The following is a 57,671-nucleotide window of genomic DNA, read 5'->3' as shown; positions in this document are numbered from 1 at the left end:
GATAATCTCTTCCGCCAGCTTACGCAATTCCGGATCTTTGCCGTATTGCAACTCCGTCTTCGCCATATCAATCGCGCCGCGGTGATGCGCAATCATCCCTTTGGCAAAGGCAATATCAGGGTCGCTGGACTGCATCCCTTCCATCATATCGCTATGCATCGCATCCATCCCTTTCTTATACGCCTGCTGGGAGGACGACGCGTCGTTCGCCGCACCGTGTCCGCTATGCGCGCTGTCGGCCGCGAACGAGAGAAACGGAACCAGCAACGCTGCCGTTAATAACAAATGGACTTTCTTCATCACAACTCCTCAATCAGTCACAGTAACTTTGAGGGTAGACGTTCCAGTAAGGGGAAGGTCAAGGGAAGAGTCAGGCCTCTTCGACCAGTCGCATACAGACACGATTACGCCCCTGCGCTTTCGCTTTATACAACTGCTCGTCCGCCAGCCCGATCAGATCGTAAATATTGCCGCCTTCATGGTGGGGAAACATAGCAACACCAATACTGGTCGTAAAATGGATTTCTCGGCCGTCGGACAGCGTCAGCGCCGTGGATTCCGTAAGATGCCGCAGCGCTTCAGCCATGGCTTCGGATTGCTCAGCCGTCAGGTCATAAGCGGCAATCACGAACTCCTCCCCACCCCAGCGACAAAGGATGTCGCTCGGACGAATCGTAGCACTCAGCATACGGGCAAAGCTGGCGATCAGTTCATCGCCGCAGGCATGGCCGTAGGTATCATTGACCTGCTTAAAATAATCGATATCCAAAAACAGCAGCGTTAGTTGGCGCTTTTTCTTATTCATCAACACGCCCTGCCGCCCGTTAAACATGCTGAGAAAAGCGCGACGATTGAAGGTATTCGTGAGCGCATCCTTCAGGCTGTTGCTTTCGATGATTTTAATCAGCCGCCGGTTCATCGAGACAAAATGAGAGACGCTCAGCATTGCCATAATTAACATGGCGATGTTGAGCCGTGCTGTGGTGAGAAACGAATTAATGTACGCTTCTGAATTCGAATCGATGAGTATACCGACTTGATTAATATAGAGATAATTTAGTATCACGCCGGTAATCGCACAGAGCAACGACATGATCGGAAAAGAGTAATTGAACGCACACAGCGTGAGTGGAATAACGGACAACATAATTAGGCTGGCATCTAGGAAAAAGAGGCTCACTAATAAGAAAATGATGAAGACCAGAAAGGGAAAGATATTTTCTCTGATGTTCTTAGGGCACAGCGGAATATTCCGTAGCGCGCGCAGGATGTCTTTACCCCGTAGGAAAAAGAACGCGAGGATAATACCGGTTCCAAGTTGCTCACTGAACCAGTCCATAAACTCGACATAGCGGTTTCCCGTATCGTAGACATACGCATAAACCCCATACGCCACGCCGGATAAGAACGCGCCGACAAACGTCGAAGCGAAAATAATATAGACGTAATATTTGCTGAATTTTTCAAATATCGACCGCTTTCCGCTAAACCGACATATCAGGCAAAAAGTACACCAGGCGGTCACCATAAAAACCATATTGCACAAACATAACAGCACCTTGGTTTTTAGCGGCGAGTGATTGTCCATCAGTAGCACCGTTGCCGACAGCATCGCCGCATAACTCACCAAAAAACTGCTACAGATAAAGAGAGCTTTACCTGTTATCGTCCCTCTTCTGGCTCTGAAACTGATCATGAGGCAAAAAACCAAAATATTGGCGGGCCAAAACAGCGATAGCTCATCCAACACCCGAAACCGAAATCCCATACAGCTCACGATGAGAGTGGTCAGAAACAGCAGCGGCATGAATTTTATAGTTTTTAACGTCAAATCGTGATTCATCTGCCCTTTACCGCCCGCTATCCGATCATTTCACCTGCTGTCTCCGCGTGAGAATAGCATTAATCATTTCCCTACTCCCAGTGCGATGGCGGCGGGAAAATAAATAAAAAACCACCGGACCGAGGCATTACCCATGAGGTAATACATCAATCCGGTGGTCTACTGACTTGAGTATTTTAGCTATCGCGCCGATTCATGAAATAACATGTTATTCCGCAGGAACGGGTTTGCCGTCAGGTTTTGGCGGTTGAGTCAGTCGTTTTTCAAAATTGTCGTTGTACTGCTTTTTCTGCTCTGGCGTCAGAACGTTGTAAATTTTGTTCTTGGTTTCCAGCCCATTAAGCATTCTGGCCTTGTGCGCGGCGTCGGCTTTATCCAACTGTGCCTGTGCTTTTGCGGCATCAAACGTCTCGGATGCAACCAGGCTATGCATATCACGACGATCGTCCTGCATCGCTTTGTGCATTTTCTCGCGGGACGCTTTCATGATGTCTTTAATTTGCTGCTTCTGCGCTTCCGTCAAATTCAACTCCTTAAACATCGCATCCGGCCCCATCATGCCACGATGCTCCCGCCCTTCTTTCATCATCATCTTGTGTTCCGGGCCAGGACCTTTCGGTGCGTCATTAGCATGCGCGATACCTGCTGCGCCCAATGCCAAAGAAGAAGCAACCAGCATTGCAGTGAGTTTACGCATATTCTATTCCTCTCTCTGAATTGATTTGTCGACGGCGAGTGCCGTGCTACGAGAGAAAGTATAGGCCCGACACCTTCAGTTAATTAGAGCAAGGGTAAATCTCTGCAAGTGTCGGCTCCACATTTGCGGCAATTATGGAGAATGAGGAGGAATTGTGTAAGGAAGCGGAAGGATTACGTTAACGCGTTACCGCAGTGAACGCCTAAAGGCGCTGGCTTCTTGTGCCAACACATCAAGATGGGCATGAACAACCTTCATTTTTTGAATCAGCGGATTACGCTCTGGCGAGCTATCCATCGCACTCAGCTGTGCAGAGAGCCGTTCAATCTGTGTGCAAAGGTAAGCATCACGCGCTTTCGCCTGAAGCAACTGCTGGTGAAGGGAATGATGTTCCTGCCACCACATCTGCTGCTGACGCTGAACGCTTTGCTCTAACGCCCGAAGCGCGCTATCCAGCCGATATTCCAACTCTTCCACCCGCATAACGATACCTTTGCCCAATAAACTCGCGGATTATAATGTCACACGCCCCCGACAACAAACACTCCAGTGCACGATCCCTTGTCTGCCCGCGCTTCTCCCCAAGATTCGCAATGACATCAATCACAATAAATAAACATAAATTTCACAATTCCCTCAATTACGACTAGATTGAACACATGACTCATCAGACCAGTTAACCTCACCGGAGAGTGTAATGACTGCCTACCCTACGCTGCTTTCTCCACTCGATCTTGGCTTCACGACGTTAAAGAACCGTGTGGTGATGGGATCCATGCATACCGGTCTGGAAGAACACCCGGACGGCACCGAAAGGCTGGCAGCATTTTATCGTGAGCGGGCACAGGGGGGCGTAGGCCTGATTGTCACAGGCGGCATTGCGCCAAACGCCAAAGGTGCCGTTGCCAAAGGCGGCGCGACTCTGCATAACGAGGCGCAGATCGCGCATCATCAGGTGCTAACGCAGGCGGTACATGACGCGGGCGGGAAAATCGCACTGCAAATTCTCCACGCCGGCCGCTACAGCTATCAGCCCGATCCGGTCGCACCATCGGCCATTCAGGCACCGATTAACCGCTTTGCACCACGAGAAATGTGCACGCAGGATATTGTGCAAACCATCGACGACTTTGCCCGTTGCGCCGCGCTGGCGCAGCAGGCGGGTTACGACGGCGTAGAAATTATGGGATCGGAAGGCTACCTGATTAATCAGTTTCTGGTGACGCACACCAACCATCGCGATGATGAATGGGGCGGTGACTTCCAGCGCCGTAGCCGCTTCGCGCTTGAAATTGTTCGCGCCGTGCGGGAACGAACAGGGCCGGACTTCATCCTGATTTACCGTTTATCGATGCTCGATCTGATAGAAGAAGGTTCAAGCTGGCAAGAAATTGTGCAACTGGCGCAGGCGATTGAGCAGGCAGGCGCCACCCTCATCAATACCGGTATCGGCTGGCATGAAGCGCGGATTCCGACTATCGCCACGCTGGTGCCGCGCGGTGCCTTCGGCTGGGTAACACAGAAGCTGATGGGGAAAGTCCGCATCCCGCTGATTACCACCAACCGCATCAACGATCCCAGCGTCGCAGAACAGCTTTTAGCCGAGGGTTGTGCCGACATGGTGTCGATGGCGCGTCCTTTTCTCGCCGATGCGGAATTGGTGGCAAAAGCACAGTCGGGACGCGCAGATGAAATCAATACCTGTATCGGCTGTAATCAGGCCTGCCTCGATCAGATTTTTGCCGGCAAGGTCACATCCTGCTTAGTCAACCCGCGCGCCTGCCACGAAACCGAATGGCTGATCCAGCCCGCACGCGTTGCTAAACGCTTTGCGGTAGTCGGCGCAGGGCCTGCTGGTATGGCTTTTGCCGTCAACGCCGCTGCACGCGGCCATCAGGTTACGCTGTTTGAATCATCTTCCTATATCGGCGGACAGTTCAATATTGCCAAACAGATCCCCGGCAAAGCCGAATTTTATGAAACGCTGCGCTACTACCGTCGGCAGCTAGAGTTGCTGGGCGTCACGCTGCGCCTGAGCACGCAGGCAACTGCCGCTGATTTACTCGGTTTTGATGACGTGATTCTGGCCTGTGGCATCGTGCCGCGTATTCCCGCGATTGCAGGTATCGATCACCCTAGCGTGTTGAGCTATCTGGACGTGCTGCGCGACAAAAAGCCAGTCGGCAAGCGGGTTGCCATTATCGGCGCAGGCGGCATCGGTTTCGATACCGCGCACTATCTTTTGAACAACACGCACTATCTTTTGAACAATAATCGTCTTCTTAACGACAGCCATCGTCTTAATCCCCAGTCTTCTCAGGCAGGACATGACGACTTTTATGTGGAATGGGGCATCGATAAGCAGTTGCGGCACCGAGGTGGCCTGCTGCCTCAACAGCCTGACGGACTTCCCCACCAGCGGGACATTACCTTATTACAGCGGAAAACCGGCAAACTCGGTGAAAATCTGGGGAAAACGACAGGCTGGATACATCGCACCACGCTGCTACGCCACGGCGTAACGCTGCTGGGCGGCGTGGAATATCATCATATTGATGATGAGGGGCTGCACATTATCCACGACCAGCAAATGCGCTGTCTGCCGGTGGATAACATCATTATCTGTGCCGGTCAGGAACCTAACCGTAAGCTGTATGACCCCTTACTCGCTGCCGGATGTCACGTTCATCTGATTGGCGGTGCCGATGTGGCGCAGGAATTGGACGCACGCAGAGCGATCGAACAGGCTACCCGGCTGGCCTTAATATTGTAGCTCGTGGGACACATTGAGTTCGTGGAGAAAAGTCAGTTTTGCGAAACAGATTCCGCTTCGTGAGGCTGAATTAGCCTCACAAAGCAGGGGCAGCTTAGCGGGACGAGCCCGTTTTCACCGCGCGCAGTACCGCGAATTTCGTGTTACTGGCGAGGGTTTCACAGTTACCGAATAGGCGCTTCAGCTTGTGGAAATAATCCAGATGGCGATTCCCCACAATGCGCAGTTCTCCGCCGACCTGAAGGCAGCGGCGGGCATCCATAAACATCTGCCAGGCGATTTCGTCCGTCACGGCCTGCTGCTGGTGGAATGGCGGATTACACAATACGGCCTGCAACGTATCACGCTTAACGCGAGCCAATCCGTGGTTCACCACGAAGCTACAGCGCTCAACATCCTGCGGGCGGTTGACTTCAACGTTCGTCTGGCTCGATGCCACCGCCATGTAGGATTCATCAAAGAAGCCGACGGTGGCCTCCGGGTTGGCTTCTAGCGCCGCCAGCCCAATGACGCCGTTGCCACAGCCGAGATCGATGATCTTACCATCTATCTGTTCCGGCAAATGCTGCATAAAGAAACGGGCACCGATATCCAGCCCATTACGCGAATACACGTTAGCCAGGTTTTGAATGCGATAGCCGTAACCATCCAGCTCCCACTCAGTAGTAAGTGGCTGCTCACTGACTTTTAATTCCGCCCACTCACAGTGAACCAGACGCGCCTTTTTCCAGGCCAGCGAGGTTTTCGTTGGCCCCATCACGCGTTCAAACAGTTGCAGCGTAGAGGTATGAATATCCCGAGCTTTCGCCCCAGCGATGATACGCGTTTGCGGCGTAACAACCTTGCGCAACATTCTCAACTGGTGTTCCAGCAGCGCGATCGTTTTCGGTATTTTTATCACCACCAGCGCGGGCGCATCCGGTAGTTCCGCCATGCTATCCAACAGGGTTACCGCATCGACAGCATAATCGTTCAGTTCCAGATTATGTCGCGTCGCCAGTTGGCTCAGGTAAGAGTCGCTGATACTAACGGGCGATTGTGCCTGTAAACCGCAGGCCAGCGCACCAAACGTATCATTGAAAATCAGGCGCGGACCCGGCGCGATTTCCATGCTAGCCAGTTCACGCAGCAGATATTCATCTGCGGCATCCCACGCCTGTAGCGCCGAGTTTTCAGCGACCTGAGGGTAACGCACCAACGTCAGGTTGCACGTTTCCAATTCGAGTTGGCTCATTAGCCTCTCCTGCATCATAAAATTTGCGCTGTTTATCCCTTAAAATAGCCCGTCAGTAAATGCTTTTCTCTGCCAGAACCGGAAATGATTGACGTTGCCTTGTCATTTCACCGTGATAATCTCCATAGTCATCACAAATGCCTTCAGGATACCAAACGCTTATGATTCGCTTCGCCATTGTAGGAACCAGTTGGATCACCCGTCAGTTTGTTGATGCAGCCCACGAAACCGGCAAACTGAAGCTCACCGCTATCTATTCACGTACGGCAGAAAAAGCGCAGCCGTTTCAAGCCGATTACATGGTGGATACGCTGTTTGATTCACTGGAAGCCATGGCGAAATCCGATCTTATCGACGCCGTGTATCTGGCTAGTCCTAATTCCCTGCATTGCGAACAGGCGCTGCTTTTCCTGAGCCACGGCAAGCACGTCATCTGCGAAAAACCGCTGGCTTCCAACCGCTATGAAGTCGAACAAATGATCGCCTGTGCCAGAGAAAATCAGGTCGTACTCTTTGAAGCCTTCAAAACTGCCAGCCTACCCAACTTTAGCGTGATCCAGCAGGCGCTGCCAAAAGTCGGTCGGCTGCGTAAAGTGGTGCTGAACTACTGCCAATATTCCTCGCGCTACCCGCGCTATCTGGCAGGTGAGAACCCCAATACGTTCAATCCGGCGTTCTCCAACGGTTCCATCATGGATATCGGCTACTACTGTCTGGCCTTCGCCGTGGCGCTGTGGGGAGAGCCGTGTACCACGCAGGCCAGCGCGACACTGCTGGAAAGTGGCGTTGATGCGCATGGCAGCGTCATCCTGAATTACGGCGATTTCGATGTGACCATCGTCCACTCCAAAGTCAGCCATTCCGCTATCCCCAGTGAAATTCAGGGGGAAGACGGGTCGCTGGTGATTGAAAAAGTGTCCGAATGCCATAACGTGAAATTCATCCCGCGTGAAGGCAAGCAGGTTGATCTCAGCCAGCCGCAGCATATCAACAGCATGCTGTACGAAGCCGAGGTCTTTGCCACGCGGGTCAACGATAACGACATTAACCATGCGGAACTGGCACGATCGCGCACCGTTTCGGGGCTGCTGACGGAAATTCGCCGCCAAACGGGTGTCGTATTTCCTGCCGACGCCGCGACACCGGGAAATGCGGAGTAAGGCAGCGATAATTATTTGACCACGATCATCTTTTCACCTATCTTCTGTCAGGCAAAGGGGAGTAACTTTTCCGCCAGCTAATCGTCATTACGATGCTTATATACCCAATAGATTTCACGTTGCAGGAAGGCGGCAAACGAGCGAGTCCCGATGAGCTTACATAAGTAAGTGATTCGGGTGAGTAAGAGCAGCCAACACACCTGCAGTGTGAAAGATGAAGGGTTATCGCATCCGGTTACTGGGCGACCTTGATGAGACAGCTTCATTAATGTTGTAAGTGAGACCTTGCCGGAAGGCGAGGTGCATCTGCAGCTTTAATAACAAGCGGCCAGCGTCCTTCCGATGTTGGCCGTTTTTGTTTCTATTTAAGGATCTTGCTATGCACACCATCGGCACGCCATGGTTATGGGGCAGCTTCGCTGCCATTGTTATAGTGATGCTGGCCATCGACCTGCTCTATCAAGGGCGCAAAGGGTCGACGGTAATGACGTTCAAACAGGCTGCCGTCTGGTCTATCATCTGGGTCACGCTCTCTCTGCTGTTCAACGCCGGTTTCTGGTGGTATCTGGATGGTACTATGGGTCGCGAGGTGGCCAACGCCCAATCGCTCGCCTTCCTGACTGGTTATTTGATCGAGAAAGCGCTTGCTGTCGATAACGTCTTCGTCTGGCTGATGCTCTTCGGCTACTTCGCCGTTCCCCCGCAATACCAACGCCGCGTGCTGATTTACGGCGTGCTGGGTGCCATCGTTCTCAGAACGCTGATGGTGTTTGGCGGCAGTTGGCTCGTCACGCAGTTCCAATGGCTGCTCTACGTGTTCGGTGCATTCCTGCTGTTCACCGGTCTTAAAATGGCGCTGGCGAAAGAAGATGGCGGCGCGATCGGCGACAAACCGCTGGTGCGCTGGCTACGCAGTCGTCTGCGCATGACGGATAGTATCGAGAATGAAAAATTCTTCGTCCGTCGTAACGGCATCCTGTATGCCACGCCGCTGTTTCTGGTGCTGATTATGGTTGAAATCAGCGACGTGATTTTCGCCGTAGACAGTATCCCAGCTATTTTCGCCGTCACGACCGATCCCTTTATCGTGCTGACGTCGAACCTGTTCGCTATTCTGGGCCTGCGTGCGATGTACTTCCTGCTGGCTGGCGTGGCTGAACGCTTCTCGCTGTTGAAATATGGTCTGGCCGTCATCCTGATCTTCATCGGTACCAAGATGATGCTCATCGACATTTTCCATATTCCGGTGGCAATTTCTCTGGGCGTCGTTGCCAGCATTCTGGTCATCACCATGCTGATCAACGTCTGGGTGAACAAACGCGCCGAGCGTTAATTCTGCCTTTCACCTCTCCGCACGGCTTCAGCTGTGCGGAGAGGACTTCCTCATCCCATCCTTTCTTCATTCAATCATTCCTGCACGTGCACTACGCAACAATCAGCGCTACGCAACAGCCTGCAGAGTGATGGACAAAGATATCCGTCATAAAAAAACGCTGGGAGCGTTTTTCAACGTTGCGCAGCAACGGCCCGAAGGGTGACGGACAAGGATGTCCGTCATAAAAAACTACATCATTGCTTTTCTCAAGAACAAATTCTCATATACTGATACGCGCAAACACATATCGTTACGGAAAGAAAAAGTCACCCGACACACGTCAGAGGTGCCAACTCCGTACAAACAACCACTTAGCGGAACGGTTATCCCGTCAAAATTATGGCAACTCAACACTCTCGTTTTTTGCAGTACATTACCCACGGCAGCCTAGTTAAACAGATTCTTCTGGGGCTTGCGGCTGGTATTATTCTGGCTTCACTGTCCACACAGGCTGCACTGGCAGTTGGCTTATTGGGAACGCTGTTCGTCGGCGCATTGAAAGCCGTCGCCCCGATTCTGGTACTCATGCTGGTGATGGCATCTATCGCCAACCACCAACAGGGGCAAAAAACCAATATCCGCCCGATCCTGTTTCTCTACCTCATCGGTACCTTCTCTGCGGCCTTCATTGCCGTCGTGTTGAGTATCACGTTTCCCTCTACGCTAGCACTGAGTTCGCAAGCTACTGACATCACGCCACCATCGGGGATTGTCGAAGTATTAAAAGGCCTGTTGATGAGTGTTGTCGCTAACCCGATTCACGCTCTGCTCAATGCCAACTACATCGGTATTCTGGTGTGGGCTGTAGGTCTGGGGTTAGCTTTCCGTCATGGGTCAGCTTCCACAAAGAACCTGATCAGCGATGCATCTCATGCAGTAACGGCTATCGTGCGTGTTGTGATCCGCTTCGCACCGCTGGGGATCTTTGGTCTGGTCGCCTCAACGTTGGCGGAAACCGGCTTCGGTGCACTGTGGGGCTACGCCCACCTGCTGATAGTGTTGATCGGTGGTATGTTGCTGGTTGCACTGGTGATCAACCCGCTGATCGTCTACTGGAAGATTCACCGCAACCCTTATCCGCTGGTGCTGCGCTGCCTGCGTGAGAGCGGCGTAACGGCCTTCTTTACCCGTAGCTCTGCCGCCAATATTCCAGTCAATATGGAACTGTGTCGTAAGCTGAATCTGAATGAAGATAGCTATTCCGTCGCCATTCCTCTGGGCGCTACCATCAATATGGCCGGTGCCGCGATTACCATTACGGTACTGGCGCTGGCAGCCGTTCATACACTAGGGATTGAAGTTGATATCGCCACTGCATTATTACTGAGCGTGGTGGCATCTATCTGTGCCTGTGGCGCATCGGGTGTGGCGGGTGGTTCACTGCTATTGATTCCACTGGCGTGCAGCATGTTCGGCATCTCCAACGATATCGCCATGCAGGTGGTTGCGGTTGGCTTCATCATTGGCGTATTGCAGGACTCCGCAGAAACGGCATTAAACTCATCAACGGACGTGATTTTTACCGCTGCTGTCTGTCAGGCAGAAGATGCCAAACTGGCGGAAAAAGAGCGTTTGAATCTGCTGTAACGGATTAGGGATTAATTATCCCCTTTCCTCTAACGCCGTTCGCGTCAAAACGAACGGCGTTAGATTAGGAGAAACGCCTGAAATTACGCTTTATTCTCTACGCTGAAAGGGTCGATGCCGCGCTGCTGCATGCGCCAGAAGCGGATGATGTTAAAGCCATTCATCAGCAGGAAACTGCCTTCGATCAGCGATCCACCAATCGAACCCAGCCAAATATTATGCGCGACCCAGCAGGCGGTTGAGCACCACATCACGCAGCGCGTCGTCAACCCAGACGTGCGGAACAGCGCCCAGGTGCTGGCGACGGTGCCTGCTATCGGCAGCAGTTCCATCGCATGGTTCATACCCGACAAACCAAAGAGCAGCGTCAGTGAGATAAAGACAAACATCACGAGGATGTTGTGCGTTTTCAGTGAGATTAGCGTACGTGCCGAGTTCAACAATGCGCTGGCGCCTGCCGCATTCGCCCCCATCAGGAAGAAATGCAGGCCAATAACGGCGCTGTATGCCGAGAGCTGTATTTTGAATTTTTGATCGTTACGGTTGAAAAACATGGTGATACCGACCAGAAATGCCAGTACACCAACAGACTGGGCAATCCAATACTGTGTCATGATCCCTGCCTCTAAAAAGTTGTGGCGAAAAAAAACGGCGCCATTATAAAAATGAAACGCCGTTTTATTTTAATTGGAATGAATATAATTTACAACGTCACGCCGCTCTTAAATATGGCTAATTCGCGGAAGTCGTTCACTTCATTCTTCGTCAGCTTGCCGTCAGCAATCTCGACAATCAGCTCGACAAACTGGCTTAACAGCTCATCCATCGGTATGTCGTGAATCAGACGTCCCGCATCGAAATCAATCCAGTGCGGTTTCTTCTTCGCCAGCTCGCTGTTGGTCGCCAGTTTTACGGTAGGCACGAACCCGCCGTAAGGTGTGCCGCGCCCAGTACTGAACAGCACCATGTGGCAACCAGCACCCGCCAGTGCGCTGGTTGCGACGGCATCATTCCCCGGTGCGCTGAGCAGGTTGAGCCCTGGGGTATGTAAGCGCTCACCATATTTCAGCACGTCCACTACCTTGCTCTGTCCGGCCTTTTGCGTACAGCCCAGTGATTTCTCTTCCAGCGTGGTGATCCCGCCCGCTTTGTTACCCGGCGAGGGGTTCTCGTAAATCGGCTGGTTGTGCGCGATGAAGTACTGTTTGAAGTCATTCACCATGTGAACGGTTTTTTCAAACGTCGCTTCATCACGGCAGCGGCTCATCAAAATACGTTCCGCACCGAACATCTCTGGCACCTCGGTCAGCACAGTAGTGCCGCCGTTGGCGATCAGATAGTCAGAGAAACGCCCTAACAGCGGGTTGGCAGTAATACCAGACAGCCCATCGGAGCCACCGCATTCCAGACCAAACTTCAGCTCGCTCAGCTTACCCGGCTCGCGTTTGTCATGGCGCATCGCCTCATACAGCGTATGCAGCCGCTCCAGACCGGCTTCGACTTCATCGTCCTGCTGCTGGCACACCATGAACGTCACGCGATCGGAATCAAAATCGCCCAGCGTCGTACGGAAGGCGTCAACCTGATTGTTCTCACAGCCCAGACCGATCACCAGTACTGCCCCCGCATTCGGGTGACGCACCATGTTTTGCAGCATCGTGCGGGTGTTTTCGTGATCCTGACCGAGCTGTGAACAGCCAAAGGTATGGCTGAACAGGTAAACGCCGTCAATCCCTTCCGCATCGTTAGTTTCTTTCAGGAAACGCTGCTGAATCTGACGTGCAATCCCGTTCACGCAACCAACGGTTGGCAGGATCCACAACTCATTACGGATACCGACATCGCCATTTTTGCGACGATAGAGCTGCACATCCCGATCGCCCATCTGTGGCGGCAGTTCGAGGAACTCAGGCTGATACTGATATTCATCCAGATCGCTCAGATTGGTTTTCGCATTCTGGGAATGGATGTGTTCTCCGGGAGCAATAGACACCAACGCATGGCCGATCGGCAGGCCATACTTGGTAATCATTTCTCCCGGTGCGATGGTTTCCAGCGCGAACTTATGTCCGCGCACGACAGGTTGCTGAAGTGTCACCGTATGGCTATCCACCGACACCGTTTCGCCTTGCTCGACATCACGCAGGGCGACAGCCACATTGTCCAGAGAATGAATTTTTATAATACTTTGCATGGATAACCCTTCTTACTGATTAGCAATAACCTTCCACGGCTGCGCGCATGCCGCGCTCAACGATGGTTTGCAACTGTTCAGTCACCTGCGCAGCCAAGCCAGGAACCTGTGTTAAATCCTGTTCCCAGTGATCGGCATCGCGCAGTACGACATTCACCAGCTCAGCCAGGCTGACGGTGTTTTCTTTTACGCCCGCCCACAGCGTGGAATAACGTTCCAGCCAGTGTGCATCGTCCTGCAATGGATAGGTTTGTAACGCATCGCCTTCACCGCTGCGCTCGCCGCGATAGAATGCAATCAAGGCCGCCAGCGCAAACGTCAAGCGAGCAGATAGCTCACCGTGACGTTCACGGTAGGTCAGCAGTTGCGGCAGAATACGGGTGCGGAATTTGGTCATGCCATTCAGCGAGATAGATAACAGCTGATGCTGAATGAACGGGTTACGGAAGCGGCTGAGCACAGCCTGAGCAAATGACGTCAGTTCGTCGTGCGGCAAATCCAATACCGGCACAATCTCTTCGGCAATCGTCTTTTCTACGAATTTTCCAATCAGGGCATCATTCATCGATTCACCAACGGTATCCAGACCCGCCAAGAATGCCACCGGCACCAGCGCAGTATGAGCACCGTTGAGAATCGCGACTTTACGTTCTTTGTACGGCTTGATGTCATCAACGATACGAACGTTCAGATCCAGCTTGTTCAGACGCAATTCTTCCGCCAGCCACTGTGGCCCTTGAATCACGAACAGGTAGAAGTGTTCTGCCGTATCCCAAAAGGTATCCTGATAACCCATTTCCTGCTGTAGCGCTTCCACTTCGGCACGCGGGTAACCCGTCACAATGCGGTCAACCAGCGTCGAGCAGAAGGTGTTGTGATCGTTCAGCCAGGCGGTAAACGTTGGCGTCAGTTTCCACTGTGCGGCATAGCGCAGCACCAGCTCTTTCAGCGCCACACCGTTGTAATCAATCAGCTCGCACGGCAGCAGCACCCAGCCTTTATCCGCCGCGCCGTCAAAATGACAGAAGCGCTCATACAGCAGACGGGTTAATTTCGCCGGGAAGCTGACAGGCGGTGCATCGCTGAGGCGATCTTCTGCGTGATAGCTGATACCCGCTTCGGTGGTATTGGAGAACACGAAGCGAATATTCGGATCGTACGCCAGCGCCAGATACTCATCGAACTGACGGTACACATTAATTTCACGGTTTACCGAACGAATCAGACGGGGCTCGCGAACCGCCTCGCCCTGCTCGTTCAGACCACGGATAATCGTAGTGTACAGCCCATCCTGCGTGTCCAGCGCGGGCGGGAAATCAGAATCGATCGGGCGAACCACGACAATCCCCGCATCCAGATCGGTGTGCTCATTCAGCAAATCCAACTGCCAGTCAACGAAGGCGCGCAGGAAGTTACCTTCACCAAACTGGATGACCCGATCCGGGTGTTGACGACCGGGGAAGTTACGACGATTTAACGTTTGCATTAACAGGCTACCTTAGGACGAATCTCACATTCAGGGCACGACCGATCGACCACCGTCATTCTTGCCCTATATTCATATTCACCCGCACCGAATCACCACCGGTGCCGATGACAAAAGACCGAGACACCGAGAGCCGCGGCTTAACTGCCGCGTCCCTCGTGCAACTCACACCGATGCGGTGGAATTACAGCTCGATGGCAAAATAGTTTTTAGCGTTATCGAAACAGATGTTTTTCACCATTTCGCCCAGCAACGGCAGGTCGGCTGGCGCTTCGCCATCTTCCACCCAGCGGCCAATCATCTGGCACAGGATGCGGCGGAAATATTCATGGCGGGTGTAAGACAGGAAGCTACGGCTATCGGTCAGCATGCCGACGAAACGGCTCAGCAGACCAAGCTGTGCGAGCTGAGTCATCTGGCGCTGCATGCCGTCCTTCTGATCGTTGAACCACCAGCCGGAACCGAATTGCATCTTGCCCGGCATCCCTTCGCCCTGGAAGTTACCGATCATGGTGCCGAGCACTTCGTTATCGCGCGGATTCAGGCAGTAAAGGATGGTTTTCGGCAGCAGGTTTTCTTCATTCTGCTTGCTGAGCAGACGAGACAGTTCCTGAGCCAGCGGACGGTCGTTGATGGAATCGAAACCTACATCCGGCCCCAGCAGTTTGAACTGACGCAGGTTGTTGTTACGCAGAGCACCAATGTGATACTGCTGAACCCAGCCGCGACGGGCATATTCCGCACCCAGCCAGACCAGAACGCCGGTCTTGAACTGTGCTACTTCATGTTCACTCAGCGTTTCACCCGCAAGACGACGCGCCAGAATGTTATCCAGCGTTGCCTCATCCGCTTCGGCAAACATCACCACATCCAGCGCGTGGTCAGACACTTTACAGCCGTGTGCCGCGAAGTGCTCCAGACGCTTGGTCAGCGCCGTTTGCAGATCGCTGAAACGACGAATGTCAGTGTCGGAGACTTCACCCAGTTTCGCCATGTAGTCGTTGAAGGTTGCCAGCTCAATGTTGAACGCTTTATCCGGGCGCCAGCTCGGCAACACTTTGATAGAGAAGCTTGAATCCTGAGCAACGGTTTTATGGTGGCGCAGATCGTCAATCGGATCGTCTGTCGTACCCACCATTTTCACGTTCATCTGCTGCATGATGCCGCGCGCGGTAAAGTCATCGCGCTCCAGCATGGCATTACAACGATCCCAAATGTCTTTTGCCGTGCTCGGTGACAGCAGCGTGCCGGTTACACCGAACGGACGACGCAGTTCCAGGTGTGTCCAGTGGTAAAGCGGGTTGCCGATGGTGTGCGGCACGGTAGCGGCCCAAGCTTCAAATTTTTCCCAATCGCTGGCATCACCGGTACACAAACGCTCAGGCACGCCGTTGGTGCGCATCGCGCGCCACTTGTAGTGATCGCCTTTCAGCCAGATGTCATACAAATTTTTAAAGCGATAGTTTTCTGCGATCTGCTCAGGCGGCAAATGGCAGTGATAGTCAAATATCGGTTGGTCGACGGCATACTCATGATAAAGACGACGGGCAAATTCACTGTCTAACAGAAAATCTTCACTCATAAACTGGGGCATGTTCTCTTCCTTACCGTGCTTCTTGTGCACCAAATTAGTTGACCGTTAAAAGATATCACACCAATTATGCGCGATATCTCACAGTATTTGTGAGGTCATGATCGCAAAAATGTAACAAACAGTACAATAACTCAGCATTTATCGCCGTAAAAGGCCTGCCTCTCTCGGTTTAAACGAGGAATCTGCTATTCCATATAAAAATAATGGTTTTGTGATATCACTCAACTTTTAAAGTTGTATGACAAATTATTGTAGCGCTGCCTTAAGCAGGGATTCAATCGCTATCTCACAAAGAGAAGGGTTTTCCTGTTCAGCACAACTACAAAACGTGTCGCACAACATCACAAGACACATCACACCGTGACGCCACTCAAGAGCCATCACTGTGTTTTTATTGACTCGGAGAGAAAGTAAATGCGTAAAATCAAAGGATTACGCTGGTATATGATCGGCCTGGTGACCATTGGCACCGTGCTGGGATACCTGACGCGTAATGCAATTTCTGTTGCCGCACCGACGCTACAGGATCAGTTACACATCACCACACAGCAGTATTCTTACATCGTGGCTGCCTACTCAGCTTGTTATACCATTATGCAGCCCATCGCCGGCTATGTACTGGATTTGCTTGGCACAAAAATTGGCTATGCCGTGTTCGCCATTCTGTGGGCCATCTTCTGTATGGGCACCGCGCTGGCAAATAGCTGGGGGGGTTTAGCGATCGCCCGTGGCGCGGTCGGTATGGCAGAAGCGGCCATGATCCCTGCCGGCCTGAAAGCCAGTAGCGAATGGTTTCCAGCAAAAGAGCGTTCTGTTGCGGTAGGTTACTTTAACGTGGGGTCATCCATCGGCGCCATGATCGCGCCACCGCTGGTGGTATGGGCGATAGTGGCACACAGTTGGGAAATGGCCTTTATCATTACCGGGGCGCTAAGCCTAACGTGGGCCATCTGCTGGCTTATCTTCTATAAGCACCCGAAAGATCAGAAGAAACTCAGCGACGAAGAGCGTGACTACATTCTTAGCGGGCAGGAAGCACAGCACCAGACCAATAACGCGAAGAAGATGTCTGCCTGGCAGATCCTGCGTAACCGTCAGTTTTGGGGCATCGCGCTGCCGCGATTCCTGGCTGAACCCGCCTGGGGAACGTTCAATGCGTGGATCCCGTTGTTCATGTTTAAAGCCTATGGCTTTAACCTGAAAGAAATCGCCATGTTCGCCTGGATGCCAATGCTGTTCGCCGATATCGGCTGCATTCTGGGTGGCTACCTGCCGATGCTGTTCCAAAAACACTTCAAAGTGAACCTGATCGTTTCCCGCAAACTGGTGGTCACGATGGGCGCAGTACTGATGATCGCACCGGGCATGATCGGGCTGTTCTCTAGCCCTTACGTCGCCATCGCCCTGCTGTGCGTCGGCGGTTTCGCGCACCAGTCGTTGTCCGGCGCGCTGATTACCCTGTCATCTGACGTATTTGGTCGTAATGAAGTGGCTACCGCGAACGGTTTAACCGGGATGGCAGCCTGGATGGCAAGTACCCTATTTGCACTGGTTGTCGGTGCGCTGGCCGATACGCTGGGCTTCAGCCCGCTGTTTGCTGCACTGGCCGTCTTCGATCTGCTAGGTGCTATCGTCATCTGGACAGTGTTGAAAAACCAACCCGCCTCAGAAGTCGCCGCCGCCGCGGAAACGCTGAAAGAAGCCAACCAGCACGGATAATTCCTGCATTATCCTGGCTCATCCGGTATGATCTGCGACTGGGTGAGCCACCTCCCTCCGATAACACACCGCGATAACTGTGACCACAACATTGGTTGCTGCTATGATTAAGTGGTATAACAAATCATCCCTGAAAGGTTAACGAGATAGACACTCAGGCCCTGACGTGGCACATGGACCGTCATCTATCGAGAGTAGACATCATCATGGCACTCACTGAACCCCGCCGGCTATACCAGCAGTTAGCCGCAGAATTAAAACAACGCATCGAAAGCGGTATGTACCAGGTTGGCGAAAAATTACCGGCAGAACGCTATATTTCGGAAGAAATGAACGTCAGCCGCACTGTGGTACGTGAAGCGATTATTATGCTGGAAGTCGAAGGGTACGTTGAAGTACGCAAGGGTTCAGGCATTCACGTTATCTCCAACCAGCAGAAGAATCCGTTCATTAATAGCGGCGATAGTGAATTTGTCGCGGCGGGTCCATTTGAGCTGCTTCAGGCTCGCCAGCTTATTGAGAGCAACATTGCCGAATTTGCGGCCACACAGGTGACCCGTCAGGACATCATCCAACTGATGGAAATTCAGGAATACGCGCGGCAAGAAGATCGCTTTCGTGATTCTCAGTGGGATCTCAAATTCCACGTTCAGGTCGCGCTGGCAACACAGAACTCCGCGATGGCAACCATCGTCGAGAAAATGTGGAGCCAACGGATTCATAATCCTTACTGGCGCAAACTGCATGAGCACATTGACGACAAGTCGATTGAAAGCTGGTGCGAAGAACACGATCGCATCCTTAAGGCACTGATTCGCAAAGATCCTTACGCGGCCAAACTCGCGATGTGGCAACATCTGGAAAATACCAAACAGATGCTATTTCGCGCCACGACGGATGATTTCGAGTTTAACGTCGACCGCTATATGTTCGCCGAGAATCCGGTCGTCCACCTTGACCAGATACACACGGGCAAGCCCTAAATAGGGATCCTCCCCCTTGCTTTTAGCGAAGGGGGAAAATTTTGCACCAAAGGGAAAAAGTCAGAAAACGTTGATTTCTGTCAGCGAGTGTAAAATATCGCAGAAATCCCCACTCTTCTTCGAAAAATCCCCCCAAACCGCCCCAGTTGTCGTAATATTTTTCTGTCTCAGTAACACCTATTTTGTTACAGTTAACGCGTCTTTCTTACGCTTAATTCGTCGCTTTGGATGCAAAGTCTGCCAAGACCAAACAATCCCCAAGCAGCCTGTTTATCGAGTTCGCAGCGAAAAGCGAGCATCAAGTCAGACGCCAGCTTCGCTATCAGGCAGAAAAACAGAGATCATCAAAAAATCATAATCCTGTGCCCTGATATACCCTGAATAATTCGAGTTTCAGGCAACTTGACGTATGACGGGATTAACACTGTATTCACTCTTATCATGTCCAGAAGCGTGATTGTCGCCAAGGCTAAAATGCAACAGCAGTATTAGGAATACCGGATGGAATTAATCAAAGAACTGTTAAACGCACTCTGGCATCAGGATTTCGATATTTTAGCCGACCCGAAACTGGTATGGACCATCTACATATTACTGTTTCTGATTATCTTTCTGGAAAATGGCCTGCTCCCCGCGGCTTTCCTGCCCGGCGATAGCCTGCTCATTTTAGTCGGCGTCCTCGTTGCCAAAGGCACAATGAATTACCCTTTTACGATATTTCTCCTGACGACGGCCGCCAGCCTCGGCTGTTGGGCCAGCTATATTCAAGGGAGGTGGCTTGGCAATACGGGAGTGGTTCAGGGCTGGCTATCACATTTGCCCGCGCACTATCACCAACGCGCCCACCAACTCTTCCACCGTCATGGTTTGTCCGCACTTTTAGTTGGCCGTTTTCTGGCTTTTGTCAGAACGTTACTCCCTACCATCGCAGGCTTGTCTGGCCTGAATAACGCGCGCTTTCAGTTCTTTAACTGGATGAGCGGGTTCCTGTGGGTATTTATTCTGGTTACGCTGGGCTTCGCCTTAGGAAAAACAACGGTCTTCCTGAAATATGAAGACGAGCTGATGTTCTGCCTGATGATGTTGCCGCTGGTGCTGCTGTTTATCGGCCTGTTTGGATCGCTTTTTGTCCTGTGGCGTAAAAAACGTGACGCTAAAGCAGATAACGCTGAAAAAGGGAGCTAACCGTGTCAATCAGCGGGTTATTCTCTAAGCTCTTCTCCAGGAAAGCAGGTCGCATACTGCTATTGCTTGCTCTACCGATGATTGCATTGACGCAGTCCCAGTCACTACGCCGCTCCCAGGACGATGCTATGCTACACATCAAGCCTTATGATGGTGCCGCGTTGCCAGATGGCTTTTACGTGTATCAGCGTCTCAACGAAAAAGGGATTGCGATCAAAAGTATTACACCAGAGCAAGATAGCCTGATCGTCCGTCTGGCCTCGCCAGAACAAAGTGTGGCTGCCAGAGATGTCCTACGTTTGTCTCTACCTAAAGTCACAATTACCGCGCAGCAAGTGACAACCCCGACACCGTTCTGGCAGCAGAAACTGACACAGAAACAATCCAAACTGGGGTAACGAAGATGAAACTATCTCCATCAAAACTATCTCCATCCATTATTGCCTTATCCGTCCTGCTTTCCGGCCATGCACTGGCGAATACCGCCAATCAGGTAGAGACCTGTCAGCAGAAAGCGCAAGAGATTCAGCGCCAAATCGATGAAGCGCGTAAGCATGGCAATCAGAATCGCATCAACGGGTTAGAGAAGGCATTGGACGGCGTGAAAACCCACTGTACGGATGCCGGATTAGCAGAGAAACGTCAGGAAGCGATTGCGGAAAAACGCAAAGACGTCGCTGAACGGCAGCAGGAGCTGAATGAAAGCCGCCAGAAAGGGGATGACGCCGAGAAGATCCTCAAGCGCGAAAGAAAGCTGGCTGAAGCCGAGCAGGAATTGCGCGCCGCAGAACGTGGCACCTCGCAATAGCCCATCACCACAGTGCCCTAAAACACACACGACCACTGTTCATTTTGTATTCAAAAACCAAATCGCTAAAATTTACAGCGAGTTATCAGAATTGTCCGTACCGTTTGGGGCAGCATAAATCTCAGCTTCAGCTATAGTTAACGTTCAGGTTTATAACATGAAGGGTTATTAATATGGCTAAAGATCAAAATTCTGAGTACCTACGCGCCGAATTGAAATCACTGGCGGACACGCTGGAAGAAGTATTAAGCACCTCCAGCGATAAATCTAAAGCGGAACTCGACAAGCTGCGTAATAAGGCAGAAAGCGCGCTGAAAGAAACCCGCAGTCGCCTGAGCGATACCGGTGAGCGCATCGCCTCCCAAACCAAAGAAGCGGTTGAATCTGCGGACGATTATGTACGCCAGAATCCGTGGACCGGTGTCGGCATTGGCGCAGCAGTCGGTGTCGTGCTTGGCGTCCTGCTGTCTCGTCGCTAATTAGCGGATTGCTATGACGGATAAATCACAACAAGGCCCCGCAAGCGGGGTCATGGCTTCTGCTCAGCGCATCATCTCCATTATTGTCAGCATGGTGGAAAGCCGCGTTCGACTGGCCGTCATTGAATTAGAGGAAGAGAAAGCCAATCTAATTCAGTTGCTGATTATGGTCGGCCTGACGCTGCTTTTTGCCGCTTTTGGCATGATGAGCCTGATTGCGCTGATCATCTGGGGCATCGATCCGCAGTATCGTCTTTTTGCGCTGGGGTGTATTACCGCCACATTGCTCGGACTAGCGCTGATAGGCGGCATATGGACACTCGTGAAGGTACGTCGTTCCACCTTGCTCAAAGCGACGCGCAAGGAGCTTGCGACCGACAGATCGCTGCTGGAGGACGAGCCCAAGTGAACGAGCGTCAACAGCGAGACAGAGAAAAAGCCCAGCTACTGCGCCAGATACAGCAGCAGCGACTGGATTTATCAGCAGGTAAAAAACACTGGCTGGATACCACCGCACGTTACGATCGCGGCTGGCAAAGCCTGATGCAGTGGCGTAAATACTGGATCGTGGGCTCCAGCCTCGTGGCGCTCTATGGCGTGCGCCATCCTAGCCGCATGATCCGCTGGGGACGCCGCCTCGTCGGGCTGTGGGGGACATTCAGGCTCGTCCGTAAAACGTTTGAGCCACGTCCGTAATCCTTCCTATCACCTCGGCCATCTGCCTTATCTATACACCACTTTTCATCTGACTTTTACCTAACGCGCTCACGCCATCACAGCGTATTCTTGCCTAACTAACTGAACATCAATTTTTCTGAAATAAAACAACAATTATACTCGCTGGCAGCGCAAATCATCTCTCTATACTATCTGCCCATAACCTGATGGCGGGCCAGGTTTTCAGACCACACCTGCTACAACAAACACAATAGGGCGATATAGCCCACAACAAAATCAATTGGAGAGATGATGAAAAATTTAGAAAGCACTGCACTGCTGGTTGCACGTATCTTAATGCCGACTCTGTTTATCGTTGCAGGTTACGGTAAGCTGGGTGATGCCTATGCGGGCACACAACAATACATGCAGGCGATGGGCGTACCAACCTTCCTGCTGCCGCTGACCATTCTGCTGGAACTGGGTGGTGGCCTCGCGGTGCTGTTCGGTCTGCTGACACGTACCGTCGCGCTGTTCACTGCGGGCTTTACGCTGCTGACTGCACTGATTTTCCACTCTAACTTTGCAGAAGGCATGAACCAACTGATGTTCATGAAAAACCTGACCATCGCTGGCGGCTACCTCCTGCTTGCTGTAACAGGCCCAGGCGCATTCAGTATCGACCGCCTGCTGGGCAAAAAGTGGTAAGACGAGCCTTTTCCGGCCTGTACTACACTTAATAGTCGAATACCGAATGAGGCGGCAAGCATATAAGGCTTGCCGTTGTTTTATCATCACTCACTAACGGGGGGATTTATGGGACAACTGGTTGACGGCGTATGGCACGATACCTGGTATGAAACCCAATCTACCGGCGGCCATTTTAAGCGTTCAGAATCCGCATTCCGCAACTGGGTAACGCCCGATGGCGCACCCGGCCTCACCGGTAAAGGTGGCTTTCCTGCCCAGTCCGGCCGTTATCATCTCTATGTTTCGCTTGCCTGCCCGTGGGCGCACCGCACGCTGCTCATGCGACAGTTGAAAGGGTTAGAAGATCACATCGCCGTTTCGGTGGTTCATCCGCTCATGCTCGATCATGGCTGGACGTTCGGTACCGATTTTGAAGCCGCAACGGGTGACTCACTCTATCAGCACGAATTCCTCTACCAGCTCTACCTGCACGCCATGCCAGACTACAGCGGTCGGGTGACCGTACCTGTCCTGTGGGATACTGAGCAGCACACCATTGTCAGTAACGAATCTGCCGATATCATCCGCATGCTGAATAGCGCTTTTGATGGCGTGGGAGCAACGGCGGGAGATTATTACCCAGAAGCGCTACGTGCTCAGATTGACGAATTGAACGGCTGGATTTACGACAAGGTCAATAACGGTGTGTACAAAGCCGGTTTTGCGACAAGCCAGTCAGCCTATGATGAATCTGCCACCGCCGTTTTCGCTGCGCTCTCCGATCTGGAAAGCATTCTGGCAAAACAGCGCTATCTGACGGGTGAGCAGTTAACCGAAGCCGACCTGCGGCTGTGGACGACGTTGATTCGTTTCGATCCGGTCTATCACACGCATTTTAAATGCGATAAATATCGCCTGAGCGATTATCCCAATCTGTTCAGTTTTCTGCGTGATATTTATCAGATGCCCGGCATCGCCGATACCGTCGATATGGCGCATATTCGTCACCACTACTACCGTAGCCACGGCACGATTAATCCGCATGGCGTGATTTCGCTGGGTCCAGAGCAAGATCTGAACCAGCCCCACGAGCGTGATAAGACGTTTGTCGATTTATACTAGGTTTTGGCCGATTTTCGCTAAGCAGGAGTGAAATAGTGCGGCAAGGTGTGGNNGTGGAGAACACCTTGCCGCAAAAAGCGCGGAATTTAAGGTTGGTTCAATAGTTTCGGAATCTCACGCAGGAACCAAGATTTCGCCTCGCCCATGCTGTCTCGCCGCCACGCCATAATAATCTGGCTTTCCATCTGATGCTCCGGTCCAATCACCAGCAAACGCCCTTCGGCAATATCTTGCGCAATCATCTGATACGGCATGGTCGCGACGCCCAATCCCGCCAACAGCGCACGCCGTTTATCATCCAGCGAACTCACCGTCAGACGTTGTTGTTTATCCAACAACTGCACGGTCAGTACCGGGCGTTCACGCGCGGTATCCGCCATCGCAATCCCACGGTATTTCACTCGGGTTGCATCCGAGAGCGGTTCAGGCTCCTGATGAATCGGATGATCTGGGCTGGCGACATAAACGTTATTCATTGTGTACAGCTTGCGGGTATTCATTTCAGAAGACGCACGAAAATGCATGTCCGGCGCAATCACAATATCGGCGCGCCCTTGCTCAAGACGCTCCCATGCCCCAGCCAGCACTTCCGTCAGAATCGATACCTGCGTATTGGCTTTAAGTGCCAGTTTATCGATTAATGGGAAAAGTCGCTGAGTCGGGATCAGCGCCTCCGTCACAATCGTCAGGTGCGTTTCCCAACCGCGTGACAGCGCCTCTGCGTCCGTCGTGAGCTTATCCGCGGCCTCCAACAGGATACGACCACGTTCCAGCAGCATCCGCCCAACATTCGTGAATTTAGTACGATGTCCAGAACGATCGAACAACACTACATCTAACTCTTCTTCCAGTTTCTGCATGGTATAGCTCAGCGCAGAAGGCACCCTACCCAGTTCGTCTGCTGCAGCGGCAAAGCTGCCACGACGATCGATCGCATCCATCACCCTCAACGCTTCCAGCGTCAGTGCTCGTTCTCTCGCCATCTTCGTACTCATTCAGGAATTTTGAATATACCCACCAGATTAACTAGCTAACAATCCAACGTCCACACAATTACTATCAGTTCAATAAATAATTCTCTGGGGGATAAAAATTATGATCACACGAAGAGCAGCAGGTCAATGCGGCCAGGCCGACTATGGCTGGTTGCAGGCGCGCTATACCTTTTCTTTTGGTCACTATTTTGACCCACAGCTGCTGGGCTACGCGTCTCTGCGCGTGCTCAATCAGGAAGTATTGGCTCCAGGGGCATCATTTCAGCCGCGAACCTATCCACGGGTTGATATTCTGAATATTATTCTTCAGGGCGAAGCGGAATACCGCGACAGCAACGGCTGCCACATTCAGGCCAAAGCCGGAGATGTGCTGCTGCTCGCCACACAGCCGAATGTCAGCTATAGCGAACATAATATCAACGCCAACAAACCGCTGACGCGGCTGCAATTATGGCTGAATGCTTGCCAAACGCGAGAAAACAGCCCGTTGCAGCGCATGGGGCTGAGTTCAGTAAATTATACGCTGCTTGCCTCACCGGAAGGTGAGCACAATAGCCTGCAACTGCGCCAGCAGGTTTGGGTTCATCATGTCGATCTCCAGCAGAATGAGCAAAGCACAATCGCGCTACAGGGAAATCAGGCGTATCTCCAACTGATTCACGGTTCAATGGCGGTAAAAGGCAGCCAGAACAGTGAAACACTGCACTGCGGCGACGGAGCCTTCATTAAGGAAGAAACGGCGTTGACGCTACAGGCAGAGTCGCCTTTGCGGGCGCTGCTCATCGATCTGGTCGTGTAGCGCTTCTGTCCGTTGTTTTTTGCAGAGAGTTGTTTTTACAGGAAGTGGTTTTCGCAGGAAAACGCCGCCAGTTCGGCGTTTTTATTCAGTCGTGGTAAGATATCCGTCTTGTTCCTCAATGCGTCAGGGTGATATGACAATGGATTCAACCCAACAGGACAAACTTCTTGCCCAGGCTGAACAGATTTGTCAGCAGCGCGCTGTGCGTCTCACGCCACAGCGGTTAGAGGTTTTACGCCTTATGGCACAGCAGTCGGGTGCTATCAGCGCTTATGACCTGCTGGATCTGCTGCGCGTTTCCGAACCTCAGGCGAAACCGCCGACTGTCTATCGCGCGCTGGATTTTCTGCTGGAACAAGGCTTCATTCATCGCGTCGAATCAAACAACAGCTACGTGCTGTGTCACCATATCGAAGACCACAGCCATACATCTGCCCTTTTCATCTGCGACCGCTGTGGGCAAGTCACGGAACGTCAAACCGAAGGTGTGGAAGAAACGCTGCGTAGTCTGGCACAGCAGTCGGGATTTACGCTGCGTCATAGCGTAGTGGAAGCGCATGGGTTGTGCGGAAGCTGCCAGGAAGTCGCATTATGCAAACAGACGGACCATTGCGATCACGACCATACCGTTCCGATTAAAAAACGATAGTATCCATTGATGGAATCTCCTTCGTGACAGGACGTTGTATACAAAGAAAACGATAGCCCAAAAGCTATCGTTTTCTTTGAGAAGCACGAACGAATTCAGAAAAAACTCGGGCATCTCCTATTACTGTGGAACGGTTAGCTCCAGTCGCTGTTACGAATCACGCCAACCGCCAAGCCTTCTATCGAAAAGCTTTGCTGACGTAGATCGACAACAATCGGGGCAAACTCTTCATTTTCAGCGAGGAGGTGTACCGTATTGCCCTGCTTTTTCAAGCGCTTCACCGTCACTTCATCGTCAATACGCGCGACGACAATCTGGCCGTTGCGCACATCTTCTGTTTTATGCACAGCCAGTAAATCGCCATCCATAATACCGATATTTTTCATCGACATGCCGCTCACCCGCAGCAAAAAGTCAGCGCTGGGTTTGAACATCGCAGGATCAACCTGATAGCGGCATTCGATATGTTCCTGTGCCAGCAGCGGTTCACCTGCGGCCACGCGACCAACCAGAGGAATACCCGTCTCTTCTTCCATCAATAGACGAATACCACGAGACGCGCCCGAAACAATTTCAATCACACCTTTACGCGCCAGCGCTTTCAGATGTTCTTCAGCCGCATTAGGAGAGCGAAACCCCAGTTGTTGAGCAATTTCCGCACGCGTTGGCGGCATTCCGGTTTGCGCAATATGATCGCGGATCAGGTCATAAACCTGCTGCTGCCTTGCTGTTAATACTTTCATTCCGCCCCCTGGTTGTTTATACAGTCTTGCTGTGAGTATATACAGGTAAGCCACAATTGGAAATGAAGATATCGGCAAAGCCCCTGACTTTTACTCATTTATGCGTGCCGTCAGGCAAAATGTTGCCAGAGGATGCAGCCCCACACGACAGCAGCTAACAAGATGGCAACAAAGACAGCCGCCGAGCCAATATCTTTCGCCCGACCGGATAATTCGTGGTGCTCGAGACCAATGCGATCGACCACGGCTTCAATGGCGCTATTGGCCAGCTCAAACAGCATAATCAGTACCACAGACCCGATCAGTAGCAATTTCTCGACCAGCGTAATCGGTAGTAAACACGCGATAATGACGCCGACAAGGGTCAGTATCGTTTCCTGACGAAATGCCGCCTCATGCTGCCACGCCTGCTTCAGCCCCTTAAAGGAATAACCGGTCGCCTTAATAATCCGGGTCATCCCCGTTGCTTTATTCATTTATCCTCCATTATTACGCAAAATAGTTCGCATTTTAACGCGCTTACGTTGTCTCATCACCACAGATCTCCGGCGCAGTTTCTGGTATCCTTGGGGCGCATTGCTAACAAGAGGCTCCATGTTGTTATGTCAGGTTGGCGTAAAATTTACTATAAATTATTGAATCTCCCACTGAAACTGCTGGTGAAGAGCAAAGTTGTTCCCGCAGATCCGGTGGTCGAGCTGGGGTTAGATCCCTCACGTCCTATACTCTATGTTCTGCCTTATAACTCTCAGGCGGATCTCTTGACGCTACGAGCGAAATGCCTGGCATTGGGGCTACCCGATCCCTCGCAGCCGTTCGAATTCGATGGCGTCGAACTGCCTAGCCACGTCTTTATCAATGACGGGCCGCGCGTCTTCCGCTATTACGTTCCCAAACAGAAATCCGTCAAGCTGTTCCACGACTATCTGGATTTGCATCGTGCCAATCCAGATTTAGACGTACAGATGGTGCCGGTTTCTGTGATGTTTGGACGTTCTCCGGGTCGGGAAGGTCACGCTCAGGCCGCACCACACCTGCGCTTGCTCAACGGTATCGAGAAATTCTTCGCCGTCCTGTGGCTAGGCCGCGACAGCTTTGTCCGCTTCTCCAGCCCGGTATCACTACGCTATATGGCGACCGAGCATGGTACTGACAAAACCATAGCCCACAAACTGGCGCGTGTCGCACGTATGCACTTCTCCCGCCAACGCTTGGCGGCAGTTGGGCCGCGCTTGCCAGTGCGTCAGGAACTGTTTAACAAGTTGCTGGATTCCAAAGCGATCAAGAAAGCCGTAGACGATGAGGCGCGCAGTAAGAAGATTTCTACTGAGAAAGCCCAGCAGAACGCTATTGCGCTGATGGAAGAAATCGCCGCTGACTTCTCCTACGAAGCCGTGCGTCTGTCGGATCGCGTCTTAAGCTGGACGTGGAACCGCCTCTATCAGGGGATTAACGTCCACAACGCCGAACGCGTTCGCCAACTGGCGCAGGATGGTCACGGCATTGTCTACGTGCCCTGCCACCGCAGCCACATGGATTATCTGCTGCTGTCCTACGTCCTGTACCATCAAGGCTTAGTACCGCCGCACATCGCCGCCGGCATCAACCTGAATTTCTGGCCAGCAGGGCCGATCTTCCGCCGTCTTGGCGCGTTCTTTATTCGCCGTACCTTCAAAGGCAACAAACTGTATTCCACGATTTTCCGTGAATATCTGGGTGAGCTGTTTGCCCGCGGTTATTCGGTTGAATACTTCATGGAAGGTGGACGTTCACGCACGGGCCGTCTGTTAGAGCCGAAAACCGGTACGCTGGCGATGACCATTCAGGCCATGCTGAGAGGCGGCACTCGTCCTATCACGCTGGTACCGATTTATGTCGGCTACGAACATGTGATGGAAGTCGGCACCTATGCGAAAGAGCTGCGCGGTGCGGTGAAGGAAAAAGAAGGTTTTATGCAGATGGTGCGCGGTTTGCGCAAACTGCGTAATCTCGGCCAAGGGTACGTGAACTTCGGTGAACCCCTCCCGCTGACAACCTACCTGAATCAGCATGTTCCGCAATGGCGTGACGCGATCGATCCGATTGAAGCACAGCGCCCGAGCTGGCTAACGCCGACTGTGCAGGATATCTCTATGGATATCATGGTGCGCATCAACAATTCTGCGGCAGCAAACGCGATGAACCTGTGCTCTACGGCTTTATTAGCCTCGCGCCAGCGTTCACTGACGCGCGAACAAATGCACGAACAGCTGGATTGCTACCTCCAACTACTGCGCCAGGTGCCTTATCACAAAGATATTACGACACCGAAGAAGACAGCGGATGAACTGCTGGAACACGCGCTAGGCATGAACAAGTTTGAAGTCGAGAAGGATAGTATTGGCGATATCATCATTCTGCCGCGCGAGCAGGCGGTACTGATGACGTACTACCGCAATAACATCCAGCACCTGTTGGTCTTGCCGTCGCTGATCGCCAGCATCGTCATCCACCATCGCCGGATTACGCTTGCCGACGTCGTGCGGCAGATCGCGCTGATCTATCCGCTGCTGCAAGCTGAGCTGTTCCTGCACTATTCCAAAGAGCAGTTGCCGGACGTGCTGGAGACATTGGCTAATGAACTGATTCGACAAGAGCTGCTGTGCAGCCGTGACGGTAAATTAGCCATCAATCCGCCACGTATCCGTACGCTGCAACTGCTGTCAGCAGGCGTGCGTGAAACACTGCAACGCTATACCATCACGCTGTCTTTACTGTGTGCGAACCCTGGGATCAACCGTGGAACGCTGGAGAAAGAAAGCCGGAACATGGCGCAGCGTCTGTCCGTCCTGCACGGTATCAACGCGCCGGAATTCTTTGATAAAGCGGTATTCTCAACGCTGGTCGCGACCTTACGTACAGAAGGATATATCACCGACAGTGTGGAAGCGGCACAAGGCGATATCGTGGCAATCTACAATATCCTCGGCGATCTGATCACCCCAGAAGTGCGGTTGACTATCGAAAGCGCCAGCTCATCCGCTGAAATGGAAGCCGCCAGTCAGGTGGAAGCTAATAGTCAGATAGAAACCAGTAGTCAGCCGGTAGAAAAGGTCGAAGAGACAAAGCAGGATTAACCGGACAGTCACGGGAAAATGGCGGATAACATGCCGCCATCAAGCCGTGAATACATTTGGCATGACAAATAGTTCTGAGTATTCCACCATAAAAAAGCAGCGAGAAATCGCTGCTTTTTTGTCTCTGTCGGTTAGCGCTATAGGCCAAACAGTACGCCAATAAATATCGCCATACCTGCGTATTTATTATTGTGAAAGGCTTTGAAACAGGCATCACGTTCGCGCCCAGCGGTCAGAACTTGCTGGTAAACAAACATTCCCGCAGCCACCAGCAGCGAAATAGTGTATGGCATGCCTAATCCGGTGATGATGCCCAAAGCCAGCAGCAACGCCAGCATACTGAACTGCAGTAACCCAATGATGATATTGTCAAACCGGCCAAATAGGATCGCAGTGGATTTCACGCCGATCTTCAGGTCGTCATCACGATCCACCATCGCATATTGGGTATCGTAGGCGACCGTCCAGCAAATATACGCGACAAACATCATCCAGCAGCTCGCTGGCAGGCTTTCACTCACCGCCGCATAAGCCATCGGGATTGACCAGCCAAACGCCGCGCCCAGCACAAACTGAGGAAGATGGCTGACCCGTTTCATGAACGGGTAGACCCACGCCAGAACCAGCCCCGCAACGGACAGCCAGACCGTCATCTTATTCAGCGTCAGCACCAAGACAAACGCCAACAAAACCAGCACGACAAACAGCACCTTGGCCGCTCGTTCACTCACCTCACCGCTGGGCAATGGGCGAGAAGCAGTACGTTTTACATGGCCGTCAAAATGGCGATCGGCATAATCATTGATGACGCAGCCCGCCGCACGCATCAAGAAAACGCCAGCGACAAAAACAAACAGCGTCCACGGCGCAGGTGCCCCGCCTCCCGCTAGCCACAGCGCCCATAGCGTTGGCCACAGCAGCAACAGAGAACCTATCGGTTTATCAATTCGCATCAAGCGACAATAAGCCAGCCATTTCCCTGCTGTAACACTTCTTTCCAAGGATTTATCTCCTCAAATTACCTGCCAACCTTCATCACCGGCTGAAATAAATCGGTGATTCCGGTAAGAAAAGCTCGGTCAACAGTAACGGATAACCCGAGACACACAGGCGGGAACGCCGCGCCCATAAGCCTTCACTGCATCCGGTATGAATATAGTCACGCGTCAGCGCCTTTTGCCCAAACAGGTAGCGACCTAGCGGCTGATTGCCTATTTTCGTCAGGGCTGAATCCGTGCCGTCGAGCGTCTGTTGCGGAACAATGGTACGGCCGAAAAGCCAGGGACGATCGTCACCATACAGCACCACTTCACGCAGCCAGTAACGTTCACTGTACGGCAACTGTTCGCGTTCTTCGCCCAGTACCTGTGGCGTAATGAATTTCTCACTGCACAGGATGGTCTTCAGTTGGGCACAATATTTTTCAAGTCGCCGCGTCATGGAGCCGGTTTCCATCAGCCAGTCACCAATGTGCTCAGGTAATACCGAAGGAGGCTCAGTAAACCAGGAAATAGAGCGCAGAAGCGTAGACGCATCGTCAGACATTGTCCCTACTCCGAAACAGGGTTGTTTTGAATAAAAAGGTATTCGTAAATAAAGTAACGCCGCATTGTAGCGCAGAATGCTTCCCCCGATAACACGCGATAAACGCATTCATCAACGATACGGCAACATTTCAGCAATGCCGCGCATAAAAAAAGCACCACCCAGTCTCGCGACCAGATAGTGCTCTTTAAAGGACAGAAAGACGAGCTTCTGTAACCTGACTCCTTTCACCAGAAAATGGCTTCCGGCAACAAGGTGTCACATTACATCATGCCGCCCATACCACCCATGCCGCCCATACCACCAGCGCCACCTAAGTCAGGTGCATCGCTTTTCGGCAGGTCGGTAACCATACATTCGGTGGTGATCATCAGACCAGCAACGGAAGCCGCGAACTGCAGCGCAGAACGGGTAACTTTGGTTGGATCCAGGATACCGAAGTCGATCATGTTGCCGTATTCTTCAGTTGCTGCGTTGTAACCGTAGTTACCTTCGCCTGCTTTAACGCTGTTCGCAACCACAGATGGCTCTTCGCCAGCGTTGGAAACGATCTGACGCAGTGGCGCTTCCATCGCGCGCAGCGCAACTTTGATACCCACGTTCTGGTCTTCGTTCTGAGCAGTCAGAGAAGCCAGTTTAGCTGCAACGCGAACCAGCGCAACACCACCACCCGCAACCACGCCTTCTTCTACCGCGGCGCGAGTCGCAGCCAGGGCATCTTCAACGCGTGCTTTCTTCTCTTTCATTTCAACTTCAGTTGCTGCGCCAACTTTGATAACGGCTACGCCGCCAGCCAGTTTAGCCACACGCTCTTGCAGTTTTTCTTTGTCGTAATCAGACGTTGCTTCTTCAACCTGCTGACGGATCTGAGCAACACGGCCCTGGATCGCAGCTTCTTCACCCGTACCATCGATGATGGTAGTGGTGTCTTTGTTGATCACAACGCGTTTTGCCTGACCCAGATCTTCCAGCGTCGCTTTTTCCAGCTCCAGACCGATCTCTTCAGAGATAACGGTACCGCCAGTCAGCGTCGCGATATCTTGCAGCATTGCTTTACGACGGTCGCCAAAGCCAGGCGCTTTCACCGCAGCCACTTTAACGATGCCACGCATGGTGTTAACCACCAGCGTTGCCAGCGCTTCGCCTTCAACATCTTCAGCAACGATAACCAGCGGTTTGCCGGCTTTCGCTACCGCTTCCAGTACTGGCAGCATTTCGCGGATGTTGGAGATTTTTTTATCAGCCAGCAGGATGAACGGGCTTTCCAGTTCTACAGCACCGGTTTCCGGCTTGTTGATGAAGTACGGAGACAGGTAGCCACGGTCGAACTGCATACCTTCAACCACGTCCAGCTCGTCTTGCAGACCGGTACCTTCTTCAACGGTGATCACACCTTCTTTACCGACTTTGTCCATAGCTTCGGCAATCATTTTGCCTACGGTTTCGTCGGAGTTAGCAGAGATGGTACCAACCTGAGCGATAGCTTTAGAGTCAGAGCACGGTACAGACAGTGCTTTCAGCTCTTCAACAGCAGCGATAACGGCTTTATCGATACCGCGCTTCAGATCCATCGGGTTCATGCCCGCTGCAACAGCTTTCAGGCCTTCAGTGATGATAGCCTGCGCCAATACGGTTGCGGTCGTGGTGCCGTCGCCTGCTGCGTCATTCGCTTTAGAGGCAACTTCTTTCACCATCTGTGCGCCCATGTTCTCGAACTTGTCTTCCAGCTCGATTTCACGCGCAACAGATACGCCGTCTTTAGTAATGGTCGGTGCACCGAAGGATTTATCCAACACGACATTACGGCCTTTCGGGCCCAGGGTAACCTTCACTGCATCAGCCAGTACATTTACGCCGCGCAGCATTTTCACGCGAGCGTCATTACCGAATTTTACGTCTTTAGCTGCCATGGTCTATTTCCCTCAAATTCTTTCAGTTCAGATGATTACGCGCAATTACGCTTCAACAATTGCCAGAATGTCGCTTTCAGACATGATCAACACTTCTTCGTTATCAATCTTCTCTGCTTTCACGCCATAGCCATCATTGAAAATAACGATGTCGCCAACTTTCACATCCAGCGGCTTCACTTCGCCATTTTCCAGGATACGTCCGTGACCTACGGCCAGAACTTCACCGCGGGTAGATTTACCAGCAGCGGAACCAGTCAGTACGATACCGCCAGCAGATTTTGACTCAACTTCTTTGCGCTTGACGATCACGCGGTCATGCAATGGACGAATATTCATTGATAGCTCTCCTTTGAGAAAGTCCATATCGGTTTAGGATAAACGCCGACTATGTCTTCATAACAACTATGTTTCATAACGATTATGCTTTTCATAATCGGCCTTGTGGTGTTCTAAGTGGGGGCGTTTCACCGCCCTTCAAGGGAAAAAATTCATTTTTTTTGCGTTAGGCGTCCGCCTGTCGCTGACAGCTGATAAAAAATAAGGATTATCAATATGATAATCCTTATCTGCTTTTCAGTTCGTCTTGACGTTAACGGTTGTCATTATCGTCACGGTGTTCAATATTTGCGCGCCCGCCATCCTTGCGCTGATATTCACCTTCAAAGGTGTTACCGCCGGAAGACGACGCACCGGGGCCCGATCCAGAACCAGAACGCCAGACATGCAAGTGAGGCATCAGCTTGAGCGTCAGCCTTTTCTGCACCGGTGGCAGCAGCAGCAGCAGCCCCAGAAAGTCAGTCAGGAAACCCGGAATCAGGAGCAGGAAGCCCGCCAGCACCAGTGACACGCTTTTTACCATTTCAGCCGCCGGGCTTTCACCTGCTGCCATTTTCTGCTGCATCTGCACCAGCGTCTTCATCCCCTGATTGCGCACCAGCGAGACCCCCACGCAGGACGTGAAGACCACCAGCAGCAGGGTCATGGCGACGCCCAGCACCTCAGCCACCTGAATAAACAGCGATATCTCGATGTAAGCCAAAAGAAAAATAAGTAATAACGGTAACCAGCGCACCCGGTTCTCCTGTGTGTTTTACGCGTACTGTTTTAATAAAAACGTGTGTGAATAATAACGTGTTAAGCCCATCGCGATTGAAAACCCAGCACGCGTTACTGCCCATCGACTTTTACTACCAATGGATTAGGTAAAATGCGCGCTCTGCTCAGCGATCCGGCACATCGTGATTGACTTAAATGGGGATGGCTTTGCGCATTTTCAAGCCGTCGCCTCACGAATAGTGTTCTAAAATAGTGACTCGTGACTACAGTCACAGTTCATTTACCGTAGTGGTAGAGAACGCCAGTATAGTGATCTAAACACCTGTTTTTCGCTTTCATAACGACATATCCTCACGGCAATGGATACTTGGTTGGTCAAACATCCCGAGACTATTGCCGAGATAAGACGGTTTATCCAGGGTCACACTGTTTGCCTGAGAGAGCACGTTTTCTGAGATAACAGTTTCCCACGATAACGCCGCCCGACACACCAGCCCACAGCGTCTAGTTGCATCACTAGTCGCACAACAGGATAGGCACTCTCATGTCAGAAAACATCCGTATTGAAGAAGACCTGTTAGGCACCCGAGAAGTTCCCGCAGACGCGTATTATGGCGTTCATACGCTGCGCGCCGTCGAAAATTTCTATATCAGCAACAATAAAATCAGCGACATTCCCGAGTTCGTACGCGGCATGGTCATGGTGAAGAAAGCTGCGGCGTTGGCGAACAGAGAACTGCAAACTATCCCGAAAAAAATCGCCGACATCATCATCCGTGCCTGCGATGAAGTGCTGAATAACGGAAAATGCATGGATCAGTTTCCGGTCGATGTCTATCAGGGAGGCGCTGGCACGTCGGTCAATATGAATACCAACGAAGTATTAGCCAATATTGGTCTGGAACTGATGGGCCACCAGAAAGGCGAATACCAGTATCTGAACCCCAACGATCATCTGAATAAATGCCAGTCCACGAATGATGCCTACCCCACCGGATTTCGTATCGCGGTCTACGCGTCCGTACTTAAGCTGACCGAGGCGATAGCGAAGTTGAGCGATGGTTTCGAGCGCAAAGCCAAAGAATTTGAAGACGTGCTGAAGATGGGGCGTACTCAGTTGCAGGATGCCGTACCGATGACGCTCGGCCAGGAGTTTCATGCGTTTAACGTGCTGTTGCAGGAAGAAATCAAAAACCTGCTGCGCACGGCGGAGCTGCTGCTTGAAGTCAATCTGGGGGCTACCGCCATCGGTACACGTCTGAATACGCCAGACGGCTACCAGCAACTGGCGGTACAGCGGCTGGCGGAAGTCAGCGGTCTGGCGTGTGTGCCAGCAGAAGATTTGATCGAAGCGACGTCAGACTGCGGCGCCTATGTCATGGTACACAGCTCGCTGAAGCGGCTGGCCGTGAAGCTGTCGAAGATCTGTAATGACCTGCGTCTGCTCTCTTCCGGCCCCCGCGCTGGCCTGAATGAAATCAACCTGCCGGAGCTACAGGCAGGTTCCTCGATCATGCCCGCCAAGGTTAACCCGGTCGTACCGGAAGTCGTCAATCAGGTGTGCTTCAAGGTCATCGGTAACGATACCTGCGTCACGATGGCATCAGAGGCCGGGCAATTACAGTTAAACGTGATGGAGCCGGTTATCGGTCAGGCAATGTTTGAATCAACCCACATTCTGACCAACGCCTGCTACAACCTGCTGGAGAAATGCGTCAACGGCATCACCGCCAATAAGAGCGTGTGCGAGGCCTATGTCTTCAACTCCATCGGGATTGTGACGTACCTGAACCCGTTCATCGGCCACCATAACGGCGATATCGTCGGCAGAATCTGCGCGGAAACGGGGAAAAGCGTGCGTGAAGTTGTCCTGGAGCGCGGCCTGCTGACAGAAGCCGAACTGGATGACATTTTCTCCATCCAGAACCTGATGCATCCGGCGTACAAAGCCAAACGCTATACCGATGAAAACGAGCTTCCCTAACACCGGCATCTAATACCCACAGGCACGTCCGTTCACGAAGAACGCCGTGCCTTTATTTTTTGCTGCATACAGCCATAAGAATAAGTTATGAAATTTTTATTATTAATTAAGGAGCATAGTCATGCTTGGTTTTGAGTTACTGATCGTTCTGCTCGCCATCTATTTGGGGGCACGACTGGGAGGCATCGGCATTGGTTTCGCCGGTGGCCTGGGAGTGCTTGTTCTTACACTGGGGTTTCAGATAAAGCCCGGCGTAATCCCTTTTGATGTCATTGAAATTATCATGGCCGTTATCGCCGCCATCGCCGCAATGCAGGTGGCGGGCGGAATGGATTATCTGGTCAGTCTGGCGGAGAAACTGCTGCGTAAACACCCGAAATACGTCACCTTTCTCGCGCCGCTGGTCACCTACTTCATGACGATTCTGGCCGGAACCGGACACACTGCGTTTTCCACCCTGCCGGTTATCGCTGAAGTTGCCAAAGAGCAGGGGATTCGCCCTTCTCGTCCGCTTTCGATTGCCGTCGTTGCCTCGCAAATCGCCATTACTGCCTCGCCAATCTCTGCGGCGGTGGTGTTTGTCGCGGGTATTCTTGAACCGCACGGCGTCAGCTATCTGCTGCTGTTGGGTATCTGTATTCCGACCACGCTGGCCGCGATCATGCTGACGGCGATTGTGACCAACTTTCTGGGTAAAGAGCTGAAAGATGACCCGATTTATCAGGAGCGTCTGAAAAAAGGTGAAACCACGCTGCGCGGTAATAACCAGCATGAGATCAAACCGGGCGCCAAACTTTCCGTGATGCTATTTCTGATCGGCATCGTCGCTGTCGTGCTGTATGCCACGGCGATCAGCGGCACGGTTGGGCTGATTCAGAATCCGGTTCTGCCACGTAACGAAGCGATTGTGGTCTTTATGCTGACGATCGCCACGCTGATTTGCATCACCTGCAAAATCGACACCGCGCGCATCCTCTCTGCCAGCACGTTTAAGTCCGGCATGAGCGCCTGTATCTGCGTGATGGGCGTGGCCTGGCTGGGCGATACCTTTGTTAAAGCGCACATTTCCGATATTCAGGATACCGCTGGTGCACTGCTGCAAAGCTACCCGTGGATGCTGGCCGTCGTGCTGTTCTTCGCTGCCACGCTGCTTTACTCGCAGGCGGCAACGGCAAAAGCACTGATGCCTGCTGCGCTGCTGCTGGGCGTATCTCCGGTCACGGCCGTCGCGTCTTTTGCTGCCGTTTCCGCGCTGTTCGTTCTGCCAACCTACCCGACGCTGTTAGCCGCCGTGGAGATGGACGACACCGGTTCAACGCGCATCGGCAAGTTTGTGTTTAACCACTCCTTCCTGATTCCGGGCGTGATGGCGATTACGCTGTCGGTGATATTTGGCTTTATCCTCGGCAGCATCCTGATCTAAAAATTGCCTTTCAGGCAGCACTTCGCGGATCGACTTAACTCGTCGATCCGCCGCATTCCCTTCAAACAATAAAGCAAGGTATAGTGTGGCTCTGGTTGTCTGGAATTTGTTCATCTGACACGGAGGATGTGATGTCTGACCGCCCGCTTTGCGATGCTGTCGTCATATTATGTACCGCACCTGACGACGCCTGCGCGCAACGGCTTGCCGACTCGCTGTTGGAAACGCGGCTCGCCGCCTGCGTTACCCTGCTGCCCGGCGCACGTTCGCTCTACTACTGGGAAGGCAAGCTCGAACAGCAATCAGAAGTACAAATGCTGATAAAAAGCGACACCTCACATCAGCAAGCCCTGCTGACTCACCTGAAACAACAACACCCTTACGATACGCCGGAGCTGTTAGTTCTGCCGGTATCCGGGGGCGATAGCGATTATCTGACATGGCTCAACGCATCTTTACGCTGATTTTCCTGTTATGGACGGCTTTCGGCACACCCAATGTGGCCGCCTCTTCTTTCGGTCAGAAACTGTTTGGCAACAGCACGACGTCACGCTTTTTGCCGGTCGATGGCGCTTTCGCTTTTGAGTTTCAGCAGCAGGATAACCAACTCAACCTGCGCTGGGACATCCATCCCGATTACTACCTGTATCGCGCACAGATCAAGATCGAAGGTAACGGTGCCACACTTGGCAAGGTGGAACTGCCACAGGGCGAAGGCCATAACGACGAATTCTTCGGTCAGGTCTTTATCCTGCGGGATCGGCTGGCGCTAACGGTTCCCATTGAACGGGCCGAGAGCGGCGCGACCGTTAAAGTCACCTATCAAGGCTGCGCCGATGCGGGTTTCTGCTATCCGCCGGAAACGCGCGTCGTTCCTCTCAGTCAGGTGCTGGCTAATGCAGGCACAGACACATCGAATACCGCATCAGCCCAGACAGCACTGCCGCAGACCACACCGATGCCGTTCTCGCCGTGGTGGGCGCTGTTGATTGGTATCGGCGTCGCCTTTACCCCTTGCGTCCTGCCGATGTACCCGCTGATTGCCAGCCTAGTGCTGGGCAGAAAAGAACAGCTGACGCCGCGTCGAACGTTACTGCTGTCGATGACCTACGTTCAGGGCATGGCGCTGACCTACACGCTGCTTGGGCTGGTTGTCGCCGCCGCCGGATTGCGCTTTCAGGCCGCGCTCCAGCATCCCTACATTCTGATTGGCCTGTCGGTAATGTTTGCCGCACTGGCGCTGTCCATGTTTGGCCTGTATACGCTCCAGCTCCCGTCATCGGTACAAACCCGACTGACAGAGTGGAGCAACCGTCAGCAAGGCGGCTCCGTTACCGGCGTGTTCTGCATGGGCGCGCTGGCTGGGCTAATTTGTTCCCCCTGCACCACCGCCCCGCTCAGCGCCATCCTGCTTTACATCGCCCAGAGCGGCAACATGCTGGCAGGCGGCGGCACGCTTTACCTCTACGCGCTTGGAATGGGCTTACCGCTCATTCTGGTCACGCTGTTCGGTAACAAACTGCTGCCACGCAGCGGCCCGTGGATGCAGTACGTTAAGGAAGCGTTTGGTTTCATTATTCTGGCACTGCCCGTCTTCCTGCTGGAACGCATTCTGGGCGAGACGTGGGGAATGCGGCTGTGGAGCGCACTGGGTATCGCCTTCTTTGGCTGGGCGCTCATGCTGACGCTGCGCAGCAGCAAGGGTTGGATGCGTGGCGTACAGCTACTGCTGCTGGCAGGGGTGGTGATCAGCGCCAAGCCGCTGCAAGACTGGGTATTTCCTCCGGCTGGCGTGGCGCAAGCTCATACCTCAGCACTGAACTTCGCCCCTGTCGCCAATATTGCCGATCTCAACAGTGCGCTGGCAAAGAGCGCTCAGCCTGTTATGCTCGATCTTTACGCTGACTGGTGCGTTGCCTGCAAAGAGTTCGAGAAATACACGTTCAGCGACCCGGCAGTGCAAAGCCACCTGTCGCGCATCACGCTGCTACAGGCGGACGTCACCGCTAACCGCGAAGAACAAAACGCGCTGCTGAAAAAGCTACAGGTTTTAGGGCTGCCGACCATCGTATTCTTTGACGCTCAGGGGAAAGAGATCCCCGGCTCGCGCGTCACCGGTTTTATGAATGCTGAACAATTTCAGGCACATTTACAGAAGTTCAGCCCATAAACAACACGTTATATGTGCTTCTGGAGGAGACCTAATGCAACGGGAAGATGTTCTTGAACATGCGCTTACTCTGCTGGAGCAGCACGGCTTTGCCATGACGACGCTGGATATGCTGGCGGAGAGACTAGGCGTTCCGGTAGAGGAACTGACTCCATTCTGGCCGGATCGCGAGGCACTGCTGTACGACGGCCTGCGCCACCATAGTCAGCAGGTCGATACCTGGCGGCGTCAGCTTCTCCTGGACGACGAGAAAAGCATCGAGCAAAAGCTGCTGGCACGCTATCAGGTACTGCACGAGTCGGTGAACAAACAGCGTTATCCGGGCTGCTTGTTTATTGCGGCGTGCAGCTTCTTTCCTGATATCAATCACCCTATCCACCAGATTGCGGAACAGCAGAAGCTGGCGTCTTACCAGTACACCCGCGATTTGCTGGAAGAGCTGGAAACCGACGATCCCGAAATGGTGGCACAGCAGATGGAATTGATTCTGGAAGGCTGCCTGAGCAACCTGCTGGTCAAGCATCAGGCCACCAGCATCGCCACCGCTCAGCGGCTGGCAGAAGATGTCTTACGCTTTGCGCTGTGCCGCAAAAACGGCGCGTTGACCTAAGCGAGCATACCTGCCCAGGCGGAAACGAACAGACACAGCGCCATCAGGCGCTGAAAGCGCACCATTGCAACGGTGGTGCGAAACACCCTGTTCACGGCCTTCCCCAGCCCTGCCCAGCACACCAGACAGGCCATCGAGATAATCAAAAACCACAGCGCCATTATCGATATCTCCCGCAACGCATGCTCTCCCGCAGGGGCGAACAAACTCACGACAGCCAATGCCATCATCCACGTTTTTGGGTTAATCACCTGTAACAACGCCGCAGCACGAGCCGTAAAACGGTTGTGCGATTCGCCAGAGAGGTTAGCCGCAGGTGCCCTGAATAACTGCCAGCTCATCCAGCTTAGCCACAGCACACCCGCCCAACTCATCACCTGACGAACCACCGGATACTGACGCAGCATCTCTCCCGCGCCAGCACCGGAAATCAGGACGATAGCGCTTGCTGCCACACAGGCACCGACCACTGCGGGTAGCGTGTTTCTCACGCCATGGCGCTGGCTGTTGGTCAAAATCAGGATATTCGTTGGCCCCGGCGTTATTGAGGCGACAAATGCAAACAGCAGAAACGGCATCAAACTCACAGGTCACTCCTTTTTTTAAGAGCCCTGACTGTGCCGCTATTTTCTGGAAACGTCTGGAAGGTTTGTGCACAACCGACGGTAATGGGCGGGCGAGATCCGATACGCCCGCTGAAACCAACGACCAAGATGGCTTTGATCGGAGAAACCTAAGGTCGCAGCCACGTCGGCAGGCTGATCGCCACATGCCAATAACTGCCGAGCTTTCGCCAAACGAAGCTGGATAAGCCAGGCGTGCGGAGCCAGATGAAATTCACGTTTAAAACAACGTGTCAGCGTGAAGCGATCGGTGCCCGTCTCCCGCGCGAGGTCAGACAGACCGATATTTTCGCCCAAATGCGCATAAAGATAATCGCGTGCGCGATGAGCCACGGCCGTGCTTTGCATCTGCGAGGGTAACCTTTTTCGCCAGTGGCAATGTGCGGTGATCTGCGAGAGCAGGTTATCCATGGTGCTCTGCTGCACAATTTTCATTTCATCGTTGTGAAGCGTGGCAAACGTGTCGCCAATCGAACGAACCAGCTGTGGATCACGCGTGAGTGTTTGCGCAAAATGAAGCGAGTAACTTCCTGGCGTGGAAGCATATAAGCCGTGCAGCGCGTTAGTCAGCCATTTCTCGTCGAGGTAGAACGTCAGATAGGTAAACCCGCCATCTACCGGCGCGTCACCGTCATGGATTTCACCCGGCTCCAGCAAGAAAGCGTCCCCCGGACGACTCCGGTGTCGCTCACGGCGACAGTGAAACTGCTGCGTACCAGAAAGCGTCACCCCTACAAGGTAGCTATCGTGCCAGTGCGGATCGTAGGCGTGCCCCTCAAAATGCGCCTTGATCGTCTCAATTCCCGTATCTGCATGCTGACGTAGCTCAAGCCAGTCGTTCGCCATCTCGCTCCCCTCTTTTCGCTATCAGCATTACCCGTTCATAGGCATCAATTCTGGAAGATTTGTGCAAAATCGACGCCTACCCGATCAGATTGCCGTAAAGTTAAGCAGTTGAACAGCTTTTCCCTAAATAGGGTTGACGATCATACGGGATTAAGGTTTAATGCGCCCCGTTGCCCGGATAGCTCAGTCGGTAGAGCAGAGGATTGAAAATCCTCGTGTCCTTGGTTCGATTCCGAGTCCGGGCACCACTCATTTAAAGAAACCAGCCTAACGGCTGGTTTTTTGCTTTTGGGATTATGGGATGTCCATCGAACGACAAATGAGTAAGGACACATCACAAATCAGGAATAACCCCTTCTTCCTTCAGAACCTTAATCACCCCACGAATCAGATATGAGTTAGAAAACTTCGCCGTATAGGAACGAGCACCTTCTTCCACTGGTTGGAGCAGTCCCCGGTCAATCAATTTACCGAGCTGATAAGTCACCTGCGCTGGTTTCATGCCAGGTAAAGCGGTACGGAGATCACCCGCTTTTATCGTCCCTAGCTCGACAGCGCGTTTAAGAACTTTAGATTCCAACGGGTTTATTAGCCCTCTTTCAGATGAAAAGTCGATCGCCGGATACAGTATTTTCGTACTCAAAAAAGCATGATTTGTCAGTTGATCGACTTTCTTCAACTCAGATGAAATTCCCGAAAGTACATATAAACACCATTCTTCTAATCCCTGCCCAGTTCCTTTATCCGCTAACGACAGCATGGCGTAATAACGCTCGCGATCGTTACAAAATACCGCTGTCGGATTAAGAACCCGGCCACCTGCCTGCACATTAAAACCATACTTGATCAATAACGCATAGGTCAGCAGTCTGACCGTTCTGCCATTACCGTTGCCAAAGGGGTGTATCCAGCCGAAGCGGTGATGCACCAGCGCAATTTTCATCAGATCATATTTTGGTTTATCAGCACGGTTAATAAAGGCGGTCAGTTCTGACATATAGTCAGGAACATGGATATGATCCGGCGGTAAATGGTCAGACTGAGCGATGCTGACGTTATGTTGTCGATAAGCACTGGGCGTTCTGTCGCCTTCCTGTTGCAGCCCGACAACCGCCAGGCTATGTAGCTCGCGGATAAAATATTCCGTTATCTCATCACCATTATTTAGATGCTCGTCGATGAATTCCATCGCGGCTTCAATATTGTTGATTTCTTTGAGCTGATCCGTCGAACCCTGTGTTCCTTCAACTTTGCTTTCCACATAGTCGGCAAGCGTGGTGTGGTTTCCCTCAATCCTCGCAGAACCCAAACTCTCCAGCATGTGGAAAACGGCTTTCAACTGCGCAAACAGAATAGGGTGAACATCCGTTTCCAACCTCAGATGCCGAAGGATCTCCAGTTCCGTCAGCGCATCGACCAAAGGGGAGTCAAAACTGGGGTTCAGGAGCGAGAGTTCAAAGTGATTAAATTGAGCCATGATACGTAGTTATCTCAAATAGAGCATGACGATATCTCAAAATAATATTTAAAATACCAATATAATCAATACATTATAAATAATATCATTTTTTATTATCTCAAAAATCACGAATCTGACATATCAAGTCTACGTTTAAAAGATATTCAACACAGAGAGGTATCGGCTGTTGCCTGCATAGGAGATGAAACCACGTTTTTAGCGCCGTTAACCGCTAAAACACCGATTCATCGCGACAATCATCACAAAAAAAGCGATTTTTATGGGGGCTTTAATGGGGCGCTACTTGCGATAAATATCAACAAAAACAATAATAAAAAGCACGTTAATCGTCGATACAACCCCGATTCCAGCACTACTAACTCAAAAAAACCAGCCTAGCACTGATCCTGCATTTACGCAGAAAATCGCTGCGCCCTCGTCTTAAATCTCAGCTTCTAAAAACGCAATAAAGGCCCTTACCTTTGAATTCAGTGCCGAACGTTCATTGACACAGGCATAAATATTCATCGGTAAAGACTCTACGTGGTTACGAGCAGAACAAAGGCGTGAGTTGACCACTGTCTATCAACGGCTGGGCAACAAAGCTTGCCGGACGGGTAACGCCGCCTCCGTTTACTGCTATTTTTACAATAATATCAATATCATCACTGATAAACTTGGGGTTGAGCTTCACGTTAACAGGTTGCCCATTGACCATAAATGTCCAGGGAAGAAAACGTCCATCTGTGGGATAGCGGAAAACCAGACAGGCGTGGCAGCGCCAGTTGGCGTATCGCCCACAGCAGGCTGTCTTTGCCTGCGCCGGAAGGCCCAATGAGGTAGATGAGTTTCGGCATGATCAGAATACACGCACGCCCTGACGCCACACGCGCATCAGCTTCATCTGCGGTGCGCGCCGTTTGACGAGCAGCAGATCGTAATCATTGCATTCATCCTCTGCGATCATGAATACAGTTTCCAGTATCCTCTGTCTTTCGTATTGTTGATGAGCTATGTGACAGCCAATCGGTTTTTGGCATCCACGAGGTCGTCATCGGATAGTCATTAATAAGCCATCGCCAATAAACCCGCGGGCAATGATGCCCTTAAGAGGAGCGTCATGCATAAAGCCTCATTCACTGCATGCCAGACCATCATGGTCTCAATGAGCGTAGCCCACCATTTCCTCTTCCCTTCCCCATTTACACCGTTTTAAACGATTATTTACATTTATGTAAATAACACTGTCTGAATACCGGTTTGTTGGTATAACTGTAATCATTATCAAGTAGATACAACACAGTAATCCCCGAAATCTTGCCTGCACATGCCGCTTATCACGCGCGATGTTGTCGGCATGATGACTCAACAACAGGCTAAGAATTTACGCTATGACATCAATTTCTGACTCACTCACCGCATTGGTTAAGCGCCGCGCGCAGGTGCGCGACATGTTCGCGACACATCAATTCGATGCGCTTGATACCTTGCTGGAACAAGAACATCAGGTTTGGCTGGACGGCCCTAATCTGCCTTATACCTATCTCTGGCACGTAAATTCGCTCTTTGACCCAGCAGTACCTGATGCCGATATCCTGTCGCATTTACAGTCCTGGGTTGCCGCCTACCCTGAAAGCTATCACGCGCATCATCTCACCGGGCAATATTGGGAGAACGCCGCCGCGCGGATTCGTACCTCAAACGGCGGAGAATATGTCGAAGACGATCGCTGGATGGGCGCGGAACTGGCTCGCGATCTGGGCGTCGCGGCTTACCTTCGCGCCAATGCGCTACATCAGCGACCTGCCCTGACCTTTTCACGTCTGTTTCGTCTGACCTGCTATTTAGGCGAACCACAGTGGCTGGGTGTCCTACTGCAAGGCGGTAAACCGCTGACCTACGCACAGCGTCAGGCGCAGATTGAGCCCGAGCTTTGGGAGGCAGGTCTACAGCACCTGCGTAATGAAGGCGCACCCGCGCTTGTTGAGCTTCCTGTCGCGTTGCCCGCTCCTCTGCCAGCCAGAGAAGAGCACGAATGGGAAGAGCCCATGCACTACTGGCTGCGCGTCACCTTAGCTACTCGTCCTCAAGACTTAGCGATTCGCAAAGAGTGCGTTTACTTCCTGTATCCACGCTGGGGTGGTAGTCATGAAATAATGACTGAATTTATTGATGGGCCACTGTGCGAAGCACTGACAGAGTCAGAACGTAACAGCCTGCGCGTGACGCAGTGTTGGGACTACATTGGCTATGACGTGCTCTTGCCCGATGCCCAGGACACGGAAAATGTGGCGTACTGCCGAAAAACCTTCGACTGGCTGCTGACGCTTGAACTTGATGGGGATGTTCGGGCTAAGGTACTACGCCAATATGCCAGCTTCCTCAGCACGTATGCGCGAACTGAAGAAGATGGCGAGATCCACTGGAATAAGGTCGATATGCAGAAGGCTTATGACCTGATGGTTGAAGCATGGCAGGTTGATCTTCCTGAATCACACCCTGATGAGGGCATGCTCGACACCTTAATCAGCTGTGTGAACTTTGCCGGTATTGAAGATAGCTTTAATTTAATGCCAAAATTTCTGGAACGCTGTCAGGCGTGGGCGGATTCAGCGTATGAGACCGCTATCGCCGCGCTCGCCAGTAAATTTGGCTTCTACGGTATCGCAAAAGGCCAATTTGATAGCGATGCGCTGCTCGCACGTTGCCGCTTCATGAAATCAGATACAAACTTCGGTCAGGCGGCCGCTAACCTGTTCGAATCCGTTTCTGAAGAGGCAGGGGTCTTTCTTTTACACGAAGCCGCGAGCTGGGGGGACGTCTCCTCAATGGCATCACTCGGTGACCTTTATTCGGGCCATCTATCACGCATGCACGGCCGCAACCCTTCACCTTATGAAGATCACGAAAAATCACGCTATTGGAAGGGGGTGTCGGCAGAGAAAGGTCATGTCATTAGCATGTACAACGTGGCCTATAATCTGATCAATGAAAATGACACGCTGACACCGGAACAATATGAGCGTGCCAGCACACTGCTGTTCAGCGTATTGCGTAGCCCTAATCTGGGCAGAACCGTGTGGCAACGCTCGGCAAGAGAGCTCAGTACTCTCTGGTTGTTTAGCAACCTCCCAGAAGATCAGACGCGCTGTGTGGATGTCGTCCTGCCCGAATTATGGGACGACGACGATGATGATAACCGCGACTATGCGGCAGGTTACTACGCATATGCTTTCCGTAACGGGGCGGGCGTGGCTCAGAATAGCTATCTGGCCAAAGTGTGGATCGATCGTGCACTGGAAATCAGCCCCGATAGCCAGTACAACCACGATCGGGCGAACGAAATCTATCAACGCAGCGGCATGCTCGGCGGCGTTCGCGCCAAAATGGGCTTCAACCGCGACAAAGCGAAAATGGATGCGCGTGGACGAGCGATCACATTTGGCGATGATGCTCATCAGGAGCATCAGTAGGCCACGACGGGTTTCCTCTCTTATCGTAAGGAAAATCAAGCACATCGTGTTAGTGGGCAGCATCGCTGTCCCCTGTTATTTTCAGGTGCAACTCTCCACCGAGCCTCAAATCACACAAGCGTTTGCTAAAGCCACAAGCTAAGGCGAGAACGGCGCTCTATTCCTGTTGTCAATTCAGCACATTTTGTACCATTATATTTCCCAAAATAAGCACCGCTAATCAGCGAAAATTCAGAAAGCCCCTTTATCTTTTCTGACGTGGCACACACCTCAACAAATAAGGCAGATCAGTGTGGATGGTTTCAGTAACGTAATATTTCGCCACGCTTTCCCATTGCTGGCACTTTCCTTATTCGCGTTTGCGGCCCATGCGCAAACGAGCGACCCACTTCTGGCAACGCCCTCTCATGACACACCGTCTCTCACGCCGACTGACAATCAGGCTCGCGGCATTCTGATCGCGGTGGAACAGGCCACGCTGTCCAGCGAACTGGCTGGACGAATAGTGGAAATACCGTTTAGAGAAGGGGAATCCTTCAAGAAAGGCGATCTGTTGGTACGGTTTGACTGTTCCATTTACCAAGCTCAATTGGCTGCGGCGTCTGCTGCTACACGCGCCGCAGAAGCGGAACTAAGCCAAAATCAGCAGTTGGAACAGATGAAATCAGTGGGGAGACACGCGGTATCGTTATCCGCAGCTCGCTTTGCACAAGCTCAGGCAGAAAGCCAAGTCTATCAGATTCAGGTTAATCGTTGTCGTATCACAGCCCCCTTCGACGGTCAGGTGGTGAAACGCCGTGCGCAGGCATTTGAGAGCGTGGCGCAAGGCGCTCCACTGCTGGACGTGGTGAATAACCGCAATCTAGAGATCAACCTGCTAGTCCCATCACGACTTCTGTCGGTGCTCAAACCCGGATTAGTCTTTACCTTCACGCCGGATGAAACCGGAAAACCGTTACAAGCCAAAGTCGCACGGCTTGGTGCACGCATTGATGAGAGCAGCCAAACCCTAGGACTCACCGGTACGCTAGCCCACACGGACAATACCTTAATGGCAGGTATGAGCGGTACAGCACAATTTTCGGAGGCACAGTGAGCACCACGCCAACCTCTGCCAGTACCGCCGTGTTTGCCCGCTTTCTTGACGTTGAACGACAAGCACGAACCGCAAAGAGCACCGAAGAGCTGGCCTACTGCATCGTCAACGACAGCCAGCCGCTGTTTGGTTTTCGCCATGCCGCACTGATCATCAATGGCCGGGTACGCGCGGTGACTGGTGTCACACAACCCGCACCCCATGCCCCTTTTGTTGCGTTTATCGAACGTGCCTGCACCCAGTTGTCGTCAGTGGATGAGAAAGCGTTAGCTAAATGCGCGGTGATTGAAGCCTCACAGCTTGATGAACAAAGCCGTAAAGATTGGCAGGCACTCTCAGCCCCTGAGGCATTGTGGTCCCCCCTCAACGATCGTCAGGGGAAACCCTTCGGTGGTATTTGGTATGCAAGAGAGCAACCCTGGCAGAGTACCGATCACGTGCTGGCAGAGCAGCTCAGTGGGGCTTTTAGCCATGCCTGGCTGGCACTCGAGCCACAAACGACCCGCTGGCGTCGCCGACAGACTCGGTGGAAAATCGCCGTCCCTGCGCTGCTACTGCTCGCTTGCCTGTTCATTCCAGTGCGCCAATCCGTGTTGGCACCCGCCGAGGTTATTCCGTATCAGGGCCGTGTTGTCGCCGCCCCGTTAGACGGCGTGATCCAATCCTTCACGGTGTTACCGAACCAGAGTGTACGTAAAGGGGAGGTGTTGGTTCGCTTTGACAGTACAACCCTGAAAGCCCAGGCAGATGTAGCCGAACGTGCATTGAACGTCGCCGAAGCGGAGCATCGTGCGAGTTCTCAGCGTGCGTTTCAGGATGCAGACTCCAAAGCCCGACTCGACTTTCTCGCCGCGCAGGTGGCACAAAAACGTGCGGAACGCGATTACGCGAATGCCTTGCTGGGTCGCGCAGAAATCCGCGCTGACCGGGATGGCATTGCGGTATTTGCCGACGCAACGCGCTGGATGGGGAAGCCGGTACGCACCGGCGAACGTTTGATGGAGTTGGCAGACCCCGCTCTCACCGCGTTACGCATTGAGTTGGACGTCGGCGACGCCATCCAGTTGCCGCAAGAGGCGCCTATTACTCTGTTTCTGGACAGCGATCCACTGACGCCGCACGCCGCATTGTTAGAACGTATCGCCTATGAGTCGGAACAGACACCGGCCGGTAATCTGGCCTACCGTCTGGATGCACGTTTCACTGACACACCGCCACGTATCGGCCTACGCGGCACAGCAAAAATTTCCGGCGACTATGTTCCCCTTGCCGTTTATTTGTTCCGTCGCCCGCTGGCAGTGATCCGTCAGGCGATTGGACTATGAATCCGCATCTGCCTCCCCTGCGCGCCGATCTTCAATTGGTAGAATCGGCTCCTGGCATCAACGGCGCCCCGCAGTGGGTGCTGTCCGATCCTATAACCGGACGTTATTTTACCCTGACCCCCTCGGCTATCCGCCTGTTGCGTCATTGGCCATTGCGCCAGCCGCAGCAGATTCTGGCCGCCGCCAACAGTGAGCCCGGCCTGCCGCTGAGAGTGAAAGAGTTGGAGCAACTACTGCAGTTCCTGCGCCAGCACGATTTAATCGCGGCAAGCGATGCGGAACAACGTCAGCGCTATCTGAGCAAAGCTCAGGCGATGCGCACCAGCTTGTGGAAAAGCGTGCTGCACCAGTATCTGTTTTTCCGTATTCCTCTGTGGCGACCCGATCCGGTACTTAACCGCTGTTGGCCGTGGCTACAGCGCTATGGGGCGCCCTTTCTGATTTGGGTATTTCCATTCATCCTGCTGCTGGGTTTATTTTTGGTCAGTCGAGACTGGGTACGTTACACCCATTCGTTCCCACACCTCTTCAGTCTGTCCGGCATGGCCGTGTTTGGTATTTCTCTGGTGTTCGCCAAATTTATCCATGAGCTAGGCCATGCCTTCATGGCGAAACGGGCGGGTTGTCGTGTGCAAAGCATGGGCGTTGCCTTTATCGTGTTATTTCCCCTGTTCTATACCGACACCACCGACGCCTGGAAACTCAAGGATCGTCAGGCACGCTTGCTGATCGGTGCGGGCGGTATTCTGGCCGAACTGATGTTGGCGGTTCTTGCGCTATTGGCCTGGGCATTACTGCCAGATGGACCAGCACGAACGGCCGCGTTTATGCTTTCCAGCGCGACGTGGCTGACCACGTTGATTGTAAACCTTAACCCTTTGATGCGCTTCGATGGCTACTTTTTACTTAGCGATTTCTGGCGCGTAGAAAATCTGCAAGAACGCGCCTATGCGCTCTGCCGCTGGCGGTTGCGGGAAAGTCTGTTTGGCCATGGTCATCCTGCGCCGGAAAACCTCTCTCCCTCCCTGCAACGCAAACTGCTGGTGTGGGGCTATGCCTCCTGGATATGGCGCTTTTTCCTATTCTTTGGCATCGCGCTGGTGGTTTACCACTTTTTTATCAAGGTGATCGGCATTGGTTTAATGCTGGTTGAGATCGTCTGGTTTATCGCGCTACCGATAGCCAAAGAAGCCTATGCCTGGTGGTCAATGCGCAAATCAATACACCCTATCGCTTTTTTGCGCAGCGCCCTGCTGTGCTCAGCCCTCTTGTTTATTCTGCTCTATCCATGGGGCGGCAGTATCCACATTCCTGCAGTATTGGAAGCCGAGAAGGTCAGCACCCTCTACAGCCCGGTACCGGCGCAGGTTAACCAGCTACACGTTACAGATGGTCAGCGGGTGGATGCCGGAGACATTCTGCTGGAACTAACGTCAGTCGATCTGGATTATCGTCTCGATATTGAGCGTCAGCGTATCACCCAGTTACAACAGCAGCGACAGCGTGGAGCAGCACGGCAGGAAACCGCGAGTGAAATTCAGGTCATGGATCGGCAGTTAGCGGAGGCGTTAGCACGCTACCGAGGGTTGGCAGCACAGCGTCAACGCTTAACGATTCGGGCACCGCAAGCGGGTGTGGTACGCGATCTGGCGCGTGACATGACAGCAGGACGCTGGCTAACGGCGGATACGCCATTACTACGTGTGGTGGAACCCATGCAGGGACGGGTAGTTGGCTATATACCCGAAGAATCACTCATGCGTACTCAAGAGGGCATGCAGGGTATTTTCCTTGCCGACGATCCCGCTTTCCCACGTATTGACGTCACGCTTCATAATATTGCCCCCACGGGCAGCGCTTACCTGCAACAAGAAATGCTCGCGTCCGATCGCCACGGCCCGATTGCCGTGCGACGCGACAACGACCACAATCCTCAACCGGTGCAGGCGCAGTACCGCGTTCGTTTCATGGTACAGGAAGAGCCATTCCTGCCGCTGCAACAGCCTCTACGGGGCAGCGTCATTCTGGAAGGAGAAAAGGAATCTATTCTTGGTACGGTGTGGCGTCGGGTAGCGGCATTGGGTATCAGGGAAAGTGGTTTTTAGCGGGTTGGTTATCCTCAATATATACGCCTGTCTTAGCTGGTATCTAGAGCAGGATATGCTCCAGACTCTGTAGAAAAGCATTATACCTTTTCTGATTTCATCAGTTAATAAGATTACCTAACGTTTTCACGTACCTATTGCGTCGAACATACACTACATTTCATTAACAAATAAATTTCTCTCTGGTTTTGTATTACGTTGACAACGGACACATATCGCAAGCAATTTCAGCACATCCCCCTTTAAAAATACAAATAAATATCAATTAAAATCAATAACTTAAAAAAACAAATCTTTTTCTTATTCGCCTATGTAAAAGGATATTGCTAGTTTCACTTTTTATATGTAATTTTGTTTTATTGTTTACATAAAATTACATTTTACTTAGCAAGCGAAGTTAGGCATCACAAGACCAAGCATCAAAATCATCAGATATATTTCACCCAGCGTGGAACTGTCCCCCATTCCAAGGAGAGATGTTTATGAAATGCGTTCAGCGTCTGTTTGCCAAATCTGCGATCGCAACTGTGTTAGCTGTAGGCCTATCGCAATCAGCTACCGCATCTGCATGCAGTACTGAGCCTTACATTGGCTCTATTTGTTATATGGTCACCAGTTATTGCCCAGAGGGCTATCTGCCTGCAAATGGACAAACGGTGACAATCAATCAATATCAGGCGCTTTATGCCTTGATCGGAAATATTTGGGGAGGCTCTCTACAGCAAGGTAACTTTGCGCTCCCCGACATGCGTGGGCGCGTACCGGTAGGGGTTGGACAAGGGCCTGGGTTAGCCAATGTCACTCGTGCACAAGTATTTGGGGCAGAGAATGTCTCATTGACGACAAGTAATGTTGCCCCACACATACACCCGGCTACCATTACCGCTTCAGGAAGCGTTAGCGGTACGGCTTCTATCGCTATTCCTGTGGTGAACGGTGCGGCAACGACTAACGTACCAGACAACACGACATCATTGGCGACAACGTCTCCTTCGTTTGATTTAAGCGCGCTTGGGGGAGCTGATTCACCCGCGAAAATTTATAGTAATGCCGCGCCCACCACGACGTTGAAGCCATTTTCTGCCCCGTTTAGTGCAACTAGCCTAACAGGTATAACCATTTCCCCTAATATTGGCGGCACACCTTTCAGTGTTCGTAACCCCAGTGTAGGGTTAACGGCGTGCATCGCTGCTATAGGCATTTTTCCTGTAAATCCAAACTAATAACCATGCGCTTCCCTGATTTTCAGGGGAGCGCAACATTTGTAAGATTGTGAAAGTAAAAGCGTAATATGTAATCTAATGATGGGCATAGGAGTGGTCTGTTTGTACGCACGATGGCAAGCGTACCGATAGTCTGTATTTAGTGATGACTTCCCGATATTAGCTGTAGAAAAATTATACGTACTAACACCACTCTGGAGTATGTCTTATGCTGTGGCGCCAATTATTCAGTAAGAAAAGTGACAATCCAACTGACCACATTGAGCAGGATTATTCCGCTCCTCTTGGTTGTGTGCTTGAATCCCGCGTCTTATTTGACGGCGCAATAGCCGCAACGGCGACTCAGGCCGAAACCGGTAATTCGAGTGACGCCACAGCCTCTTCTCATCCTACACAGACCGCAAACCATTCTGCTGAGGCCGCATCGGAGAACAACACATCATCCAATCAAAATAGTGCCACGCATGACATCACGACTGACGTCGTTGTACAGGCGGTTGCCGGTGAAATAACACGCAAAGAAGCCGTATTTATTGATACAGCAGTGACGGATTACCAAACCCTGATCGGTAATGTCCCCGCTGGCGTTGACGTGTTTTTATTAGATAGCAGCAAAGATGGCCTGAGCCAACTGGCAACATGGGCTGAAACCCACAAGGGTTACGACGCGATCCATATATTGAGCCACGGTAGTGAAGGGCAGGTTCGCCTTGGCAACCTGACGCTTGATAGTGCTACGGCTGTAGAGCGCTCGGCCGATCTGGCCAAATTTGGTACGGCACTAACACAGGACGGCGATCTGCTGCTCTATGGCTGCGATATCGCCCAGGATACAGGAAAAAGTTTCGTCTCTTTACTCGCACAGTTGACTCAGGCAGACATCGCCGCTTCAGATGATTTGACGGGTGCAACGGCCAAAGGAGGAGACTGGCAGTTGGAAACAACGGTCGGCAAGATAGAGACAACCAATGCAGCACTGGGGGCCATCGCGCAAGAATACAATAGCTTGTTGGCTTCCCCAACGTATGGTACTAACGATTTCTCACAGTTCTCAGGCACGACGCCATTTGTCAACGTCCAACCGGGTCTCCAAACTTATGACGACCCCAACAACGGTTTTACCTACGTTGCTAACAGTACTGGCAGTGTAACAATTCAAACTGTTTCACTTAGCGGTAATCAGGTCCTGAATACGATTGTTACTCCTGGGGGAAATCTTAACTATTTTGGGTTTAAATCGACGGATGGCAGCGAGTTCAAACTATCGAGTATTGATCTTAGAGGGCTAGGTAATTACGCATCAACATTCACCATCACTGGCTATAAAGACGGTAGCGCGGTGGCGGGTACAACCCAAACCATCACCCTCACGACAACATTCCAGACGGTGACGCTCTCCAATGCATTTCAAAATATTGACGAGGTGAGATTAACAACAGCCGCAACCGGTAACGGTACTGTCACGTGGGATAATATCGTCACCGCACCTCTCGCTGCGTCCACCGATAACGTTCCCAGCGTCACCGCCACTGGGGCCAACCCCACCTATACCGAGAACGGCACGGCTGTCGGCCTGTTTACTGGTGTCAGCGTCGATACCCAAGATACCGGCCAGACTTTCACCAGTGCGGCATTCACCGTTAGCAACGTTGCGGGCAGCACCGAATACCTGACCCTTCACGGCATCAATGTCGCGCTCAGCAACGGTAACAGCGTCTCGCTCGGCAGCGGCTTTGGCACCGCCAGTGTCAGCCTGAGCGGCAGTATCGCCACCGTCAGCATCACCGGTGCCACGCTAAGCAACAGCGACATGGGCAGCCTGCTGTCCGGCATGGCCTACGGCAACAGCAGCGACAACCCCGGCAATGCCACACGCACGGTCACGCTGACGCAACTGACCGATTCCGGCACCAGCAACAATACCGTTGCGCCGAATATCAGCAGCGCCATCACCGTGGTGCCGGTGAACGATGCACCGACCGATATTACGCTCTCTGCCACCACCTTTGCGCAATCGCTCGGCAGCAACGGCACTGTTGCCACCCTGACGGCGACCGATGTGGATTCCTCGGTGTTTACCTACAGTCTGGTGAGTGGCAGCGGCAGTACCGATAACGCGCTCTTCACCATTAGCGGCAACACCCTAAAAGCAGTCAACGCCACTGGCATGGCAGCGGGAACCTACTCGGTACGCCTACAGGTATCTGACGGTGCCGCTACCTATGACAAAGTGGTGTCATTGGTGGTGGTAGATGATATCGCCCCCACGTTTGACCAGTCACCCAGCGTCTCCAACGCCACCGTGGGCGGTTTTAACCTCTCCACCAGCATCAATGAAGCGGGCACCATTTATTACGTCATTGTGGCAGACGGCGCGTCGGCACCCAGTGTGAGCCAGGTTATCTCCGGGCAGAATGCCTCAGGCGCGACGGCGATCGGTTCCGGCAGCCAGGTCGTCAGCAGCGCGCCCTATACCACGTCCTTTAGCGTGACGGGGCTGAATGGCGCAACCAGCTACGATGTGTACATAGTGGCAAAAGACAGCGCCAACAACCAGATACTCAGCGCCACTAAGGTCGATGTCACCACCTCGTCCAATTCGGCCCCTGTCTTTAGTAACCTCAACGGTGGCGCAACCTTTACTGAAAAGGGCAGCGCGGTAGTGATAGATAGCAACGTCGCCGTCGTCGATACCGAGCTGGATGCCCTGAGTGGGGGTCTTGGCAACTATAGCGGTGCATCGCTCACTCTGGCGCGTAATGGCGGGGCGAACAGTCAGGATAACTTCGGCAATAGCGGGCTGTTGGGGGTGCTGGCCGCGGGGCAAAGCTTTACCTACAACGGGACGACGGTCGGTAACGTCACCACCAACTCCAGCGGTACACTGGCGCTGACCTTCAATGGCAATGCCACCTCGGCGATAGTCAATGCGGTGTTGCAATCGCTGACCTATGCCAACAGTTCTGACAATCCGCCAGCCAGCGTGACACTTAACTGGGTGTTCAATGATGGTACGATCAACAGCAGTGGCTCCAATCAGGCGATAGTGAGTATTACGCCGGTTAACGACGCACCGACCATCAGCAATATATCGGTCAGTAAAACCTTTAATGAGGATAGTGCCCAGACCTTTAGCGCCTCAGATTTCGGTTTCAGCGATGTGGATAGCGGCGACACGCTGCAAGCCGTGACCATCGTCACCGCACCGACCGCCGGTGAGCTGTTTATTGACGCCAACGGTGATGGTGTCCGCGGCGTTGGCGATACGCTGCTTGTTGATGGTGCGACAGTCAGCGCGGCCAACATCAGCAAATTGACCTTCCTTCCGGCAGAAAATGCTAACGGCACCGGTTATGCCACCTTTACCTGGACGGTCAGCGATGGTACAGCATCGTCCACTGACATAGGGACCATGTCCCTCAATGTAACGGCGGTCAACGACGCACCGGTCATCAGCGACACCAGCATTAGCAAAACCTTCAACGAAGATACTGCCCAGACGTTTACTGCCTCAGACTTTGGTTTCAGTGATGTAGACAGCGGCAATACGCTGCAATCTATCACCCTCATCACCTCGCCGACGGCGGGCGAGCTGTTTATTGATGCCAACGGTGACGGTGTGCGCGGTGTCGGCGATACCTTACTGGGCAATGGATCGGTAGTCAGTGCGGCCGATATCGACAAGCTAACCTTCCGCCCGGAGGCCAATGCCAACGGCGCCGGTTATGCCACCTTTACCTGGACGGTCAGCGACGGCACAGACTCCTCCGCTAATACCGGCACCATGACGCTAAATGTCACCGCTGTTAACGATGCGCCAACGCTGAATAATTCGGCGACGGCGACACTAACCGGCACCAATGAAAATACCACGTCGGCGGCCACGGCAGTGACCTTGCTGCTGAGTCAGGCCGGTTATGGCGATGTGGACAGTGGCGCACAAATCGGCCTTGCGATTACGAGCAGCGTGGGGCGTGGCGGCTGGCAATACTCTACCGACAGTGGTGCCAATTGGTTTAACCTGGGGTCGGTATCGGCGTCTTCGGCGCTGTTACTCAACTCATCAGCGCAACTTCGCTATGTCCCAGACAGCGCCAATGGCGAAACCGCAACCCTGAGTTTCCGGGCGTGGGATCAAACCAGTGGTACGGCGACGGCAGGTAGCAGCAAAGGCCTGGCGGACACTGCGACCACGGGTGGCAGCAGTGCATTCTCCACCAATAGTGCGCAGGCATCGTTGGTGGTAACCAGCGTGAATGATGCGCCTACCGTAGTGAGTGCCATAAGTAGCCAAAGCGCAACTAAAGATGCGGCATTCAGTTTCACGGTGCCCGCAGGTACCTTTGTTGATGTCGATAACGGAGACACACTAACGCTGAATGCCACACAAGCAGATGGCTCAGAGCTGCCAAGCTGGCTGAGCTTTAACCCTGCCACTGGCACTTTCTCCGGTACGCCAGACAATGGCGATATCGGTAGCCTGTCTATCCGCGTCATCGCCACCGACGGTAGCAATACCTCAGCCAGTACCACCTTTGGGCTGACGGTCAACAACAGTAATCTTCCTCCAGTGGTTTCCCTACCGGTGGTTGATCAGACTATTGTACAAGATGGTAGCCTGAACTTCAGCGTGCCGGCAGGCACCTTTACCGATCCGGATGTGGGCGATACCCTGACCCTCAGCGCCACCCTTGCCGACGGCTCACCGCTGCCAAGTTGGATCACCTTTAATCCAGCCACCGGCACCTTCTCTGGCACGCCGGGCAATGCCGATGTCGGTAGCCTGTCTATTCGCGTCACCGCCACCGACGGCAGCAACGCGACGGTGCATACGGATTTCAGCCTGACCGTCACCAACGTCAACGATGCACCGGTGGTGGCGACGCCGATACCCGCACAGAGCGTGGTACAGGATAGCGGCCTGAACTTTAC

The 57,671-nt window shown here is 52.6% G+C and carries 48 protein-coding genes, 1 tRNA gene and 2 pseudogenes (1 of these 51 running past the window's edge); 29 read left to right on the top strand and 22 right to left on the bottom strand.

Annotated features, from left to right (window positions below; all coding sequences use genetic code 11):
* The 4 genes from copM to H0248_RS02960 all read right to left on the bottom strand — a co-directional run.
* On the bottom strand, positions 1–300 hold the 5' portion of the coding sequence (copM, locus tag H0248_RS02975) for a CopM family metallochaperone (RefSeq protein ID WP_180784720.1). Its footprint begins 60 nt before the window's first position; only the first 300 of its 360 coding nucleotides appear in the window; it begins with the start codon at positions 298–300; its stop codon lies off the left edge, out of view.
* A gap of 70 nt (positions 301–370) precedes the next feature.
* Positions 371–1,843 carry a GGDEF domain-containing protein gene (locus H0248_RS02970; protein ID WP_180784718.1) on the bottom strand — a complete coding sequence of 491 codons (1,473 nt, stop codon included), beginning with the start codon at positions 1,841–1,843 and terminating at the stop codon, positions 371–373.
* Positions 1,844–2,051: 208 nt separating this feature from the next.
* Positions 2,052–2,540, bottom strand: a complete 489-nt coding sequence (gene spy / locus H0248_RS02965) for an ATP-independent periplasmic protein-refolding chaperone Spy (RefSeq protein ID WP_180784716.1) — start codon at positions 2,538–2,540, stop codon at positions 2,052–2,054.
* A gap of 186 nt (positions 2,541–2,726) precedes the next feature.
* Positions 2,727–3,023 (bottom strand): hypothetical protein, encoded by a 297-nt coding sequence (locus H0248_RS02960; protein ID WP_180784714.1) that lies wholly within the window; start codon positions 3,021–3,023, stop codon positions 2,727–2,729.
* Positions 3,024–3,237: 214 nt separating this feature from the next.
* Here H0248_RS02960 and H0248_RS02955 point away from each other — a divergent pair, with 214 nt between their 5' ends.
* On the top strand, positions 3,238–5,313 hold the full coding sequence (locus H0248_RS02955) for an NADPH-dependent 2,4-dienoyl-CoA reductase (RefSeq protein ID WP_180784712.1): 2,076 nt from the start codon (positions 3,238–3,240) through the stop codon (positions 5,311–5,313).
* 94 nt (positions 5,314–5,407) lie between these two features.
* Here H0248_RS02955 and rlmG read toward each other — a convergent pair whose 3' ends face one another.
* Complete coding sequence (gene rlmG / locus H0248_RS02950) at positions 5,408–6,547, bottom strand: 23S rRNA (guanine(1835)-N(2))-methyltransferase RlmG (protein ID WP_180784710.1); 1,140 nt, start codon at positions 6,545–6,547, stop codon at positions 5,408–5,410.
* A gap of 161 nt (positions 6,548–6,708) precedes the next feature.
* Between rlmG and H0248_RS02945 the strand changes: the two genes are divergently transcribed.
* The 3 genes from H0248_RS02945 to sstT all read left to right on the top strand — a co-directional run bounded on the left by H0248_RS02945 (position 6,709) and on the right by sstT (position 10,669).
* Complete coding sequence (locus H0248_RS02945; RefSeq protein WP_180784708.1) at positions 6,709–7,707, top strand: Gfo/Idh/MocA family protein; 999 nt, start codon at positions 6,709–6,711, stop codon at positions 7,705–7,707.
* 379 nt (positions 7,708–8,086) lie between these two features.
* Entirely contained in the window at positions 8,087–9,040 is a 954-nt protein-coding gene (locus tag H0248_RS02940; RefSeq protein WP_010282967.1) for a TerC family protein, read from the top strand.
* A 381-nt stretch (positions 9,041–9,421) separates the two neighbouring features.
* Positions 9,422–10,669 carry a serine/threonine transporter SstT gene (gene sstT / locus H0248_RS02935; protein WP_180784706.1) on the top strand — a complete coding sequence of 416 codons (1,248 nt, stop codon included), beginning with the start codon at positions 9,422–9,424 and terminating at the stop codon, positions 10,667–10,669.
* 83 nt (positions 10,670–10,752) lie between these two features.
* On the opposite strand, the gene H0248_RS02930 is transcribed toward sstT, so the two are convergent.
* The 4 genes from H0248_RS02930 to uxaC form a co-directional block, all read right to left on the bottom strand.
* Complete coding sequence (locus tag H0248_RS02930) at positions 10,753–11,283, bottom strand: YgjV family protein (protein WP_102117251.1); 531 nt, start codon at positions 11,281–11,283, stop codon at positions 10,753–10,755.
* Between the two features lie 89 nt (positions 11,284–11,372).
* On the bottom strand, positions 11,373–12,863 hold the full coding sequence (locus H0248_RS02925) for a UxaA family hydrolase (RefSeq protein WP_180784704.1): 1,491 nt from the start codon (positions 12,861–12,863) through the stop codon (positions 11,373–11,375).
* Positions 12,864–12,882: 19 nt separating this feature from the next.
* The gene (locus tag H0248_RS02920; RefSeq protein ID WP_180784702.1) at positions 12,883–14,349 is read right to left on the bottom strand and encodes a tagaturonate reductase; all 1,467 of its coding nucleotides are present in this window, start codon (positions 14,347–14,349) and stop codon (positions 12,883–12,885) included.
* Between the two features lie 184 nt (positions 14,350–14,533).
* Positions 14,534–15,943 (bottom strand): glucuronate isomerase, encoded by a 1,410-nt coding sequence (gene uxaC / locus H0248_RS02915; protein ID WP_180784700.1) that lies wholly within the window; start codon positions 15,941–15,943, stop codon positions 14,534–14,536.
* A 414-nt stretch (positions 15,944–16,357) separates the two neighbouring features.
* Between uxaC and H0248_RS02910 the strand changes: the two genes are divergently transcribed.
* The 10 genes from H0248_RS02910 (at position 16,358) to H0248_RS02865 (ending at position 23,586) form a co-directional block, all read left to right on the top strand.
* Positions 16,358–17,662, top strand: a complete 1,305-nt coding sequence (locus tag H0248_RS02910) for an MFS transporter (protein ID WP_180784698.1) — start codon at positions 16,358–16,360, stop codon at positions 17,660–17,662.
* A gap of 206 nt (positions 17,663–17,868) precedes the next feature.
* The gene (exuR, locus tag H0248_RS02905; protein ID WP_110163451.1) at positions 17,869–18,645 is read left to right on the top strand and encodes a transcriptional regulator ExuR; all 777 of its coding nucleotides are present in this window, start codon (positions 17,869–17,871) and stop codon (positions 18,643–18,645) included.
* 501 nt (positions 18,646–19,146) lie between these two features.
* Positions 19,147–19,830 carry a DedA family protein gene (locus H0248_RS02900; protein ID WP_014914076.1) on the top strand — a complete coding sequence of 228 codons (684 nt, stop codon included), beginning with the start codon at positions 19,147–19,149 and terminating at the stop codon, positions 19,828–19,830.
* A gap of 2 nt (positions 19,831–19,832) precedes the next feature.
* Positions 19,833–20,228, top strand: a complete 396-nt coding sequence (gene mzrA / locus H0248_RS02895; RefSeq protein ID WP_039496824.1) for an EnvZ/OmpR regulon moderator MzrA — start codon at positions 19,833–19,835, stop codon at positions 20,226–20,228.
* 5 nt (positions 20,229–20,233) lie between these two features.
* Positions 20,234–20,638, top strand: a complete 405-nt coding sequence (locus tag H0248_RS02890) for a DUF1090 domain-containing protein (protein ID WP_039515117.1) — start codon at positions 20,234–20,236, stop codon at positions 20,636–20,638.
* Positions 20,639–20,811: 173 nt separating this feature from the next.
* The gene (locus H0248_RS02885) at positions 20,812–21,117 is read left to right on the top strand and encodes a DUF883 family protein (protein ID WP_005971326.1); all 306 of its coding nucleotides are present in this window, start codon (positions 20,812–20,814) and stop codon (positions 21,115–21,117) included.
* 13 nt (positions 21,118–21,130) lie between these two features.
* On the top strand, positions 21,131–21,526 hold the full coding sequence (locus H0248_RS02880; RefSeq protein ID WP_180784696.1) for a phage holin family protein: 396 nt from the start codon (positions 21,131–21,133) through the stop codon (positions 21,524–21,526).
* Positions 21,523–21,813, top strand: a complete 291-nt coding sequence (locus H0248_RS02875) for a YqjK-like family protein (protein WP_180784694.1) — start codon at positions 21,523–21,525, stop codon at positions 21,811–21,813. The genes H0248_RS02880 and H0248_RS02875 overlap by 4 nt, the downstream gene beginning before the upstream one ends.
* 273 nt (positions 21,814–22,086) lie before the next feature.
* Positions 22,087–22,482, top strand: coding sequence for a DoxX family protein (locus H0248_RS02870; protein ID WP_102117243.1), 396 nt, complete (start codon positions 22,087–22,089; stop codon positions 22,480–22,482).
* Positions 22,483–22,590: 108 nt separating this feature from the next.
* Positions 22,591–23,586, top strand: a complete 996-nt coding sequence (locus H0248_RS02865; RefSeq protein WP_180784692.1) for a glutathione S-transferase family protein — start codon at positions 22,591–22,593, stop codon at positions 23,584–23,586.
* An 86-nt stretch (positions 23,587–23,672) separates the two neighbouring features.
* Here H0248_RS02865 and H0248_RS02860 read toward each other — a convergent pair whose 3' ends face one another.
* Entirely contained in the window at positions 23,673–24,569 is an 897-nt protein-coding gene (locus H0248_RS02860; protein ID WP_180784690.1) for a LysR family transcriptional regulator, read from the bottom strand.
* A gap of 112 nt (positions 24,570–24,681) precedes the next feature.
* On the opposite strand from H0248_RS02860, the gene H0248_RS02855 reads away from it, so the two are divergent.
* Positions 24,682–25,380: a pirin family protein gene (locus H0248_RS02855; protein ID WP_180784688.1), complete on the top strand. Its 699-nt coding sequence runs from the start codon at positions 24,682–24,684 to the stop codon at positions 25,378–25,380.
* A gap of 139 nt (positions 25,381–25,519) precedes the next feature.
* On the top strand, positions 25,520–26,029 hold the full coding sequence (gene zur, locus H0248_RS02850; protein WP_180784686.1) for a zinc uptake transcriptional repressor Zur: 510 nt from the start codon (positions 25,520–25,522) through the stop codon (positions 26,027–26,029).
* 134 nt (positions 26,030–26,163) lie between these two features.
* Here zur and lexA read toward each other — a convergent pair whose 3' ends face one another.
* Both lexA and H0248_RS02840 read right to left on the bottom strand, forming a co-directional pair.
* A complete protein-coding gene (lexA, locus tag H0248_RS02845; protein ID WP_005971310.1) occupies positions 26,164–26,772 on the bottom strand; it encodes a transcriptional repressor LexA in 609 nt (202 codons plus the stop codon).
* Between the two features lie 110 nt (positions 26,773–26,882).
* Positions 26,883–27,248 (bottom strand): diacylglycerol kinase, encoded by a 366-nt coding sequence (locus H0248_RS02840; RefSeq protein ID WP_180784684.1) that lies wholly within the window; start codon positions 27,246–27,248, stop codon positions 26,883–26,885.
* Between the two features lie 126 nt (positions 27,249–27,374).
* Between H0248_RS02840 and plsB the strand changes: the two genes are divergently transcribed.
* Positions 27,375–29,888 carry a glycerol-3-phosphate 1-O-acyltransferase PlsB gene (gene plsB / locus H0248_RS02835; RefSeq protein WP_180784682.1) on the top strand — a complete coding sequence of 838 codons (2,514 nt, stop codon included), beginning with the start codon at positions 27,375–27,377 and terminating at the stop codon, positions 29,886–29,888.
* Positions 29,889–30,025: 137 nt separating this feature from the next.
* On the opposite strand, the gene ubiA is transcribed toward plsB, so the two are convergent.
* The 5 genes from ubiA to H0248_RS02810 form a co-directional block, all read right to left on the bottom strand.
* Positions 30,026–30,889: a 4-hydroxybenzoate octaprenyltransferase gene (gene ubiA, locus H0248_RS02830; RefSeq protein WP_180784680.1), complete on the bottom strand. Its 864-nt coding sequence runs from the start codon at positions 30,887–30,889 to the stop codon at positions 30,026–30,028.
* A 34-nt stretch (positions 30,890–30,923) separates the two neighbouring features.
* A complete protein-coding gene (gene ubiC / locus H0248_RS02825) occupies positions 30,924–31,433 on the bottom strand; it encodes a chorismate lyase (RefSeq protein ID WP_180784678.1) in 510 nt (169 codons plus the stop codon).
* 263 nt (positions 31,434–31,696) lie between these two features.
* Positions 31,697–33,343, bottom strand: a complete 1,647-nt coding sequence (gene groL, locus H0248_RS02820; RefSeq protein ID WP_010282899.1) for a chaperonin GroEL — start codon at positions 33,341–33,343, stop codon at positions 31,697–31,699.
* Positions 33,344–33,388: 45 nt separating this feature from the next.
* Entirely contained in the window at positions 33,389–33,682 is a 294-nt protein-coding gene (locus tag H0248_RS02815; RefSeq protein ID WP_005971295.1) for a co-chaperone GroES, read from the bottom strand.
* Positions 33,683–33,935: 253 nt separating this feature from the next.
* Positions 33,936–34,418, bottom strand: a complete 483-nt coding sequence (locus H0248_RS02810; protein WP_110163441.1) for an FxsA family protein — start codon at positions 34,416–34,418, stop codon at positions 33,936–33,938.
* A gap of 528 nt (positions 34,419–34,946) precedes the next feature.
* On the opposite strand from H0248_RS02810, the gene aspA reads away from it, so the two are divergent.
* The 5 genes from aspA (at position 34,947) to H0248_RS02785 (ending at position 40,589) form a co-directional block, all read left to right on the top strand.
* Positions 34,947–36,386, top strand: coding sequence for an aspartate ammonia-lyase (gene aspA, locus H0248_RS02805; RefSeq protein ID WP_180784676.1), 1,440 nt, complete (start codon positions 34,947–34,949; stop codon positions 36,384–36,386).
* Positions 36,387–36,507: 121 nt separating this feature from the next.
* The gene (locus H0248_RS02800) at positions 36,508–37,809 is read left to right on the top strand and encodes an anaerobic C4-dicarboxylate transporter (protein WP_180784674.1); all 1,302 of its coding nucleotides are present in this window, start codon (positions 36,508–36,510) and stop codon (positions 37,807–37,809) included.
* A gap of 131 nt (positions 37,810–37,940) precedes the next feature.
* Positions 37,941–38,273: a divalent cation tolerance protein CutA gene (cutA, locus tag H0248_RS02795; protein WP_010286405.1), complete on the top strand. Its 333-nt coding sequence runs from the start codon at positions 37,941–37,943 to the stop codon at positions 38,271–38,273.
* Positions 38,249–39,979, top strand: a complete 1,731-nt coding sequence (locus H0248_RS02790) for a protein-disulfide reductase DsbD (protein WP_180784672.1) — start codon at positions 38,249–38,251, stop codon at positions 39,977–39,979. Before cutA ends, H0248_RS02790 begins: the two co-directional genes overlap by 25 nt.
* 34 nt (positions 39,980–40,013) lie before the next feature.
* Positions 40,014–40,589: a transcriptional regulator gene (locus H0248_RS02785; protein ID WP_180784670.1), complete on the top strand. Its 576-nt coding sequence runs from the start codon at positions 40,014–40,016 to the stop codon at positions 40,587–40,589.
* On the opposite strand, the gene H0248_RS02780 is transcribed toward H0248_RS02785, so the two are convergent.
* On the bottom strand, positions 40,586–41,176 hold the full coding sequence (locus tag H0248_RS02780) for a LysE family translocator (RefSeq protein ID WP_039515101.1): 591 nt from the start codon (positions 41,174–41,176) through the stop codon (positions 40,586–40,588). The genes H0248_RS02785 and H0248_RS02780 overlap by 4 nt on opposite strands.
* A gap of 36 nt (positions 41,177–41,212) precedes the next feature.
* Positions 41,213–42,058: an AraC family transcriptional regulator gene (locus H0248_RS02775; protein ID WP_180784668.1), complete on the bottom strand. Its 846-nt coding sequence runs from the start codon at positions 42,056–42,058 to the stop codon at positions 41,213–41,215.
* 172 nt (positions 42,059–42,230) lie between these two features.
* Here H0248_RS02775 and H0248_RS02770 point away from each other — a divergent pair.
* Positions 42,231–42,306 (top strand) — tRNA-Phe (locus tag H0248_RS02770).
* A gap of 86 nt (positions 42,307–42,392) precedes the next feature.
* Here H0248_RS02770 and H0248_RS02765 read toward each other — a convergent pair.
* The 3 genes and pseudogenes from H0248_RS02765 to H0248_RS02755 all read right to left on the bottom strand — a co-directional run.
* A complete protein-coding gene (locus tag H0248_RS02765; RefSeq protein ID WP_180784666.1) occupies positions 42,393–43,535 on the bottom strand; it encodes a Fic family protein in 1,143 nt (380 codons plus the stop codon).
* Positions 43,536–43,958: 423 nt separating this feature from the next.
* Positions 43,959–44,292 (bottom strand): annotated as a pseudogene (locus H0248_RS02760) (LysR substrate-binding domain-containing protein); the annotation flags it as partial.
* Positions 44,282–44,374, bottom strand: a pseudogene (locus H0248_RS02755) (ribose 1,5-bisphosphokinase); the annotation flags it as partial. The pseudogenes H0248_RS02760 and H0248_RS02755, both read right to left, overlap by 11 nt.
* 534 nt (positions 44,375–44,908) lie before the next feature.
* Here H0248_RS02755 and H0248_RS02745 point away from each other — a divergent pair.
* The 6 genes from H0248_RS02745 to H0248_RS02720 form a co-directional block, all read left to right on the top strand.
* Positions 44,909–46,990 (top strand): DUF4034 domain-containing protein, encoded by a 2,082-nt coding sequence (locus H0248_RS02745; protein ID WP_180784664.1) that lies wholly within the window; start codon positions 44,909–44,911, stop codon positions 46,988–46,990.
* Between the two features lie 292 nt (positions 46,991–47,282).
* Complete coding sequence (locus H0248_RS02740; RefSeq protein WP_180784662.1) at positions 47,283–48,086, top strand: efflux RND transporter periplasmic adaptor subunit; 804 nt, start codon at positions 47,283–47,285, stop codon at positions 48,084–48,086.
* Positions 48,083–49,411, top strand: a complete 1,329-nt coding sequence (locus H0248_RS02735; RefSeq protein ID WP_180784660.1) for an HlyD family efflux transporter periplasmic adaptor subunit — start codon at positions 48,083–48,085, stop codon at positions 49,409–49,411. The genes H0248_RS02740 and H0248_RS02735 overlap by 4 nt, the downstream gene beginning before the upstream one ends.
* Positions 49,408–51,516 (top strand): HlyD family efflux transporter periplasmic adaptor subunit, encoded by a 2,109-nt coding sequence (locus tag H0248_RS02730; protein WP_180784658.1) that lies wholly within the window; start codon positions 49,408–49,410, stop codon positions 51,514–51,516. Before H0248_RS02735 ends, H0248_RS02730 begins: the two co-directional genes overlap by 4 nt.
* Before the next feature lie 482 nt (positions 51,517–51,998).
* Positions 51,999–52,739: a phage tail protein gene (locus H0248_RS02725; protein WP_180784656.1), complete on the top strand. Its 741-nt coding sequence runs from the start codon at positions 51,999–52,001 to the stop codon at positions 52,737–52,739.
* Between the two features lie 208 nt (positions 52,740–52,947).
* Positions 52,948–57,671: DUF4347 domain-containing protein (locus tag H0248_RS02720; protein WP_180784655.1), on the top strand; the 4,724-nt coding region annotated here is incomplete at its 3' end.

This window comes from Pectobacterium brasiliense (genome assembly GCF_013449685.1).
In the GTDB taxonomy this organism is placed as follows: Bacteria; Pseudomonadota; Gammaproteobacteria; order Enterobacterales; family Enterobacteriaceae; genus Pectobacterium; species Pectobacterium brasiliense_A.
This window is presented reverse-complemented; position numbering and strand designations above follow the sequence as displayed.

Bases quoted from the DNA above. Each gene is read 5' to 3' on its own strand.
- H0248_RS02970 (WP_180784718.1), bottom strand. From the start codon at position 1,843: ATGAATCACGATTTGACGTTAAAAACTATAAAATTCATGCCGCTGCTG.
- spy (WP_180784716.1), bottom strand. From the start codon at position 2,540: ATGCGTAAACTCACTGCAATGCTGGTTGCTTCTTCTTTGGCATTGGGC.
- H0248_RS02960 (WP_180784714.1), bottom strand. From the start codon at position 3,023: ATGCGGGTGGAAGAGTTGGAATATCGGCTGGATAGCGCGCTTCGGGCG.
- H0248_RS02955 (WP_180784712.1), top strand. From the start codon at position 3,238: ATGACTGCCTACCCTACGCTGCTTTCTCCACTCGATCTTGGCTTCACG.
- rlmG (WP_180784710.1), bottom strand. From the start codon at position 6,547: ATGAGCCAACTCGAATTGGAAACGTGCAACCTGACGTTGGTGCGTTAC.
- H0248_RS02945 (WP_180784708.1), top strand. From the start codon at position 6,709: ATGATTCGCTTCGCCATTGTAGGAACCAGTTGGATCACCCGTCAGTTT.
- H0248_RS02940 (WP_010282967.1), top strand. From the start codon at position 8,087: ATGCACACCATCGGCACGCCATGGTTATGGGGCAGCTTCGCTGCCATT.
- sstT (WP_180784706.1), top strand. From the start codon at position 9,422: ATGGCAACTCAACACTCTCGTTTTTTGCAGTACATTACCCACGGCAGC.
- H0248_RS02930 (WP_102117251.1), bottom strand. From the start codon at position 11,283: ATGACACAGTATTGGATTGCCCAGTCTGTTGGTGTACTGGCATTTCTG.
- H0248_RS02925 (WP_180784704.1), bottom strand. From the start codon at position 12,863: ATGCAAAGTATTATAAAAATTCATTCTCTGGACAATGTGGCTGTCGCC.
- H0248_RS02920 (WP_180784702.1), bottom strand. From the start codon at position 14,349: ATGCAAACGTTAAATCGTCGTAACTTCCCCGGTCGTCAACACCCGGAT.
- uxaC (WP_180784700.1), bottom strand. From the start codon at position 15,943: ATGCCCCAGTTTATGAGTGAAGATTTTCTGTTAGACAGTGAATTTGCC.
- H0248_RS02910 (WP_180784698.1), top strand. From the start codon at position 16,358: ATGCGTAAAATCAAAGGATTACGCTGGTATATGATCGGCCTGGTGACC.
- exuR (WP_110163451.1), top strand. From the start codon at position 17,869: ATGGCACTCACTGAACCCCGCCGGCTATACCAGCAGTTAGCCGCAGAA.
- H0248_RS02900 (WP_014914076.1), top strand. From the start codon at position 19,147: ATGGAATTAATCAAAGAACTGTTAAACGCACTCTGGCATCAGGATTTC.
- H0248_RS02890 (WP_039515117.1), top strand. From the start codon at position 20,234: ATGAAACTATCTCCATCAAAACTATCTCCATCCATTATTGCCTTATCC.
- H0248_RS02885 (WP_005971326.1), top strand. From the start codon at position 20,812: ATGGCTAAAGATCAAAATTCTGAGTACCTACGCGCCGAATTGAAATCA.
- H0248_RS02880 (WP_180784696.1), top strand. From the start codon at position 21,131: ATGACGGATAAATCACAACAAGGCCCCGCAAGCGGGGTCATGGCTTCT.
- H0248_RS02870 (WP_102117243.1), top strand. From the start codon at position 22,087: ATGAAAAATTTAGAAAGCACTGCACTGCTGGTTGCACGTATCTTAATG.
- H0248_RS02865 (WP_180784692.1), top strand. From the start codon at position 22,591: ATGGGACAACTGGTTGACGGCGTATGGCACGATACCTGGTATGAAACC.
- H0248_RS02860 (WP_180784690.1), bottom strand. From the start codon at position 24,569: ATGGCGAGAGAACGAGCACTGACGCTGGAAGCGTTGAGGGTGATGGAT.
- H0248_RS02855 (WP_180784688.1), top strand. From the start codon at position 24,682: ATGATCACACGAAGAGCAGCAGGTCAATGCGGCCAGGCCGACTATGGC.
- zur (WP_180784686.1), top strand. From the start codon at position 25,520: ATGGATTCAACCCAACAGGACAAACTTCTTGCCCAGGCTGAACAGATT.
- lexA (WP_005971310.1), bottom strand. From the start codon at position 26,772: ATGAAAGTATTAACAGCAAGGCAGCAGCAGGTTTATGACCTGATCCGC.
- H0248_RS02840 (WP_180784684.1), bottom strand. From the start codon at position 27,248: ATGAATAAAGCAACGGGGATGACCCGGATTATTAAGGCGACCGGTTAT.
- plsB (WP_180784682.1), top strand. From the start codon at position 27,375: ATGTCAGGTTGGCGTAAAATTTACTATAAATTATTGAATCTCCCACTG.
- ubiC (WP_180784678.1), bottom strand. From the start codon at position 31,433: ATGTCTGACGATGCGTCTACGCTTCTGCGCTCTATTTCCTGGTTTACT.
- groL (WP_010282899.1), bottom strand. From the start codon at position 33,343: ATGGCAGCTAAAGACGTAAAATTCGGTAATGACGCTCGCGTGAAAATG.
- H0248_RS02815 (WP_005971295.1), bottom strand. From the start codon at position 33,682: ATGAATATTCGTCCATTGCATGACCGCGTGATCGTCAAGCGCAAAGAA.
- aspA (WP_180784676.1), top strand. From the start codon at position 34,947: ATGTCAGAAAACATCCGTATTGAAGAAGACCTGTTAGGCACCCGAGAA.
- H0248_RS02800 (WP_180784674.1), top strand. From the start codon at position 36,508: ATGCTTGGTTTTGAGTTACTGATCGTTCTGCTCGCCATCTATTTGGGG.
- cutA (WP_010286405.1), top strand. From the start codon at position 37,941: ATGTCTGACCGCCCGCTTTGCGATGCTGTCGTCATATTATGTACCGCA.
- H0248_RS02790 (WP_180784672.1), top strand. From the start codon at position 38,249: ATGGCTCAACGCATCTTTACGCTGATTTTCCTGTTATGGACGGCTTTC.
- H0248_RS02785 (WP_180784670.1), top strand. From the start codon at position 40,014: ATGCAACGGGAAGATGTTCTTGAACATGCGCTTACTCTGCTGGAGCAG.
- H0248_RS02775 (WP_180784668.1), bottom strand. From the start codon at position 42,058: ATGGCGAACGACTGGCTTGAGCTACGTCAGCATGCAGATACGGGAATT.
- H0248_RS02765 (WP_180784666.1), bottom strand. From the start codon at position 43,535: ATGGCTCAATTTAATCACTTTGAACTCTCGCTCCTGAACCCCAGTTTT.
- H0248_RS02745 (WP_180784664.1), top strand. From the start codon at position 44,909: ATGACATCAATTTCTGACTCACTCACCGCATTGGTTAAGCGCCGCGCG.
- H0248_RS02730 (WP_180784658.1), top strand. From the start codon at position 49,408: ATGAATCCGCATCTGCCTCCCCTGCGCGCCGATCTTCAATTGGTAGAA.
- H0248_RS02725 (WP_180784656.1), top strand. From the start codon at position 51,999: ATGAAATGCGTTCAGCGTCTGTTTGCCAAATCTGCGATCGCAACTGTG.